General features: G+C 45.3%; 47 protein-coding genes (1 of these 47 running past the window's edge). 38 read left to right on the top strand and 9 right to left on the bottom strand.

Features of this window, described 5'->3' with window-relative positions:
• Nucleotides 1-480, bottom strand: the 5' portion of a protein-coding gene (locus U869_RS0115890; RefSeq protein ID WP_025119522.1) for a phosphatase PAP2 family protein. 153 nt of this gene lie to the left of the window's left edge; the window shows 480 of its 633 coding nt (coding positions 1-480); its start codon is at nt 478-480; the stop codon falls past the left edge of the window.
• A gap of 244 nt (nt 481-724) precedes the next feature.
• On the opposite strand from U869_RS0115890, the gene udk reads away from it, so the two are divergent.
• The 4 genes from udk to U869_RS0115870 all read left to right on the top strand — a co-directional run bounded on the left by udk (nt 725) and on the right by U869_RS0115870 (nt 5105).
• Nucleotides 725-1366 carry a uridine kinase gene (udk, locus tag U869_RS0115885; RefSeq protein ID WP_025119521.1) on the top strand — a complete coding sequence of 214 codons (642 nt, stop codon included), beginning with the start codon at nt 725-727 and terminating at the stop codon, nt 1364-1366.
• Between the two features lie 126 nt (nt 1367-1492).
• Nucleotides 1493-2074 carry a dCTP deaminase gene (dcd, locus tag U869_RS0115880; protein WP_024484888.1) on the top strand — a complete coding sequence of 194 codons (582 nt, stop codon included), beginning with the start codon at nt 1493-1495 and terminating at the stop codon, nt 2072-2074.
• Nucleotides 2075-2109: 35 nt separating this feature from the next.
• On the top strand, nt 2110-3951 hold the full coding sequence (asmA, locus tag U869_RS0115875; protein WP_025119520.1) for an outer membrane assembly protein AsmA: 1842 nt from the start codon (nt 2110-2112) through the stop codon (nt 3949-3951).
• 149 nt (nt 3952-4100) lie between these two features.
• A complete protein-coding gene (locus U869_RS0115870) occupies nt 4101-5105 on the top strand; it encodes a LacI family DNA-binding transcriptional regulator (protein ID WP_025119519.1) in 1005 nt (334 codons plus the stop codon).
• Between the two features lie 136 nt (nt 5106-5241).
• On the opposite strand, the gene araD is transcribed toward U869_RS0115870, so the two are convergent.
• The 7 genes from araD to U869_RS0115835 all read right to left on the bottom strand — a co-directional run bounded on the left by araD (nt 5242) and on the right by U869_RS0115835 (nt 13030).
• Nucleotides 5242-5934, bottom strand: coding sequence for an L-ribulose-5-phosphate 4-epimerase (gene araD / locus U869_RS0115865; RefSeq protein WP_025119518.1), 693 nt, complete (start codon nt 5932-5934; stop codon nt 5242-5244).
• Nucleotides 5928-6797 (bottom strand): L-ribulose-5-phosphate 3-epimerase, encoded by an 870-nt coding sequence (locus U869_RS0115860; protein WP_025119517.1) that lies wholly within the window; start codon nt 6795-6797, stop codon nt 5928-5930. Before U869_RS0115860 ends, araD begins: the two co-directional genes overlap by 7 nt.
• Nucleotides 6784-8274, bottom strand: coding sequence for an FGGY-family carbohydrate kinase (locus U869_RS0115855; RefSeq protein ID WP_025119516.1), 1491 nt, complete (start codon nt 8272-8274; stop codon nt 6784-6786). The genes U869_RS0115860 and U869_RS0115855 overlap by 14 nt, the downstream gene beginning before the upstream one ends.
• Nucleotides 8275-8290: 16 nt before the next feature.
• Nucleotides 8291-9280, bottom strand: a complete 990-nt coding sequence (locus U869_RS0115850) for an ABC transporter permease (RefSeq protein WP_025119515.1) — start codon at nt 9278-9280, stop codon at nt 8291-8293.
• The gene (locus U869_RS0115845) at nt 9277-10767 is read right to left on the bottom strand and encodes a sugar ABC transporter ATP-binding protein (protein ID WP_025119514.1); all 1491 of its coding nucleotides are present in this window, start codon (nt 10765-10767) and stop codon (nt 9277-9279) included. Before U869_RS0115845 ends, U869_RS0115850 begins: the two co-directional genes overlap by 4 nt.
• A gap of 146 nt (nt 10768-10913) precedes the next feature.
• Nucleotides 10914-11831 (bottom strand): substrate-binding domain-containing protein, encoded by a 918-nt coding sequence (locus U869_RS0115840; protein WP_025119513.1) that lies wholly within the window; start codon nt 11829-11831, stop codon nt 10914-10916.
• Nucleotides 11832-11962: 131 nt separating this feature from the next.
• Nucleotides 11963-13030, bottom strand: a complete 1068-nt coding sequence (locus tag U869_RS0115835) for an alcohol dehydrogenase catalytic domain-containing protein (protein ID WP_025119512.1) — start codon at nt 13028-13030, stop codon at nt 11963-11965.
• 580 nt (nt 13031-13610) lie between these two features.
• On the opposite strand from U869_RS0115835, the gene dcuC reads away from it, so the two are divergent.
• Nucleotides 13611-14966 carry an anaerobic C4-dicarboxylate transporter DcuC gene (gene dcuC / locus U869_RS0115830; protein WP_025119511.1) on the top strand — a complete coding sequence of 452 codons (1356 nt, stop codon included), beginning with the start codon at nt 13611-13613 and terminating at the stop codon, nt 14964-14966.
• Nucleotides 14967-15109: 143 nt separating this feature from the next.
• Here the strand turns inward: dcuC and U869_RS0115825 are convergent, their stop codons facing one another.
• A complete protein-coding gene (locus U869_RS0115825; RefSeq protein ID WP_025119510.1) occupies nt 15110-16696 on the bottom strand; it encodes a TerC family protein in 1587 nt (528 codons plus the stop codon).
• A 664-nt stretch (nt 16697-17360) separates the two neighbouring features.
• On the opposite strand from U869_RS0115825, the gene galU reads away from it, so the two are divergent.
• From galU to U869_RS30065, 33 genes are all read left to right on the top strand, one after another.
• A complete protein-coding gene (gene galU / locus U869_RS0115820) occupies nt 17361-18260 on the top strand; it encodes a UTP--glucose-1-phosphate uridylyltransferase GalU (RefSeq protein WP_025119509.1) in 900 nt (299 codons plus the stop codon).
• Between the two features lie 46 nt (nt 18261-18306).
• Nucleotides 18307-19203, top strand: coding sequence for a sugar phosphate nucleotidyltransferase (locus U869_RS0115815; RefSeq protein ID WP_025119508.1), 897 nt, complete (start codon nt 18307-18309; stop codon nt 19201-19203).
• A 314-nt stretch (nt 19204-19517) separates the two neighbouring features.
• Nucleotides 19518-20654, top strand: coding sequence for a polysaccharide export protein (locus tag U869_RS0115810; RefSeq protein WP_025119507.1), 1137 nt, complete (start codon nt 19518-19520; stop codon nt 20652-20654).
• 2 nt (nt 20655-20656) lie between these two features.
• A complete protein-coding gene (locus tag U869_RS0115805; protein WP_025119506.1) occupies nt 20657-21094 on the top strand; it encodes a protein-tyrosine-phosphatase in 438 nt (145 codons plus the stop codon).
• Between the two features lie 8 nt (nt 21095-21102).
• Nucleotides 21103-23265, top strand: coding sequence for a tyrosine-protein kinase Wzc (gene wzc, locus U869_RS0115800; protein ID WP_025119505.1), 2163 nt, complete (start codon nt 21103-21105; stop codon nt 23263-23265).
• Nucleotides 23266-23316: 51 nt separating this feature from the next.
• Nucleotides 23317-24597: a flippase gene (locus U869_RS0115795; RefSeq protein WP_025119504.1), complete on the top strand. Its 1281-nt coding sequence runs from the start codon at nt 23317-23319 to the stop codon at nt 24595-24597.
• Nucleotides 24594-25703: a glycosyltransferase family 4 protein gene (locus U869_RS0115790; RefSeq protein ID WP_025119503.1), complete on the top strand. Its 1110-nt coding sequence runs from the start codon at nt 24594-24596 to the stop codon at nt 25701-25703. Before U869_RS0115795 ends, U869_RS0115790 begins: the two co-directional genes overlap by 4 nt.
• Before the next feature lie 8 nt (nt 25704-25711).
• Complete coding sequence (locus U869_RS0115785; RefSeq protein WP_025119502.1) at nt 25712-26668, top strand: glycosyltransferase family 2 protein; 957 nt, start codon at nt 25712-25714, stop codon at nt 26666-26668.
• 33 nt (nt 26669-26701) lie between these two features.
• On the top strand, nt 26702-27940 hold the full coding sequence (locus tag U869_RS0115780; protein ID WP_025119501.1) for an O-antigen ligase family protein: 1239 nt from the start codon (nt 26702-26704) through the stop codon (nt 27938-27940).
• Nucleotides 27941-27963: 23 nt separating this feature from the next.
• Nucleotides 27964-28980: a glycosyltransferase family 1 protein gene (locus U869_RS0115775; RefSeq protein ID WP_025119500.1), complete on the top strand. Its 1017-nt coding sequence runs from the start codon at nt 27964-27966 to the stop codon at nt 28978-28980.
• 71 nt (nt 28981-29051) lie between these two features.
• Nucleotides 29052-29975: a glycosyltransferase family 2 protein gene (locus tag U869_RS30830; RefSeq protein WP_025119499.1), complete on the top strand. Its 924-nt coding sequence runs from the start codon at nt 29052-29054 to the stop codon at nt 29973-29975.
• A gap of 63 nt (nt 29976-30038) precedes the next feature.
• Nucleotides 30039-31445, top strand: coding sequence for an undecaprenyl-phosphate glucose phosphotransferase (wcaJ, locus tag U869_RS0115770; protein WP_025119498.1), 1407 nt, complete (start codon nt 30039-30041; stop codon nt 31443-31445).
• Nucleotides 31446-31574: 129 nt separating this feature from the next.
• Nucleotides 31575-32642: an acyltransferase gene (locus tag U869_RS0115765; RefSeq protein ID WP_025119497.1), complete on the top strand. Its 1068-nt coding sequence runs from the start codon at nt 31575-31577 to the stop codon at nt 32640-32642.
• A 232-nt stretch (nt 32643-32874) separates the two neighbouring features.
• Nucleotides 32875-34299, top strand: a complete 1425-nt coding sequence (locus U869_RS0115760) for a mannose-1-phosphate guanylyltransferase/mannose-6-phosphate isomerase (RefSeq protein WP_025119496.1) — start codon at nt 32875-32877, stop codon at nt 34297-34299.
• Nucleotides 34300-34313: 14 nt separating this feature from the next.
• Entirely contained in the window at nt 34314-35678 is a 1365-nt protein-coding gene (cpsG, locus tag U869_RS0115755; protein WP_025119495.1) for a phosphomannomutase CpsG, read from the top strand.
• Nucleotides 35679-35790: 112 nt separating this feature from the next.
• Nucleotides 35791-36855: a dTDP-glucose 4,6-dehydratase gene (rffG, locus tag U869_RS0115750; protein ID WP_025119494.1), complete on the top strand. Its 1065-nt coding sequence runs from the start codon at nt 35791-35793 to the stop codon at nt 36853-36855.
• 19 nt (nt 36856-36874) lie between these two features.
• Nucleotides 36875-37744 (top strand): glucose-1-phosphate thymidylyltransferase RfbA, encoded by an 870-nt coding sequence (gene rfbA / locus U869_RS0115745; protein WP_025119493.1) that lies wholly within the window; start codon nt 36875-36877, stop codon nt 37742-37744.
• Nucleotide 37745: 1 nt separating this feature from the next.
• A complete protein-coding gene (gene rfbC, locus U869_RS0115740; protein WP_025119492.1) occupies nt 37746-38282 on the top strand; it encodes a dTDP-4-dehydrorhamnose 3,5-epimerase in 537 nt (178 codons plus the stop codon).
• Nucleotides 38279-39145: a dTDP-4-dehydrorhamnose reductase gene (rfbD, locus tag U869_RS0115735; RefSeq protein ID WP_025119491.1), complete on the top strand. Its 867-nt coding sequence runs from the start codon at nt 38279-38281 to the stop codon at nt 39143-39145. The genes rfbC (U869_RS0115740) and rfbD (U869_RS0115735) overlap by 4 nt, the downstream gene beginning before the upstream one ends.
• 206 nt (nt 39146-39351) lie before the next feature.
• On the top strand, nt 39352-40368 hold the full coding sequence (gene galE / locus U869_RS0115730) for a UDP-glucose 4-epimerase GalE (RefSeq protein WP_025119490.1): 1017 nt from the start codon (nt 39352-39354) through the stop codon (nt 40366-40368).
• A gap of 231 nt (nt 40369-40599) precedes the next feature.
• Nucleotides 40600-41664 (top strand): dTDP-glucose 4,6-dehydratase, encoded by a 1065-nt coding sequence (rffG, locus tag U869_RS0115725; protein ID WP_025119489.1) that lies wholly within the window; start codon nt 40600-40602, stop codon nt 41662-41664.
• 14 nt (nt 41665-41678) lie between these two features.
• Nucleotides 41679-42548 (top strand): glucose-1-phosphate thymidylyltransferase RfbA, encoded by an 870-nt coding sequence (gene rfbA, locus U869_RS0115720; RefSeq protein WP_025119488.1) that lies wholly within the window; start codon nt 41679-41681, stop codon nt 42546-42548.
• A 1-nt stretch (nt 42549) separates the two neighbouring features.
• Nucleotides 42550-43086 (top strand): dTDP-4-dehydrorhamnose 3,5-epimerase, encoded by a 537-nt coding sequence (rfbC, locus tag U869_RS0115715; RefSeq protein WP_025119487.1) that lies wholly within the window; start codon nt 42550-42552, stop codon nt 43084-43086.
• Nucleotides 43083-43946, top strand: a complete 864-nt coding sequence (gene rfbD / locus U869_RS0115710; protein ID WP_025119486.1) for a dTDP-4-dehydrorhamnose reductase — start codon at nt 43083-43085, stop codon at nt 43944-43946. Before rfbC (U869_RS0115715) ends, rfbD (U869_RS0115710) begins: the two co-directional genes overlap by 4 nt.
• A gap of 761 nt (nt 43947-44707) precedes the next feature.
• Entirely contained in the window at nt 44708-45586 is an 879-nt protein-coding gene (locus tag U869_RS0115705) for a glycosyltransferase (protein ID WP_232785367.1), read from the top strand.
• A gap of 471 nt (nt 45587-46057) precedes the next feature.
• Complete coding sequence (locus tag U869_RS0115700) at nt 46058-46993, top strand: glycosyltransferase family 2 protein (protein WP_029987238.1); 936 nt, start codon at nt 46058-46060, stop codon at nt 46991-46993.
• Between the two features lie 105 nt (nt 46994-47098).
• Nucleotides 47099-47917 carry an ABC transporter permease gene (locus U869_RS0115695; RefSeq protein ID WP_025119483.1) on the top strand — a complete coding sequence of 273 codons (819 nt, stop codon included), beginning with the start codon at nt 47099-47101 and terminating at the stop codon, nt 47915-47917.
• A complete protein-coding gene (locus tag U869_RS0115690; protein WP_025119482.1) occupies nt 47907-49322 on the top strand; it encodes an ABC transporter ATP-binding protein in 1416 nt (471 codons plus the stop codon). Before U869_RS0115695 ends, U869_RS0115690 begins: the two co-directional genes overlap by 11 nt.
• Nucleotides 49322-53056: a methyltransferase domain-containing protein gene (locus U869_RS0115685; protein WP_025119481.1), complete on the top strand. Its 3735-nt coding sequence runs from the start codon at nt 49322-49324 to the stop codon at nt 53054-53056. Before U869_RS0115690 ends, U869_RS0115685 begins: the two co-directional genes overlap by 1 nt.
• Before the next feature lie 11 nt (nt 53057-53067).
• A complete protein-coding gene (locus U869_RS0115680) occupies nt 53068-54408 on the top strand; it encodes a glycosyltransferase family 4 protein (protein ID WP_025119480.1) in 1341 nt (446 codons plus the stop codon).
• Nucleotides 54409-54500: 92 nt separating this feature from the next.
• On the top strand, nt 54501-55433 hold the full coding sequence (locus U869_RS0115675; protein WP_025119479.1) for an NAD-dependent epimerase/dehydratase family protein: 933 nt from the start codon (nt 54501-54503) through the stop codon (nt 55431-55433).
• A gap of 27 nt (nt 55434-55460) precedes the next feature.
• On the top strand, nt 55461-56813 hold the full coding sequence (locus U869_RS0115670) for a glycosyltransferase (RefSeq protein WP_025119478.1): 1353 nt from the start codon (nt 55461-55463) through the stop codon (nt 56811-56813).
• An 89-nt stretch (nt 56814-56902) separates the two neighbouring features.
• On the top strand, nt 56903-57664 hold the full coding sequence (locus U869_RS30065; RefSeq protein ID WP_025119477.1) for an acyltransferase: 762 nt from the start codon (nt 56903-56905) through the stop codon (nt 57662-57664).
• Nucleotides 57665-57671: the final 7 nt, after the last annotated feature.

Here is a 57671-nt window from a genome sequence, read left to right as displayed (position 1 = left end):
GGCAATTTTACGGTAGGACAGCCGCGGTGGCTGCGTACCGCGTTGCAACAGCAAGAAAGTGCTGCTGACGATAAAGCCAAGCGCCAGGCCAGTGATCACCTCAGAAGTGGAATGAGCGTGGATCACCAAGCGTGAATAGCCTACAGCGGCGGCCAATAAATAACCGACGATCACCGCAGTCCGTCTGACCGGTGAAGAAAAACGCCCGCACAGCAACCACAGGATAACCGGCCAGATACTGGCAGACAGGGCCGAGTGGCCGCTGAAGCCGGTAAAATCCCAGTTGCGGCTGCCGATGCCCCAACCCATAAATGCCAGCTTCGAAACGCAAACTACGGCACCCACGCCGCCAAACAGTAGCATCCATTGCCAGGTGGGTTTTCTGCTGGTCGGGGACAGGATTAAAATAATAAAGACGATGGCTGCGCAGGGCAGCAACAGCATGCTGTCACCGAAAAAAGTCAGAAAATGCCAGTTCATTAATGGTTGTACTCTAAGAGATAGAATCGAAGACGGTCTTATGATGGTGTGAATTGTACTCTGAGCCGCTGATTTGCAGTAGCGTAAAAAATCTGAAATCCCCCGATAACAGAAAATCTGCGCGTTAATCCGGTGATTATCTCCCATCATACCGTCTAAATGCTGGCGCCAAGGGGACTAACTCCCTATAATTGGCCTGTTTTATACCCCCTTTCCCCACATATGAAATCAGGTCTTTAATTTTATGACTGACAAGTCGCATCAGTGCGTCATTATTGGTATAGCTGGCGCATCAGCCTCCGGAAAAAGCCTTATTGCCAGTACGTTATACCGCGAACTCCGCGATCAGGTTGGCGATCAACACATCGGTGTGATCCCGGAAGACAGTTACTACAAAGACCAAACGCACCTGACCATGGAAGAGCGGGTCAAAACCAACTATGACCACCCCAGCGCCATGGATCACAACCTGCTGTTCCAGCATCTGCAAGCGCTGAAGGCCGGTAAAGCGATCGAGTTGCCGCTGTATAGCTACACCGAACATACGCGTAAAAAAGAGACCATTCATCTGGAACCGAAGAAGGTCATCATTCTGGAAGGGATCCTGTTGTTGACGGATATTCGCCTGCGCCAGGAAATGAACTTCTCGATCTTTGTCGATACCCCGCTGGATATCTGCCTGATGCGCCGTATGAAGCGCGACGTGAATGAGCGTGGCCGCTCCATGGATTCTGTCATGGCGCAATACCAGAAAACCGTGCGCCCAATGTTCCTGCAGTTTATTGAGCCTTCAAAGCAGTACGCCGATATTATCGTGCCACGTGGCGGTAAGAACCGTATCGCGATAGATATCCTGAAGGCCAAAATCAGCCAATTCTTTGAATAAGTCATTAACAGGCTGGCGCTTTTTTTCCGGCCTTTAGCGAACTATTTGAGTCCTGACATAGACCTTGAGCCCGTTGTGTGGCAATTTTCGTATGAGTTTATGTGCCTTGATGGAATGGAGAAAATAATGAGACTGTGCGACCGCGATATAGAAGCCTGGCTGGATAACGGAAAACTGGTGATTTCACCGCGTCCTCCCATTGAGCGTATTAACGGGGCCACAGTGGATGTCCGTCTGGGCAATCAGTTCCGTGTGTTCCGTGGCCATACCGCCGCTTTTATCGATCTCAGTGGCCCCAAGGATGAAGTGAGTGCTGCCCTTGACCGCGTGATGAGCGATGAAATCGTGCTGCCGGAAGGTGAAGCCTTCTTCCTCCATCCGGGCGAACTGGCGCTGGCGGTGACGCTGGAGTCGGTCACCATTCCCAACGATCTGGTGGGCTGGCTTGATGGCCGCTCTTCGTTAGCCCGTTTGGGCCTGATGGTGCATGTTACCGCGCACCGTATCGATCCAGGTTGGCAAGGCTGTATTGTGCTGGAGTTCTATAATTCAGGTAAGCTGCCATTGGCGTTACGCCCTGGCATGTTGATCGGTGCGCTAAGCTTTGAACCGCTTTCCGGGCCTGCGGCACGGCCATACAACAGCCGCCAGGATGCAAAATACAGGGATCAGCAAGGGGCCGTGGCCAGTCGTATTGACAAGGATTAACAGCGAACCGGTATTACGCTGACACGAGGAAGGGCATGAGAAGACTACTGACGGCTTTGGTGATTTTGCTGGTAGTGCTGGTGGCAGGGATGTCTGCCTTGGTGCTGCTGGTTAATCCTAACGATTTCCGTGGCTATATGACCAAGAAGGTTGAGCAGAGCAGCGGCTATCATCTGACGCTGGAAGGCGACCTTCGTTGGCATGTTTGGCCGCAGTTGAGCATTCTTGCCGGGCGAATGACGCTGACCGCACCAGGGGCTGCGGCTCCGGCGGTCAGTGCGGATAATATGCGTCTGGATGTCAAACTGCTGCCGCTTCTCTCCCATCAACTTTACGTTAAGCAGGTGATGCTGAAAAACGCCGTCATCCGCCTTACCCCCGACAGTGCGGAGCAAAGCCAGCCTGATGCCCCTATAGCCCCCGGAGGTAACCAGGCGGATGATAGCTCGGGATCGCTGTGGAAATTTGACATCGACAATCTGCGGGTGGTCGACAGCCTGCTGATCTGGCAGCGTGCCAATAACGAACAGATTAACGTTCGCGATATCAATCTGACCCTGCAACAAAATGACAAACATCAGGCGGAGATAGAGCTTTCCAGCCGGGTGAATCGCGATCAACGCGATCTGACCTTCAACCTGGTGGCCAATGTCGATCTGCAACAATTTCCCCGCCAGGTAGACGCGCAGGTTACGCAGTTCAGCTACCAGCTTGAAGGTGCCGATATTCTTGCTGGCGGCATCAAGGGGGAAGGGAGCGTACAGGCGGTTTATCAGCAGTCTTCCCAGCTCATTGCCTTCAGCCAACTGATGCTCAGTGCCAATGATAGTCAGTTGACGGGAAGTGCCAGCGCGCAGTTGGGGCCGGTGCCCGCGTATTCATTGGATCTCAGCGCCACGCAGCTCAACCTGGATGCGCTCTCGGGCTGGCAGACCAAGATTCCTGATGAGGCGACGCAGCCGCAGCCGGTAACCTCTGCCCCGGTGATCGCCAACCAGGCGGACGATCCGCAGCAGAATTTACAGGTGTTGCGTGATTTCAACGCGCAGCTCAAGTTGAAGGCCGATCAGGTCACCTACCGTGGGATGTCGATTAATCATCTGGCGGTACAGGCTGACAATCAACGGGGGTTAATGACCGTTGAAACGTTGTCTGGCAAGCTGGCAGGCGGTGATTTCTCTCTGCCTGGTTTGTTAGATGCGCGAACGGCTAAACCGCTGATCAAGCTACAGCCGCAGTTACGGCAAATTGAGCTGGGTGAGGTACTCAAAGCCTTTGGCATGCCATTGGCGTTGACCGGCACGTTCAACATGCAGGGTGATTTGAGCGGCGATCGGCTCAATGCGGCTGCTTTCGAACATCGCTGGCAAGGGACGGCGGAACTCTCGATGCAGAATGCGCAACTTCATGGTTTGAATATCCAACAGCTTATCCAGCAAGCCGTCGCACGTAATGACAGTAGCGTGCGTGGCGAGGATAACTACCAGCGTTATACCGCAGTGCAACAAATGAGCGCCAAGGCCAGCTTGAGCAAAGGGCAAATCACGCTCAGCGATCTACAGGCCCAGTCACCGGTGATGAGCCTGACTGGCAACGGCACGCTCAATATGCCAGGCAAACAGTGTGATTTGACGCTGAACGTGCTGGTGACGGGAGGTTGGCAGGGCAACAACGCGTTGATCGCAACGCTGCGTGAAACACCAATCCCACTGCGTGTCTATGGCCCATGGGATCAGCTCAATTATCAGCTACAGTTCGATCAGCTACTACGCAAAACGCTGCAGGATCGCGCCAAAGGGGCCTTGAATAAGTGGGCCGAGAAGAATAAAGATTCCCAGGAAGGCCAGGATCTGAAAAAGCTGCTCGATAAGCTGTAAACGCGATCGAGCCAGGCCCGCGCTCTCTTTTGCTGGAGAGCGTAGGGCTTACGTCATAATCGACAAACCACCGTTCATATTCATCTGGCATACTGCTGGCGGCTTCCCTACAATAAGGAATCTGTTAATGAATAAAGCAAGGATTGACGGTGCCAAAAGCAAATTCTAATGCCACCATTGTGGATATTGCCCGCCGAGCCAACGTGACCAATATCACTGTCTCCCGTGCTTTTAATAAACCTGAACTGGTAAAGTCTGAAACGCTAGAGAAAATTCATGCTATTGCCAAAGAGCTTAATTATGTTCCCAATGCTTTCGCTCAGGGATTAAAGAAAAGCAGCAGCCAAATTATCGGCATCGTTACCAGCAGCATGTATAACCCTTTTTACTCTAACCTGATCCAAACCGTTTCGCGCATTGCCCGCTTGCAGGGGTATCAGATTATGCTGTTTGATACCGACGGTAGTGAAGAGGCAGAAATGCAGGCGGTACAGGCGCTGTTCGGTTATAAGGCGCGGGGGATTTTGCTCTCTGCCGTACGCGACGATCGGCACTATCAACCCGCCTATCTTGATCAGGCGGAACGCTATCATACCCCGCTAATTCTGATTGACAGAGATATTTATAATCAACAACTTAGTGGCGTATTCCTCAACAACCAAGAGATTGGCAAGCTGGCCGGAAAATACCTGGCTGAACAGCCGGAAAGCAATATCCTGATCCTGGGTGGCCCGGCAGATTCGGAAATTACCTTGGCGCGAACTCAGGGCATTATTGACGCTCTGGAGGGGAGGGGGGGTAAAATCACCATTATTAATGGCGATTATGATTTTATTTCTCAGGCGGCACGGGTTAAAGAATATCTCGCCGATGAACGGCATCAACCGGATTATATCGTTGGTCTCAACGGTATTATCACACTAGGCGCTATTTCATTGTGCCATCAGTTGGATATTTATCATCGGGTAAAATTCTTTTCGATCGATGAACCTCCCAAAGCGCGGGATTATGGCCAACATATTGCCGGGGTTTATCACGACACGCAGGTGCTTGGGGAAATAGCGGCGGAACTCCTGTTTAATGCGATTAAAAATAATAGCAGCGACCAACCCTTAAGGCGGGAATTCTTCACCGGGATGTTGCTGGTGGAGTGATGTGTGCTCCCCTCACCCTAACCCTCTCCCACAGGGAGAGGGGACTGAACGTGCCACATTTTTGCTCCTGACTCAACCGCTACGCCGCACTGGCTCCCTCTCCTTTTTGGGGAGAGGGCTGGGGTGAGGGGGCCTTTTACTGCCCGTAGTAAGCGTTTTTACCGTGCTTGCGTAAAAAGTGCTTATCCAACAGCGCCGGTTGCATGGCCGGGATCGCCGGGGTTAACTGCCGCGTGGCCATCGCCATGGCCGCCACTTCCTCCATCACCACGGCATTATGCACCGCATCTGCTGCCGTTTTCCCCCAGGCGAACGGCCCGTGGGAATAGACCAGCACCCCCGGCACCTGCTGTGGATCGCGCTTCGCCTGCTGGAATGTCTCGATGATCACCTGGCCGGTTTCCCGCTCATAGTCGCCAGTAATTTCGTCCCCACGCATGGGACGCGTGCAGGGAATGTCCCCATAAAAATAGTCGGCATGCGTGGTACCCAACGCCGGGATAGCCTGGCCAGCCTGTGCCCAGATGGTGGCATTACGGCTATGGGTATGAACGATGCCGCCGATAGTGGGAAAGGCGCGATACAGCGCCAAATGGGTATCGGTATCTGAGGACGGTTTACGCTGCCCTTCTTTAATCACGCCGTCCAAATCCACCACCACCAGATCTTCCAGCGTCATCTCCTCGTAGGCGATCCCCGAAGGTTTGATGACCACCAGTCCCTGCTGGCGATCGATTGCCGACACGTTGCCCCAGGTAAAGGTCACCAACCCATAGCCTGGCAGGCTGAGATTGGCCGCCAACACCTGCTGCTTCAGCTCGCTTAACATGTGATACCTCCCTGTTTCATCTGCTGCTCGATCCAGCTTTTGGCCTGGCTGATATGTTGGATATCCTGGCCGTCGTTGCGGGTCCACATTTCCAGCAGGAACGGGCCGCGATAGTTGAGCCGCTTTAACACGGCAAAGGTATGAGCGAAATCGACGCAGCCGCTACCGAAAGGCACATCGCGGAATTGCCCTGTGGTGCCTGGTAGCACCGGCAAGGTATCTTTTAAATGAATGGCGGTGATCTTATCGATGCCGTGCTCCAGCTCGAAGGTGACGTCATTGCCCCAGGCGCTGAGGTTGCCGATATCGGGATAGACGGTGAACCATGGGCTTTCAATCTGCCGGGCAAACTCGCGCCATTTGCTGATGCTGTTGATAAAGGTGGTATCCATAATCTCTACGGACAGCATCACTTGAGCTTTGGCCGCCAGTGCTACCGCCCATTGCATTCCTTCGATAAAACGCTGGCGCGTATGGCGATCGGCCGTTTCGTAATAGACGTCATAACCCGCTAGCTGAATATTCCTGACGCCGACGTCAACGGCGAAATCTACCGCCTTCTCCATCAACGTGCGTGCTTGCTGCCGGATAGCCGCATCATTACTGCCAAACGGATAGCGGCGATGAGCGGATAAGCACATGCTGGGTATAGTGATACCGCTGTCAAAACGGGCGTTAATCAGCGCCAGCCGCTGCTGACGATCCCAGTCCAGACGTTGTTGGCGCTCCGGCTGCTCATCAATGGAGATCTCCATAAACTGGAAGCCCAGTTCACTGGCAATACCCAGCCGTTGTGACCAATCAAGATCTGCTGGCAAGGCTTTCTCGTACAGCCCCAGCGTGACGTTATTAGTGGTTTGCATGATGATTGGCCTTATTTAATGCTTGGGCGATATTCAAGTAACCCGCATAGCTATCGCGTAAGCATTTGTTAGCCGCCGCGTCGGGATAATAGGTTTGCAATTCAGGTTTGATCACCTGCACCGCTTCGTTAAAGCTGCTGTATTCCCCGGCACCCACGGCGGCACATATCGCCGCGGCCCGGCAGCCACTTTGCTGGATATTGACCACTTCCAGCGGCAAATTGCCGGCGTTGGCAAACATCTGCATCCACACGTCAGACTGTGTGGGGCCGCCGGTCATACGGATACGTTCCACCCGCGGATTTAGCTCCACCAAGCGATCCTGATGAACCAGATGCGAGAACACGATGCCCTGATAAATCGCATGGACGATATCGGCCATATCATGGTGCCCGCTCAGGCCAATCAACCCGCCCGGCAGGTTGCTGCCGAGGTTGGAGCCGAACAGATAGGGCAGGAAGGTGATGTCGCTTGGCCGCTGGCTGCGTTCTTGTACCCAACGATTAAACTGCGCATAGCGCTGGTGGTCGTTGTCGCAAAACTGGCGTAAGAACCAGGCCAGATTGCTCGCCGAAGTTGGGCTACCTTCGTGGACAAAGTAGCGGCCTTCCATGCAATACCGTCCCCAGGCAAAGGGATGGGAGGAGGGGATCAGGCTCTCCGTTACACAGGTGGCGATCGACCAGGTGCCAGCCACGGCGCTCAGAGTGCGATCGTCGACGACCCCCGAGCACAAGGCCGCGCCAACCACATCAAACAGGCCGCCATACACCGCCGTTCCTGCTGACAATCCGCATTGGGCGGAGGCCGCAGCGGTGACTTGCCCGGCAAGCTCGGCTGAGCCTAGCAGCGGCGCGGTTTTATCGGCCACTTCTTCGATGCCGAAGGCTGTCATCAACACCGGGTCGTAATCGGCCGTTTGCTGATTAAACAGGTTGCTGCCGGAGATGTTGGTGATTTCCGCCGTCGCTTCACCCGTCAGACGAAAACGCAGATAGTCATGGGCCATCAGCACCCGATCGATGGCCTCAAACCGTGCTGGCTCATGCTGCTTCAACCAGCGTAACAGCACTGCCGGATGACTGTTCCAGACAGGTTGCAGGCTGCGTGGGTAGGTGATGGCTTCGATACCCTGTTGCTGTAACTCAACCACCATCGCCGTGGCGCGAGTATCTGAAGACACGATGCCGTTACGCACTGGCTGACCTTGCTTGTCAATGGCATAGAGCCCCTTGCCGTGCGATGAAAAACTCACGCCGCGCACCTGTTCGCCGGTGATCGCCGCGAGGCTAAGCACCTGACGAATGGTCTGGCAAAGATCGCGCCACAGACCTTCCATCTCGCGCTCAGAGAAGCCGGGCTGTGGGGAAACGGTTTCCCCATCACATTCCGCCACGGCAATCTCATCACCGTTAGCCCGGTAGAGGCCCGCCTTGATCAGCGTGCCGCCAATATCAATGCCCAGAAAATATCCCATATCCGTGCTCCCTGACTTATTTACGGCGGCTGGAACTGAGGTAGATCGCCGCGAGGATAATGCCGCCCTTGACCACGTTCTGGATATAAGGCGATACGCTCATCAAATTGAGGCCGTTGTTCAGTACGCCGAGCATCATGGCACCGACCAGCGTGCCGATGATGGCGCCTCTGCCACCGGAAATGGCGGCTCCGCCAAGCACGACGGCGGCGATGGCATCCAGTTCAAACCCTTCACCGGCGTTGGGTTGCCCGCTCATCAGGCGCGAAGTCAGTACCAACCCGGCCAGCGCGGCGGTCGTGCCGCTCACCACATACACCAGGACTTTGTAGCGTGGAACGCGGATACCGCTCAGGCGCGCGGCTTCTTCGTTGCCGCCAATGGCGTAGACGTAACGACCAAACGGCAGGTGGTTAAGCATCAGGTAGGCCAGAATGTAGACGCCGACCATGATCAGCACCGGCACCTGAATGCCTAACACGGAACCACGTCCAAAGAAGGAGAACATGTCTGGCAGGCCGGAAATCGGATAGCCGCCGGTATACAGCAACGCCAAACCACGGGCGATGCCCATTGACGCCAGGGTCACGATAATGGGTGGCATACGCAGATAAGCGATACAGGCGCCGTTGGCCAGCCCGAACAGGGCACCGATCACCAACGCGGCGACCATCGCCAGCGGGATTGGGATGCCGCCCAGCATCAAGCCAGCGGCAATCGAACCGGACAGTGCCATTACCGGCCCGACCGAGAGATCGATACCGCCGGTCAGGATCGCGCAGGTCATGCCCACCGCAATAATGGCGTTGATCGACACCTGGCGTGCCACGTTGGTCAGGTTATTGACCGTCAGGAAGCTGTCATTCAACCCGCTCATTAACAGGAACAGGATGGCGAAGCCGATAAATGGCAGCATCGCTGGGTGGTGCAGCAACTTCTCCCAGCGCTTGCCGAGGCTCTGCTTCTGGGCCACCTGCGAAGGTGGAGATTGTTCAATTCCGATCATAATGCACTCCCGGTTGCATGAAGCATGATGTTATGAGACTCGATTTCATCACCTGCCAATTCGGCAACAATGTGGCCACCGCGGAACACCAGCACGCGATCGCAAACGCCGATAATTTCCGGTAATTCAGATGAAATCATGATGATGGAAATGCCTTTCTGCGTGAGCTGTTGCATCAGCTGATAGATTTCGGATTTGGCGCCGACGTCAATGCCACGGGTAGGCTCATCAAAAATAAGGATGTTGCAGTCATTGTTCAGCCAGCGGGCAATGACCACCTTCTGCTGGTTGCCGCCGCTCAGCGTGCTGACTACGGTGTCCGCGTCCGGCGTTTTCACACCCACCGCGCGGATCAGACGTTGCACGATGTCGTCGTCCTTGCGGGCGTTAACGAATATTTTGCCGAACCGCTCATGGCGATTGAGGGTGATGTTCTGGGCCACGGAAAAGGGCAGCACCAATCCTTCGGTTTTACGGCTTTCCGGCAGCAGGCCAATGCCTTGCTTCAATGCCAAAGCCGGGTTACGCAGGGTGGTTGCTTGCCCGCCGAGACTGACCTGTTTGCGATAGCAGGGGCTGGCACCGATCAGCGCGGAGACCGTCTCGGTACGGCCAGAACCTACCAGGCCAGCAAATCCGAGGATCTCCCCTTTGAACAGGTGGAAACGATCTTCCTGCTGATGCTTGGTACGCTGAATGCTGGCTTCCAACAGGCGTACCGAAGTATCGACAGGATGTGCTTTCACTGGGAAGGCATTTTCGATTTTGCGCCCGACCATCAGCTTCACCAGTTCATCCACGTTGGTGTCGGCCGTGGGCAGCGTTTGCACATAAGTACCGTCGCGCAAGACGGTGATCTGGTCGCAGACGGTGAAGATTTCATCCAGATGGTGGGAGATGAATATCATGCCGACGCCCAGCAATTTCAGATCGTTCATCACGCTGAACAGGTGATCGGCTTCACCCGGCGTCAAAGTGGCAGTTGGCTCATCCAGCACCAGCATGCGGGCATCCAAAGACAGCGCCTTGGCAATCTCGACAAACTGCTGCTGCGCCACGCTCAACTGCGCTACCGGGCAATCCAGGTCGATATTCACCGTCAGCCGTTTGAAAATAGCCTCGGCTTTTTTGCGCATGGCTTTGCGATCTAATAATCCCCAGCGGTTCCTGATTTCCCGATTGAGGAAAATATTGTCCAAGGCGTTCATATAAGGAATAAGCGAGAATTCCTGAAATATAATGCCCACTCCGGCATTAATGGCCTGCCGATAATTGGCAAACTGGCGGCTTTTACCCTCCATGATTATTTCGCCAGAATCCGGTTGGTGAATACCACACAGGATTTTCACCAACGTTGATTTACCGGCACCGTTTTCCCCTAGCAACGCGTGTATTTGGCCATGCTGAATGGTGAGGTCAATACCATCCAATGCCTTCACGCCCGGAAAAGACTTCTTTATCTGTTTTAATTCTAATAACGCCGTCACGGTTAACTCCTCCGGGTTTTATACCCACCGTTGCGAAATCGATCGGGTATCAACCTCAACCGGCTCATTATGTAGGGACGCAGTATGCCGCGCCCCTACATAGCGAATCTTGCTTGCCCCGATGCCATCGTTTCGAGGCCGGGCGCTTACCAGCTAAAGCCCTTGGCGTTGCTGCTGTCGATCAGCTTCACTTTCACCGGAATGGTGGCCGGGACGTTGGCACCCCAATAGCGGGCCAGAGCAATGCCCAAGGCAATACGTGCCTGATCGCGTGGGAATTGTGCGGAGGTGGCGATAAACGGCGAGTTGGCTTTCAAAATCTCTTTAATCGCTTCTGGCTGGCCATCGACGCTGACCAACTTGACCTTGGCACCGTTACTCTCAATGGCTGCCAGTGCGCCTAAAGCCCCCACATCGTTGACGCTGAAGATACCGGCCAGATCGGGAGTGGATTGCAGCATGTTTTCGGTTACGGTCAGCGCGGTATCACGCTCTTGTTTGCCGTTTTGCTTGGTGACAATCTTCATTTCCGGGTGTTTCTTAATGGCATCCTCAAAGCCGCGCACGCGTTCCAGGATCGGCACTACCGGGATACCATCCAGGATCGCCACTTTGCCTTTGTTGCCCAGGGATTTGGCCAGGTATTCACCCGCCTGGAAACCGGCATCATAGTTTTCCGAGCCGACAAAGGAGTCCAGCGGGCCTTCGGCCTGGGCATCGATCGCCACGACCACCGCCCCGGCTTTATGGGCCGAGATCACCGCCGACTGCACGCCAACCGAATCGGTCGGGTTAATCAGTAAAATATCGACCTTCTTTTGCAGCATATCTTCCACATCATTAATCTGCTTTGAGACGTCATGATGGGCATCGGCAATATACAGCTTGGCGCCAATATCACCGGCAGCCTGCTCTAATGCCTGTTTCATTGAGACAAAATAATCGTTATTCATTTCCTGGAATGAAACGCCAATGGTGATCTGCTTGGCTAATACCGATTGGCTGGCCAGCAACATGCCGCCGGCCAACACTACGGGTAAGGTTTTCTTGATAAATGAAAACATAAGGTGATTCTCCTGTTGTAGGGTCGGTGTCTTTCTTTCGGTGTTATTTATAATAATTGTGTCGTTAGCGGCCAGAGGTCGGCCTCGCCATAAAAGGCGTAATGTTATTGCTTAAAACTAATCACTCAATATTAAGGAACCAAAATAACCTTGATGGAATCGGTTGAATCGGCCAGAGCAAATGCCTGATCCCATTCTTTTAATGAGTAACTGTGGGTCACCACGCCCTTGGAGGTCACCAGGCCGCGTTCAAACAGATCGATGGCAATTTCATAGCTGTAGGGGGCAAGGTGTGCACCGCGGATATCCAGCTCTTTGCGATCGCCGATAATTGACCAGTCTACAGTGGTTTCTTTGCCAAACACGCTGAACTCGACAAAGCGACCCAGCTTACGGATCATCTGCAATCCCTGGGTAACGCCGATCGGTGCCCCGGTCGCTTCAATGTAAACATCGCAGCCGTAGCCATCGGTTAACGCTTTGACGATTTTATCGGCATCTTCCTTGAGCGGGTTGATCACCACATCGGCACCGAACGCTTTCGCCAGTTCCAAACGCTCGTCGATGGCATCAATCACGATCAGTTTTTTCGGCGTTTTCAGCTTGGCAACCTGCACCATACACAGACCCAACGGCCCGGCACCGGCCAGCACCACGACGTCGTCTAACTGGATGTCCCCACGGGCAACGGTGTGGATGGCACAAGCCATTGGCTCGATCAGCACCGCATCTTCATGGCTGAGGCTTTCCGGGATCTTGTGTACGATGGCGTTGGCGGAAAAACGCATGTATTCCGACATCCCCCCCTCGGCGACGTCCTTCTGGAAGCCGTAGATATTGTGGGTCTCACACATCCAATAGCTGCCGGACTTACAGTAACGGCATTCCCAGCAGGGGACGATCTGCTCAGCGATAACGCGTTCGCCGATCTTGTACTTCTGCTCGCTACCTTCTCCCATGGCAACAATGCGGCCGTAAAATTCGTGGCCGGGTACCACCGGCGGTTTCACCCAAGGATTTTCACCCCAGAACATTTGGGCACCGTTTTTACATTTACAATCACCGGCACAGATCCCACAGCCTTCGACCTTGATCACCAACTCCTTGGCTAAAGGCAGCGGGGTAGGGACTTGTTCAAAACGGTAATCCTGCGGGCCATGGCAAACTACCGCGCTCATTTTTTCGGGTAACTGACTCATTTTCCTCTCCATTATCAGGCTTGATAGCGATATAAAAATTAATGTTGACGTTGTCATTTTTAGAAAAATAAAAAGGGTAAGACTTATTTAAGTTTTATCATTCATCATGTTATGCATAAGTTTTAGCACCAGACTAAAAATGACAACGTGAACATTGGCGATCATATAACCAAACTGGAGAAAACATTTGTTTGATCAAACTCACACATTGTTAACATCTAGCGTAAAGATTCTACAAATTCAGATCATGATCACAATGTTGTGCAGGTTTTGTGCAAGTCAGGGGAGGGGTGAATTAGTTAGTTCATTGAAATTAAATAAGTTATTTATTTCCTGCTAATGCGGTGCCCTGTGCTGGGCAGTTTGTTAGCGATCTCTGACCTCGACCATCCAAGGGGGAAGGCTGCTCACATATCGTGCAAAAGCGACCTGGCTGGTAATTTCACAATTTGTTGATAGTTTCCCCCCGCAACCTTGATGAATGTCATAATATCCTGTACTGATTTTCGGCAGAGTGTGGCGTTATTCGGCTGCGATCGGGCGATGAGCCGGAATAAAATAATTAAATCGAGGAATTACAATGGAACTTCTGATTGGGGCCTTGGTGGCGGTGCTGGTTGGCCGCTACATCATCAAAGGCTATTCTGCCACTGGGGTGTTAATGGTTGGTGGCCTGGTGCTGCTGACGGTGAGTGCATTTATGGGCAAAAATCTGCTGCCCGCCAGTGCAACTTCGACGGGGTGGCGCGCCACCGACATTTTCGAATATGTGAAAATCCTGCTGATGAGCCGCGGTGGCGGTCTCGGCATGATGATTATGATGCTGTGTGGTTTTGCCGCGTATATGACGCACATCGGTGCCAATGACGTGGTGGTAAAACTGGCATCCCGCCCACTGCAGATGATCAACTCCCCTTACTTGCTGATGATTGCGGCCTACTTTGTCGCTTGCCTGATGTCACTGGCCGTTTCTTCGGCGACAGGGCTGGGCGTGTTACTGATGGCAACGCTGTTCCCGCTGATGGTCAACGTCGGGATCAGCCGTGGTGCGGCGGCGGCAATCTGTGCTTCTCCGGCGGCCATTATCCTTTCACCTACCTCGGGTGATGTAGTGCTGGCAGCCAAGGCGGCCGAAATGCCGCTGGTGGATTTTGCTTTCAAAACCACCTTACCGATTTCCATAGCGGCCATTATCTGTATGGCGATTGCCCACTTCTTCTGGCAGCGCTATCTCGATCGCAAAGCCAACGAACAGCACCATATTATGGACGTGAGTGAAATCACGACCAACGCACCTGGCTTCTACGCCATCTTGCCATTTACCCCGATCCTCGGGGTGCTGGTCTTTGACGGTAAATGGGGTCCTGAGCTGCATATCATTACCGTGTTGGTGATTTGTATGTTCATGGCTGCGGTGATTGAATTTATTCGCAGCTTCAATGCCAAAACGGTGTTTACCGGTTTGGAAGTGGCATACCGCGGCATGGCCGATGCGTTCGCCAGCGTGGTCATGCTGTTGGTCGCGGCAGGGGTGTTTGCCCAAGGCTTAAGCACCGTCGGTTTTATCAGCGGCTTGATTGATTTGGCACAATCGTTTGGCACTGGTGGCATCATCATGATGTTGGTGCTGGTGGTGATCACCATGCTGGCGGCGATGACGACCGGCTCTGGTAATGCGCCGTTCTATGCGTTTGTTGAGCTGATCCCGAAACTGGCTACCCAGATGGGGGTTAACCCGGCTTATCTGGTGATCCCGATGCTGCAAGCCTCCAACCTGGGCCGTACGCTCTCGCCGGTTTCTGGCGTAGTGGTGGCGGTTTCCGGCATGGCAAAAATCTCCCCGTTCGAAGTGGTCAAGCGTACCTCGGTACCGGTGATTGTCGGGCTGGTGGTGGTGATTGTTGCTACGGAATTGCTGGTGCCGGTGCATCTGTAAGTAGGTTGAAACTGCCAACCGTGGGCGTTGCATGTTGCGCCCATTGAGATTGCTGGGCACCCAAGGCGGGTGCCTGCTAACAAAACTGTATCGGTTGCCAATTGTAGGGGCGCTGCATGCAGCGCCCGTTTGGGTTGCCGGATTTACTCTTCGTCTTCATCGCTAGGTGCCGCCAGCGGCGTGATCTTCACCTTGACGATACGGTGGCTACTGATTTCCAGCGGTTCAAACAGATAGTCGCCAATCTTCAGTTGTTCACCTTCGCGTGGAATACGCTGGCAATGCTCCATCAGCAAACCTGCCAGGGTATGATATTCCCGCTTTTCTTCTATCGGCAGTGGCACATACAACACCAGGTCTTCCAGCGGCATATGGCCATTGGCAATCCAGTACCCTTCGCTGGTTTGCTGGATATCATGGCGTGCATCAACCTCTTCATCGGCCTCTGGCAGATTACCGGCGATGGTTTCCATCACGTCGGTTAAAGTGACCACCCCTTCGACCGAACCAAACTCGTCTACCACAAACGCAAAGTGGGTTTTGGCCTGGCGGAACTGCTCCAGCGCAGAGAGCAAAGTTAACTGCTCCGGGAAGATCAGGGGTTGGCGCACCAACGCCCGCAGATCCAGTGGTAATTGCTGCAACTGCTGCTTCAGCACATCAATAGTGTGGATCACCCCTAATGGCTCATCGCTGGCGCTATTTTCCGTTACCACGATGCGCGTATGCTGATTTTTCTCCAATAGCTGCGTCAATTTATCCAGAGGACCGTTTAGCCCAAGGTATTCCACATCGTGACGCGAGGTCATGATACTGCTGACGGTGCGCTGTGCCATACCCAGCACCCGTTCGATCATGTGACGTTCCTGCTGGTTAAAGATTTCACCATTATCGTTATAGCTGTCTGCCAGCAGATGCGCCGAATGGCTGTCGATCTCGGCCTCTTCGTGCTTGCCGCTTAACATACGCAACACGGCTTCCGCGGTACGCTCACGCAAAGGCCGCACCTTGGAAAGAAAACGGCGGCGGTTAAACTGGGCAAACTGGTTCAGGGCTTCGATCATCACAGAGAAACCGATCGCTGCGTAGAGATAACCTTTCGGAATGGCATAGCCAAAGCCTTCGGCCACCAGGCTGAAACCAATCATCAGCAAGAAGCTGAGGCACAGAATAACAATGGTTGGATGGGCATTCACAAAGCGCGTGAGCGGCTTGCTGGCCAGCAACATCAAACCAATGGCGATACATACCGCGATCATCATCACGGCCAGATGATCGACCATCCCGACGGCGGTGATCACCGAATCTAGTGAGAAGACGGCGTCCAAAACCACAATCTGTGCGACTACCGGCCAGAACCGGGCCCCTTTCCGTGGCCCGTGATGTTCTTCGTCTTTCCCCTCCAGCCGCTCGTTAAGCTCCATGGTGGCTTTAAACAGCAGGAAGATACCACCAACCAGCATAATCAGATCGCGACCACTGAAAGCGTGCCCCATAGCCACAAACAGCGGCTTGGTCAGGGTGGCTAGCCAAGATATTGAGGCAAGCAGCACCAGGCGCATCACCAGCGCCAGCAAAAGACCGACAATGCGGGCTTTATCACGTTGTTTCTTAGGTAATTTCTCCGCCAAAATGGCGATAAAGATCAGGTTGTCAATGCCTAGTACAATTTCCAGTACAACCAGGGTGGCCAAGCCGGCCCAAATTGTTGGATCTGCGATCCATTCCATACGCCTAATTTCACCTTTTAGTTCGACGGCTTATGCCGCATTGAGAATGATGGACGCTGAGAGAGTGGAATTCAACTTTAAATCCACACGGGCTGCGGGTAATCGATGACAGCAGAATGTTTAATCAGCGCCAGGATCCAGTCATTAGCGATTAACAACAGAAAACCGGGGCAAATAGCTGCTTATAAATCCTGCACTTAGATAATAGTTATTATAATCAATTTGTTATAAAGAGGTTAAGCGAGTAAAATCTTAAAAATCGAGTATCCTTAGTAGTCTTATTCTGAAAAGGTCCTAATGCGGCCAGTAAGACTTGTTTCACCGGGTCAATAGTATAAGAATCTTAGCATCCTATAAATGATAGCAAGACTGACCACTTGGCCAGGAAGGTACCGCCTTTTCCCTATTCTGCGACTTGCCTCTCATTACATTCTGAACAGAACCCTGGGTTCATCTACAAGCCTGCGACTTAGCGCACGCTTGTCAGTTCAAACATTGTCTACAGTGCATTGGTAGCTGCAAGCCAAGGGCGGTAGCGTGCCTGAAACGTCATTATCGAAATCTAACTAATTGTTTTTTATAGTTAAAAAATCGATGAGATGTTAGGTCAACCACTTTTCCTGGCTCTGTTACACTTACTTGTTATTTGTCGGTGGAAAAATTTATGCAAAAAAGATTGAAGGCCGTTATCCCAGTAGCAGGTTTGGGCACCCGTATGCTGCCTGCAACCAAGGCGATCCCTAAAGAAATGTTGCCGGTGGTCGATAAGCCATTGATTCAGTACATCGTAAGCGAATGCGTTGCGGCTGGTATCAAGGACATCGTACTGGTGACGCACTCATCGAAGAACGCGATTGAAAACCACTTTGATACCTCCTTTGAGCTGGAAGCTGTGCTGGAAGCTCGCGTAAAGCGCCAACTGCTTGCCGAGGTGAAAAGCATCTGTCCGCCAGATGTTACGGTGATGCAGGTTCGCCAGGGGCAAGCCAAAGGGCTGGGCCACGCGGTGTTATGCGCGCAACCGATGATTGGGGATAACCCATTTGTGGTGCTGCTGCCGGACGTATTGCTGGATGACTCCACCGCCGATCTGCAGAAAGAAAACCTGGCCAAAATGATCCAGCGCTTCGAGCAAACCGGCTTCAGCCAGATTATGGTTGAGCCAGTGCCGGAAGAGGATGTTTCCAAATATGGTGTGGTCGATTGTGGTGGTGTGGCATTAGCCGCGGGTGCAAGTACACCAATGACAGCCGTAGTAGAAAAGCCTGCGCGTGAAGTTGCGCCTTCTAACCTGGCCGTCGTCGGGCGTTATGTGCTCTCAGCGGATATCTGGCCGTTGCTGGAGAAAACCCCTCCGGGTGCAGGCGATGAAATCCAATTGACCGACGCGATTGCCATGCTGATGCAGCAGGAAACGGTTGAAGCTTTTCATATGACGGGCAAATCGCATGACTGCGGTGACAAACTGGGCTATATGAAGGCGTTTGTACAGTATGGCCTGCGCCATGCTTCCGAGGGCGAAAATTTCACCCAGTGGATGAAAGAAACCCTGAACAGCAAATAATTGCCTTAGTCGGTTAGCACGACCACAAGATTTTAAGAGGAACACCATGTCGAAGAAGTTGAAAGCCGTCATTCCTGTTGCTGGTCTGGGTATGCGCATGTTGCCTGCGACCAAGGCGATCCCGAAAGAGATGTTGCCGATCGTCGATAAGCCGTTGATCCAGTATATCGTCAACGAATGCGTAGCCGCCGGGATCAAGGAAATCATTCTGGTTACCCACTCCTCGAAGAACGCGATCGAAAACCATTTCGACACATCTTACGAGCTTGAGGCGATGCTTGAAGCGCGCGTCAAGCGTCAACTGCAAGATGAAGTGAAGTCCATCACGCCGAAGGGCGTAACCTTGATGCACGTCCGCCAAGGCCAACCAAAGGGGTTGGGGCATGCAGTACTGTGTGCCAAACCGCTGGTAGGCGATTCACCTTTTGTGGTGGTACTACCGGACGTGTTGCTGGATGACGCCAAAGCCGATATGCAGAAAGACAATCTGGCGCATATGATTGCCCGCTTTGAAGAGACCGGGCTGAGCCAGGTATTGGTACAAGCTGCAGATGAAAATGTGCTGTATGACTACTCGGTGGCTGAATGTGAGACTACGACCCTCAAACCAGGGGAAAGCTCACGTATGACTTCGATCATCGAGAAGCCAAGCCGTGAAGTGCAGCTGAAGTCCAATTATTCTGCCGTAGGTCGCTATGTGCTCTGTGAAGACATCTGGCCGATTCTGGAAAAAACCCAGCCAGGTGCTTGGGGCCGTATCCAACTGACCGACGCGATTGCCGAACTGCTGAAGCACAAGCCAGTAGAAGCGATGGAGTTGGTAGGGGAGTCGTTCAACTGTGGTGAGAAACTAGGCTATCTCCGAGCTTTTGTGACTTATGGTCTGCGTCACCCAACGCAAGGCAAAGCGTTCCGCGAGTGGGCTGAGCAACTGAAGTTGTAATAATTTGTACTGAAATAAAGCAGAAAAGTCTCTATAGTTATGGGCCTGCGGATGTTTCGCGGGCCTTTAGGCTGACCGAGATCCTTCGCACATGAAAACACTCCTGGTGCATGCGCCACTCACTGTGAGTTTGAGAACAGCATCTTAGCAAACCCAGGCTCAACGTTTGCTCAATGAGTGCTTTCATGCATGTATCGCTGGACAGCTATACATAGCGCAAACAAAAAAATTTTGCTAAGCACCACCTAAGCGGCCATGGTTGGCCAGGTGCCTAGCGTTGCAAGTTTACTTACTTTGAAAGTGATGAAAATTCGATGGCAAAGAAACAATGGAAACTGATACCGCTACTGGTATCGATCAGTGTGATTAGCGGCTGTACGGTGGTCCCTGGCACCCACCTTTCAACCAGCGGGAAAAACGTCGTTAAGCAGGAAGACAGCGATTTTAACCTGAATAAGCTGGTCAATATTTACCCGATGACGCCGAGCCTGGTTGAGAAAATGCGCCCAAAACCGGTCATCGCGCAAACCAACCCTGCGTTGGAACTGGCACTTCAAAACTATGAGTACCGTATCGGTGTCGGCGATGTGCTGATGGTGACCGTTTGGGATCACCCAGAACTGACTACTCCAGCAGGTCAATACCGCAGTGCCAGCGATACTGGTAACTGGGTGAATGCCGATGGCACCATTTTCTATCCTTACATTGGCAAGGTGAAAGTTGTTGGGAAAACGGCTAGTCAGGTCCGTAACGATATTGCTAGCCGGTTGGCTCAATATATTGAGAGCCCACAAGTGGATGTGAGCATAGCAGCTTTCCGTTCACAGAAGGCGTATGTGACAGGTGAAGTCGTAAAATCCGGCCAACAACCAATTACCAACGTGCCGTTGACCATTATGGATGCCATCAATAATGCCGGTGGTCTTGCAGAAAACGCTGATTGGCGCAATGTGGTGTTAACGCATAATGGTAAGGAACAGCGAATTTCTCTGCAGGCTTTGATGCAAAAAGGCGACCTAACCCAAAACCATCTTCTCTATCCTGGCGACATCCTCTACATTCCGCGTAACGATGACCTGAAAGTGTTCGTTATGGGAGAGGTGAAGAAACAGTCAACGCTGCGGATGGATCGAAGTGGTATGACGTTAACCGAGGCACTGGGTAATGCTGAGGGCATGGATCAGGCGATGTCTGATGCGACTGGTGTATTTGTTATTCGTCCGCTACGTGGGGCTGAGGGGGACAAAATTGCCAATATTTTCCAGTTGAACGCTGCGGACGCTTCCGCATTGGTAATGGGTACTGAGTTCCAGCTTCAACCTTATGACATTGTATATGTGACTACAGCTCCTGTTGTGCGATGGAATCGTGTAATAAGTCAGTTAGTTCCTACAATTACCGGTGTGCACAATATGACAGAGACTGTTCGTTTCATCAATCAGTGGAACTAATCATGTTTAATTCAGTATTAGTTGTTTGTGTCGGAAACATATGTCGTTCACCTACGGGGGCACGACTATTAAAAAGACAGTTGCCTGAAATAAAAATAAGCTCAGCAGGGATTCATGCGGTCGTAGGTGCCCCTGCTGATAATATGGCCGAATTAGTGGCGGAAGAACACGGTGTATCACTGAAAGGTCATATTGCTCGCCAATTAACGAGTCAGATGTGTCGAGAAAATGATCTGATATTAGTGATGGAAAATAAACATATAGAGGCTGTATGTAAATTAGCTCCTGAGGTCAGGGGCAAGACAATGCTATATGCTCACTGGCTTGAACGGCGTGATATTGGTGACCCATATAAGCAAAGTAAAGAAACCTTTAAGCTTGTATATGAGACACTAGAAAATGCTGCTAAACATTGGGTCAATGCCTTAAAACGAAAGTAGGTAATGAGATGTCAGAAAAGAATAGAGCTGTATCTAACATCAATGATGCAGCAGACGAAATTGATCTGAAACGTATTTTTGGAACGTTGATAGATAATTGCTGGTTAATAATTGGTATTACATCACTCTTTGCGGTTGTTGCGATTTTTTATTCTGTTCTTGCAACGCCTATATATAGAGCTGATGCGTTAGTACAAGTTGAGAGAAGTACCGGAAGCTCAATACTTAATGATATATCTGAGATGTTACCAACAAATCAGCCTCTTTCTGCTGCTGAAATTGAGCTTATACAATCTCGAATGGTTATAGGTAAAACTATTACCGATTTAAATTTAGATACTGAAATAACTGAGAAATACTTCCCTATTCTTGGAAGGGGTTGGGCACGACTAATGGGAGATAAGCCTGGAAGTATTGCTCTTTCTCGTTTGAGTTTTTCAGATGAAATAGTTCCAAAAAAAATTGTTGTACATATAATTGATAGTGAAAATTTTGAAGTGTATTTGAATGATGGCACTAGCATAACAGGAAAAGTAAATGTTCCAGTAAATCAGTATGGTGTTTCGTTTCTTATTAGTGGGATTGCAGCAAAAGCAGGCACTGAATTTGAAGTTGAGAAATTAGATTATTTATTAGCTATAAACATCTTACGCGATCGATTGTCAGTTGCAGATAAGGGTAAGGATACAGGTGTTTTAGCTCTTAGTTTAGTTGGCGATAAACCTGCAGAAATAAAGAAAACTCTCAATAGCATAATAAATAATTACTTAGAACAAAATGTTGATAGAAAGTCTGCAGAAGCAGCTAAAAGCTTAGCGTTTTTGAATGATCAATTACCTGATATTAGATCATCATTGGACAGTGCAGAAGATAGACTGAATAAATTTAGACAAAGTAATGACTCTGTTGATCTTTCGTTGGAGGCTAAATCTGTACTTGACACAATGGTTGCAGTAGAGTCTCAATTAAATGAACTAACTTTCAAAGAGGCTGAGATCTCAAAGTTATATACTAAAGAACACCCTGCATATAAGTCCTTATTAGAAAAAAGGGTTACATTAGAGAAAGAGAAAGGAAAATTAAATACTCGCATTGGTGGAATGCCAAAAACACAACAAGAAATATTGAGGCTCACAAGGGATGTTCAGGCTGGGCAAGCCATTTATATGCAATTATTGAACAAACAACAAGAGTTGAGCATCAATAAGGCAAGCACCGTTGGAAATGTTCGAATAATTGATAGTGCATTAACACAACCAAAGCCTGTAGAACCGAAGAAAACACTAGTTGTTATAATTATTACTTTGCTCGGAATGGTGTTGGCTACAGCATATGTATTTATACGAGCGATGTTACATAAAGGTATTAGTAGTCCAGACCAACTTGAAGAGGTGGGCATCAATGTGTATGCCAGCATTCCACTTTCAGATTGGCAAAAAAATAAGGATCAACTTCTTAAAAAGCAAAATAAAGGTAAGAGGATAAATAAGAGATCTGAAAATCTGTTATCCATTGGAAATCCAACAGATCTTGCTATTGAGTCTATAAGAAGTTTGCGCACTAGTTTGCATTTTGCAATGATCGAAGCTAAAAATAATATATTGATGATCTCCGGTGCTAGTCCAGCCATTGGCAAAACATTTGTGTGTGCAAACTTAGCAGTAGTTATTGCGCAAACAGGTGCAAAAGTTCTTTTAGTTGATGCCGACTTAAGAAAAGGATATACGCACGAATTGTTAGGAACTGAAAACAAGCAAGGGTTGTCAGAGATTCTTATTGGTAAAACAGATTTTGATAATGGCATAGTTAATACGGAAATAGAGGGCTTTGATTTTGTACCAAGAGGTAGCGTGCCACCAAACCCATCAGAGTTATTGATGGGAAAGCGGCTTTCTGAGTTTTTGAATTGGGCTAATGAGCGCTACGATATTGTTATTGTAGATACACCTCCCATTTTAGCTGTTACGGATGCTGCAATTATTGGTCGCTCTATTGGTACTGCTTTGATAGTAGCAAGATATGAAGAAACTACTGTAAAGGAAGTAGAGGTCAGTATCAGGCGTTTTGAGCAAAATGGTGTGAATATTAAAGGTGCAATAATGAACGCAATGCTTAATAAATCAATAGGAAATTATGGTTATTATCAGTATTCATACGAGTCTGATAAATAAAAAAACTCCCCTTATATCTAAATTGGATGTAAGGGGTAAGGTTAGATAGAAATGCGAATTTACTTGTTCAATGCAGGTTGGATGTTACTGGAAAAAATATTAAAGCTCATTTTGACTTTTATTTTTTTAGGATTTATCGCCAAACAGTTAGGTACGGAGTATTTTGGTATATATAGTTTAGGCATTAGTGTAGTAACATTACTGTGGGTTATTAGTTCACTTGGTTTGGACAGCATTATATTAAAAGAATTTTCTCAAGAAAAGTATAACGAAGTTGAATTGTTCTCTACAGTATTTATTTTGAGATGGTTTGTATGTTTAGGAGTGGTTGTTGTATCCACTTGTTTTCTTTTTAGTCCACTATTTAAATTTTACTCATTAAGTATAAAGTTAACTTTTTTAATATTCATTTTTTCAGTCTTTTTTTACAATTATACAACTTATTGGAGTTATTATCAGGCCAAATCAAAAGCTAAAGTATTAACAAAAATAAGTATAATTGGACTTATTCTTTCATCTCTCTTCAAAGTTTATATAATTTATGCTGATTTTGGATTGATTCCGTTTGCTATAAGCGCGTCATTTGATGTGGCAATAAATCTCATTATTATTTATTTTTTTAATCGGGATATTAAGGTCTCTATAAGAAAGTTTAGTAAGGATATAGCAAGAAAAATAATGAAACCAGCTTATCCTATGTTGATATCTTCTGTGATAATTATATTATACACACGAATAGATCAGATGATGATAGCCTATTATTTAGGTGCAAGTGAAACCGGTATATATAGCGTGGCTATGAGAATATCGGAAGCCTATGTTTTTCTTCCAGCATTAATTGCTACATCTTTCTATCCAATGATAGCAAAAGACACATCTGAGGAAAATGTTAGAATATACTTTGATATAGTATTCTTTTTTGCATTCATTAGTGGTCTGGCAGTAATAGTTGTTTCTCCTTTTGTTATTCCATTGTTGTTTGGTCCGGATTACGTAAACTCATTAGCCGTACTTAACATAACCGTCTTTGCAACTATGTTTTCTGTTCTTGGTACGGCATGTACTAATTTTATGATATTGAGAAACCTTGGATATTATAGATTAATAAGGATAATCCTCGGTTTGATAATCAATGTAGTATTGAATACTATATTAATACCCAAATATGGAATAATTGGCGCTGCCTGGGCTACGTTAATAAGTCAACTATTCGCATCTTGGCTTGGTAATGCATTTAATCAAAGAACAAAAGAATGTTTGAAAATACAAACTCGATCTGTATTTACATTGGGTATTGTTGGAGCTTATAAAATTTTACGAAAGAAGGAATGAATCAAAAAATGAGGAAAGTAGAGACTCTTTATATTATTCATGAGTATGGAGATCGGGGACACTATTTGGCAGCGATTGAGGCTTTGAATGTTCCTAATGTTAAGTATTTAGAATTTTCGACATTGAAGTTAATCTTTAGGGGTTTAAAAAAGAAAAATGGAAAGTTTGTTTTAAAAGCTATTTTAGACTTCATTAAATTAACTTTCTTTTTTATCTTCCCTCAGAATTTAAGTGATAAACTAATCATTGTAGGTATGGCACCTTTAGATTGGAGGGTTGTTTTTTTAAATAGAATACTAAAGAGATCGAAAAATATTTATCATACATCTTGGCATTCGTGGAGTGATAATAACTTTCCATATAAGACAAATTCGAATTATATAAAAAAACAATGGAATTTGTTTTTGCATAAAACTGTTTTTAAAATAGCTGCCGTTACCGATAAGGTATCAGAACAATTACACGAGCATATGGGCATTGATGAGGAAAAAATAACAGTCGTATACCACTCTTACAACTGGGATATATTCAACAACGAATCTCTTGAGATAAATTGTGACAATAAAATAAATGTATTATATCTTGGAAGACTTGTAGAGGAAAAAGGTATAAGTGATATAATACAACTGGCCAATGACATTAAAGACGTAAGCTTCAATATTATTGGTGATGGTTATTTAAGAGAATTAGTTGTAACTGCAGCAAGAAAAAATGAAAACTTAATCTACCATGGACATTTGAGTAACAGGCACGAAGTTTCTAAATTATGCAAAAGAAGTGATATCATTATTTTACCATCTAAGAAAACAGATAGTTGGGAAGAACTATTTGGCATGGCAATGATAGAAGCAATGGCGTCGGGATGTGTACCTATAACAACAGATCATATTGGTCCGAGAATTATTATCGGGGACGATGAAGTATTTAAAAAAAATATATTCGCAGAGAATAATTTTTTGAATGGATTTAATAATAAAATAAAGGCATATGAAGCACAAAGAGATCTACTATTCTTGGATAAGAAAAGAGCTATCCAGTTATCTAAAAAATTCACTGTTGAAGCGATAGCAGAACGTTGGAAAGCTATCTTTGAAAAAATGGTATAAGAGGCTTTATGGTTTACATTGTAGTATTAAACTGGAATGGCAAGAATGATACTATTGCATGTATAAATTCTTTAGTGAGACTTGAGGGCATAAAATATACCATCGTAGTTTGTGATAATGGATCTCAAGATGACTCTCTAACAGAAATAAAGACGTGTTTGGATGGGCATTGTGAAACACTAGGTCAAGTAATATTATTAAATAAAGATAATGTAAATAGTGATTATTATGAGCCTTTTGAAAAAAAAGTCTTCCTTGTCGATAATATTAACAATCTCGGATTCGCAGCAGGTAATAATGTAGGGATAAGATTAGCACTCAATCAAGAAGATTGTGATTATGTCTGGGTTTTAAACAATGACACAGAAGTGGATGTAGATAGTCTCAAGGCATTGGTAGAAAAAATGAAGTTAAATCCAAGACTCGGCCTTTGCGGAAGTAAACTAGTATATTTTTCTGACAAAACTAGTTTGCAAGGACTTGGTGGAAAATATAATCAGTGGCTAGGTACTGTAAAACATGTATGTGCTTACAAAAAGATAAACGATGAGTTCGATGAGAAAGCTATCGAAAATCAAATCGACTATATTATTGGAGCATCTTTGTTTTTTACTAAAGATTGCTTAAATAAAGTTGGCTTGTTATCTGAGGATTATTTTCTATATTTTGAAGAATTAGATTACTCATTTAGAATGAAAACCATAGCCGATTTTGGTATTGCAAGTAAAAGCACTGTTTTTCACAAAGAAGGTGGCAGTACAGGTTCTGGCAAGTCGCTCACAGCCGATTTTTACGCAATTAAAAATAGATTAGGTATTGCGAAAAAATATAGCTCCTCTTGTAGCGTCATAACTGTATGGCTATCTTTATGGCTTGTTCTTCTTAAAAGACTAAGTAAACTTGAGTTTAAAAAAAGTATTAACATCATATCTGTCATTATTGGGTTGAATAAAAAAATATTCTGATTCCATTCCACCTGAAATCATAAGGTTATAAAAATGATAGATCGGAATAATAATTTAATAATGAAACTCCTGCTTTCGTTACCAATTCTGTTCGGAATTTTGTCCAACACTGCTATTGTAAATTTCAATACAGTTGGACTTCCATTGTTTATTTTAATATTCCCATTGGTTTTTATGATTACCGGGATAGAAAAGATATTCATAAGCAAAATGGAAATGATTTCATTAGTACTGATATTCTTTTTATTCTTGTGTGTCTCGTTAGGTCATGTAGTCTCTGTAAATAGTAATGGCAACACTTCAGAACTGACACAGTTTTTCGCCCGAATATCATTTCTATTAAGTTTCTATATCATGTTACATTACTATCGCTACTTGAAAGTAGTGCATAAAGAAAATCTCTTTATTGGTTCAGTTAAAGTATATTTGCTGATGGCAATATTTTACGGATTGTACCAAATGGTTGCACAAAGGCTAGGTTATCCATTGTTTTTAGATTGGGTTGCCAATAACAAGTCTTTTTCGGTGGGAGCTATAGGAGGCTGGCTAGGTTCTGATATGTTACGTGTTAGATCTTTTTGGTCTGAGCCATCTATGTCGGCATTTCCAGTTGCATTTATAACTTATTTGATTATACGGACGACTTCAGCAAGTAAAATAATTTTCTTACTGCCAATAATTTCCATATATGCATTTCTGACTTTCTCCAGAACTGTAATAACAGCATTTGGTTGTGTTATATTGTTAAGTCTGCTGGTTTTTCTTCTACGAAAAATAATTCGTTCAGTGAGAATAAAAAATACTATTTGTAAATTTATTTTATTAACAATTGTGTTTTTTGGATTTATTTGGCCTTATTTTGTAGTTAATTTCTTTGATGACCTGTCAAGCATAGGCCGCTCATCATCAGTCATTGTTGGAATGCGTATTTGGATTGATAATTTTCTCGTGGGTTCTGGATATAACTCGTTTTCAGAAGTTCAATTTCAATATTTGGCAGGGCTGAAATATTATCATGAAGAAAGTATTGTGCATAATAGTTTCGTTTCAATATTACAACAAGCTGGAGTTTTAGGTTTTCTTGCGATTTTTTATCCACTGTTAAAATTAATTAAAGATAGCAAGTCAAACTTTTATATAATATCACCAATTATCTTGCCTATTATATTAATATTCACCACAGGTGGCGGTTTAGATTATTTTTCTTACTATTGGACACTAACACCAGCACTAATCGTGTTTGATGATTTTAAATCTAAAATTATAACTTGAAATCTACTGCATTGAGGAAATTAATGTTTATTAACAGCAGAAATCTTTTAGGGCATACAACTGGTGTTCAGCGTTACACGCAACGAATCATTGACCACTTAGACTTTAGGAATGAAGATTATAAGCTTGTTCAACCCGATAATGTTTACCCAGGGTTTATTGGGCATGCATGGGAACAATTTGTCTTACCTAGGAAAATAGGGGAGAGTATATTGTGGTCCCCTTGCAATACTGGCCCTATTTCTATTTCAAATCAAGTGGTAACGATTCATGACACAGTTGTCTTTGATCATCCCGAATGGCTTAATAACAAGTTTGTAGCATGGTATAAATTTATTCAGCCTAAAATGGCTAAAAAAGTAAAACATATTATCACTATTTCTGATTTTTCGAAAAATAAGATAATGGAACATCTTAAAGTACCAGAGAACAAAATTTCTGTAGTATATAATGGAGTAGATATAAAAAAAACACCAAGCGTAGAAGAGAATTCTATTTATGGTGGAATGAAATACCTTCTTACTGTTGGCTCTCTCGAACCGAGAAAGAATATTCAGAGGTTGTGTGAAGCATTTTCAGCCATTCTCGGTGAGATTGATCCTGAAATTAAATTGGTTATTGTCGGTAAAGAAGGTGTTTCCAGAGTTTTTAAAGATGCTACTCATAAAAAAAATGATAATTTAAATGATCGGATAATATTTACCGGTCATATCTCTGATAATCAATTATATTCTTTATATGATAATGCAATTGGTTTCTGTTATCCTTCAATGTACGAAGGGTTTGGCCTTCCACCATTAGAGGCAATGTCTTTTGGAATCCCTGTTCTCACAAGTAATAATACATCTATGCGAGAATTATGTGAGAATAAAGCAATCTTAGTAGATCCATATTCTGTTGATGATATTGCTCAAGGAATAATTTCACTTTTACGTCAAGATAAAAACTCAGCGATGTCGATTTACGGTCGAGATTTTGCTAAGAGTCTTTCATGGGAAAAATGCACCAATGAAACCATAGATATTATTACTAGTCTCTAATCTGCACTATGTAGAAAATATAGTATCGTAATTATTATTTATATTGAACAAGTTGTCTTCTTGGGTAAAATATGAACTTTAAAGTTGTCATCCCAACTTATAATGGTGGGGATATATGGAAGCAAGGAGCATTAGCGCTCTATAGTGTTTTAAAAGAAATGGAAATATCATCGTGTAATGTAATTGTTATTGACTCATCATCTACTGATGATACTGTGCGCATTGCGAGAAACTATGGTTTCTATGTTCACTCGATCTCTTCAAATGATTTTAATCATGGTGGAACGAGAAATCTTGCATTCGACCTTATTGATAAAAAAGATGATATTATAATATTCTTGACTCAGGACAGTGTTGTTCAAAATAAAAGCTCAATTATTAAGCTTTTATCATCGTTTGATGATGAACTAGTTGCATGTGCTTATGGGCGACAATTACCTCATAATGATGCCAATCCTATTTCTAGGCATGCTCGTTTGTTTAATTATAAGGAAAAATGCTATGTAAGTAGCTTGGCAAGTATTTCTGAGATGGGGATGAAAGCTGCTTTCATGTCAAATTCATTTTCAGCTTATAGAGTGGCAACTTTTTCAAGAATTGGGCGTTTCCCTGAAAATACTATCCTTAGTGAAGATATGTATTTTGCCGCAAATGCAATTCTTTCAAATTACAAAGTTGCCTATATATCAACGGCCTGCGTAAAACATTCTCATAATTATTCATTTTATGAAGAGTTTAAGCGATATTTCGATATTGGTGTATTTCATTCAGATGCGCCTTGGATTAGAAATAAATTCGGTGGTGCTGGAGGGGAAGGTAAAAAATTTATTTTTTCCGAATTTAATTATCTTGTATTAAATTCCGCAAGAAATATACCTAGAGCAATGATTAATAATTTTTTTAAATTGTTGGGTTATAAATTGGGCCAGAATTACAGATTTTTACCTAAGTCAATAATATTACGCTTTTCTATGCACAAAGGATTCTGGAGATAGTCTATATTTATCTTAGATATTTGACAGTCAAACTGTTAATCATTTCAAAGAAAGAGATTAAAAATGAAAGATCTAAGAAGAAGCATTATTCAAACAAATGCTTCAATTATCTCAATGCTTCAACGCTTTTTTGATATTTCAGTCATACTTTCAGGAATATATTTAGTTTCACTAATGACTCATACTGAAATGACGGAAATGCATTGGTTGATTTCACTTTTGAGTCTTACTATTTTCCAATTAATAGGTGGCATGACCGAATTTTATAGATCTTGGCGTGGCATGAGTTTTATTCTTGAACTGAAGATAATTCTTCGAAATTGGATTCTATGTTTTATTTTTACTATAGGTATATTGACTCTATTATCGAAGACAAACCTATTTGATGCATTTTATTTTTTTGTATGGTTTGTTATAGTTGCAATCGGGTTTGTTGTGGCTCGTTCTTTTATTCGATTTACCGTCTACTATATAAGGCTATTGGGATATAATAATAGAAATATTGCGATTGTCGGTGATGCGCATGCTGGGATTTATTTAGCTGAAAGCATAAAAAATGCTCCTTGGCTAGGCTTGAAGATTATCGGGTATTTCCTTACTACAAAAAATAACTCCGCTTACGACGATTTGAATATAAATTATATAGGAGACGTCCATTGTTTGATTGAAAAATGCAGACAGGGATTGATTGATAGTGTTTATATTTCTCTTCCAATGAGGGAGTCTGAAACAATAGACTATATTCTAAGTGAACTAGCGGATACAACTTGTACCGTCATGTTAATACCTGATGTGTTCACTTTTAATGTGTTACAATCAAAAAGTGAAGTTATACATGGAATTCCTGTGATTTCACTATATGATACTGCCATGAGCGGAGTAAATAGAATACTGAAGAGACTAGAAGATGTCGTGTTATCTTTCTTTATTCTTGTATTTATCTCACCTATTTTAGTGATTATTTCTATAATAATAAAAATCACTTCTCCTGGTCCTGTCATATTTAAACAACGACGCTATGGCATTGATGGTAAAGCTATATCTGTTTGGAAATTCAGAAGTATGAGTGTGATGGAAAATGATGATAAAGTGCTTCAAGCTACAAAAGGAGACTCTAGAATAACTCCGTTTGGTGGTTTTTTACGAAGAACCTCACTCGACGAATTACCACAATTTATAAATGTAATCAAAGGTGATATGTCTATTGTTGGCCCAAGGCCACATGCTGTTGCCCATAATGAGCAATATAGAAAACTTATAAAAGGATATATGCTCAGGCACAAAATGAAACCCGGAATTACTGGGTGGGCACAGATTAATGGTTGGAGGGGGGAAACGGAAACGCTAGATAAAATGGAAAAAAGAGTGGAGTTTGATCTTTATTATATTCAGAATTGGAGTGTTTGGTTGGACTTGAAAATTATTTTCCTGACCGTTTTCAAAGGATTTATAAACAAATCAGCATATTAGTTTATTACTTCATGAGATTTTTTATTATATTGTCGAATCTTTATTGGTAAGGTTATATTGTCCTATTGCTTTTCAATTGATGAATATTTTTAAGTATCTTGAGCATATGAGATTATAAAGGGACATTAAATGCAAAAAAATGGTGCCATCCAGATTCTGAGAGGTGGTGCGGCAATATTGGTTGTAATTGCTCACTTCAGTGCTTCCATCGGAGATTACTATACTGGTTCCCCGATTACTTTCAAAACTGGACTTGTCGAGTTAGGGAATGTAGGTGTTAGTGTTTTTTTCTTTATTAGTGGCTTCATCATGATGCAAACTACTATAAACAAATCATGGGGGTGGCAGGAGTCAATAAGATTCATAAAGAAAAGATTTATTAGAATATACCCACTTTATTGGCTGTGGACATCAATACTTTTGATATTGTGGTTGGTCGGGTTAGCTTTAAAATCACATGACTATACGTTTATGTACGTATTAAAGTCGTATATACTTATTCCAACAATCTCATCTGGTGATAAACATCCCTTACTATCTCCTGGGTGGACTTTGGTTTTTGAAATGTTTTTTTATGTAACACTTTTTATTTGCATAGCATTTGATTTAAAGAAACATGTAATCATATATATATTGATGTTCTTTTCTTTAATGTATTTCTCTAGTGACTACTTTTCAGATGCCATAAGCTATATTGTAAGTTCCTATCTTATTTTTCAGTTTGTGTTCGGAATGATTTCATGGACAATATTCAATAAGTACAAAGGTGTATTGGACTGTTACCAATCGAAATTTACAGTTATATCCGTATTTGTTTTTATTATGTTGGTGAGTGTTACTTTAGCGGGAAAGTCATATAATAATATTTTTATATTCATCGTAATGTTTGTCTTAATATTAACTACCAGCCTTTCAAAATACTCCAATTCAAAATATACGGTTTTTTTTGAGTTCTTAGGCGATGCATCATATTCAATATATCTGGTTCATTATATTTTCTCACTCCTTCTATCATCTGTTTTAAAAAAAGGTTTTTTTCAGTCGATTAACCCAATTGTATTGTTATGTACCTCCTCATTGGTTGTGACAGTAATTTGTTTGGTTAGCTATGTTTATATTGAAAAACCAATTGTGAATTTTTTTAATTCACATGGAAAGTATAAAAAAAGTCAGGCTGAATCTGAGTGTGGTGTCTAATTTACGTGTGTTGATTAATGACTCGCAAGTTTTCTTGTGAGCTGATTATGCATTGACATGCACTATAGTGGCTTAATTTTCCAGCCTTCGATTAAATAAATATTTATAGATGGCTGAGCGGACGCGATTTAGATTATCATTTCCATCTGTATAGTCTGCCTCACTTAATGCACTCTGTTTTGGTGTTATTTAAATACGAAACGAAATGTTATAAAAGGATTACTTGATGCCAATTCCAAAAATAATTCCTGTCATAATAGCAGGGGGAACAGGGAGCCGTCTTTGGCCTCTTTCTCGTGAGTCATTCCCCAAGCAGTTCCTATCAATTGATGGTAGTGGTCTTAGCCTTCTGCAGCAAACTTTGCTGCGTCTAAAGAACTTTGATGGTACTGAGATAGGCGCGCCATTAGTTATTTGTAATGAGCGTCATCGCTTTCTTGTCGCAGAACAACTGCGTGAAATTGATCAGTTGGCAACCAACATCATTTTAGAACCCGTAGGTCGTAATACCGCTCCTGCAGTAGCCCTTGCTGCTCACCTTGCGGCAGAAGGAGATCCAGAAAGCTTATTGTTGGTGCTAGCTGCAGATCACTCGATTAGAAAGGTAGAAAATTTCCACATTGCTGTCCAAACTGCGCTGCCCTTTGCTACTCAAAATAACCTAGTGACGTTTGGCATTATCCCTGAGTATCCTGAATCCGGTTATGGTTACATAAAACGAGGTGATAATTTATCAAATGACTGTTTCAAAGTAGATTCCTTTGTAGAAAAACCTTGCCTGGAGAAGGCCCAAGCATATCTAGCCAGCGGTGAATATAGTTGGAATAGTGGAATGTTTATGTTCAAAACATCCAAGTTTTTACAAGAGCTCGAACGATTTGCTCCTGAAATTTTTGCTAATACCAAAAAATCGGTCATGGGGAGCAAGCGTGATATGAACTTCATCCGTGCGGAGCAAGAAACGTTTGGACAATGCCCAAATGATTCTATTGACTATGCAGTAATGGAGAAAACCAGCGATGCTGTGGTGATTCCAATTGACGCAGGTTGGAGTGATGTTGGGTCTTGGTCATCTCTATGGGATGTCTCAGAGAAAGATCCTCAAGGCAATGTGAATATTGGTCAAATAATTTCCATTGACTCTAGCAATAACTATATCTCATCTGAATCCGCATTAGTTGCCACTATTGGGTTAGATAATTTGGTTGTCATCAATACTAACGATGCACTGCTGATCTCCACTAAAGATCAAGTTCAGGATGTTAAGAAAGTTGTTGATGAGTTGAAAAAACGTAATCTTCACCACTATCGCCAGCATTCATCATCTTACCGCCCTTGGGGCACAATTACTGATATTGATATTGGCGTTCATTTTCAGGTTAAGAGACTCGTTGTTCATCCGGGGCAAGGACTGTCACTCCAGCGTCATCTTCATCGTGCAGAGCATTGGGTTGTTGTAAGCGGCACAGCAAGAGTGACTCTTGATGATAAAGAATTTTTTCTTTCAGAAAATCAGTCCACCTTTATTCCTGCTGGTTGCATACATACGTTAGAGAACCCAGGTAAAATCGATCTTGAAATCATTGAAGTACGCTCTGGTTTCTATCTGGGAGAGGACGATATTGAACGATTGCATGATCGGTATGGTAGGGTTTAACTGAAGGATCTGAAATGAAAAACTTAACGTGTTTTAAGGCTTACGACGTTCGTGGCAAATTAGGCGAAGAGCTTAATGAAGATATTGCTTACCGTATCGGACGTGCCTATGGTGAGTTCTTGAAACCCAAGACGATAGCGTTGGGCAGTGATGTTCGCCTGACCAGTGAGTGTTTGAAACAAGCATTGGCTAAAGGCTTACAGGATTCAGGTACAGATGTGATTGATATTGGCATGGCGGGGACGGAAGAGATCTATTTTGCCACTTCGCATCTCAATGTTGATGGAGGTATTGAGGTAACCGCTAGCCATAACCCGATCGATTACAACGGTATGAAATTAGTGCGTGAGGGTTCTCGCCCTATCAGCGGCGATACAGGACTGCGTGCAATTCAGGAGTTGGCAGAAGCGAATAATTTCCCTGAGCCATTGGCTACGCGTGGTCGCTATGTTCGTAAAGACATCATGCCTGATTATGTTCAGCATGTACTTTCTTATGTTAAAACAAATAACTTTAAGCCGTTGAAATTGGTAATCAACTCTGGTAATGGTGCTGCTGGGCATGTGATTGATGCAATTGAAGCACGGTTGAATGAACTCAATGTTCCACTTGAATTCATCAAAGTTAATCATCAACCAGATGGTACATTCCCTAACGGCATACCTAATCCGTTGTTGCCAGAATGCCGTGCAGATACGGCCGATGCAGTACGCGAACACGGTGCGGATATGGGGATTGCTTTTGACGGAGACTTTGACCGCTGCTTCTTGTTCGATGAAAATGGCGAGTTTATTGAAGGCTATTATATCGTTGGCTTGTTGGCTGAAGCTTTCTTGCAAAAACAGCCAGGTGCCAAAATTATCCACGATCCTCGTTTGAGCTGGAATACTGTTGATGTGGTCACTCAAGCAGGAGGTGTACCAGTGATGTCAAAGACTGGCCATGCTTTTATCAAAGAACGAATGCGTGCAGAAGACGCTGTTTATGGCGGTGAAATGAGCGCCCACCACTACTTCCGAGACTTTTTCTACTGCGATAGCGGAATGATACCGTGGTTGTTAGTTGCTGAACTGGTTTGCGTGAAGGAGAAAACCATTGGTCAATTGGTTAAAGACAGAATTGCTGCTTACCCATCTTCTGGTGAAATTAACGTTAAACTGAATGAGCCAAGTATCACTATTGATAAGGTTAAACAACATTATACCGGTCTAGGTGGTGAGGTCGACTATACCGATGGGATTAGTATTGAATTCTCAGCGTGGCGTTTCAATCTACGTTCATCTAATACCGAACCTGTTGTGCGATTGAATGTTGAATCGCGTGGAGATACAGTGCTTATGCAAAACAAGACTGCAGAGATATTGAAGATGCTTTCATAATTTACACCTGTCGAAGGTGCAAGAAAATCCCTGGATAGTTTTATTTAAAAATTAAATTCGTAATTACTTCATAAAAATAGATGTTTATATTGCACTATTTATAGAGGGTTGTATGAGGATTATAGTTACCGGTGGCGCTGGCTTCATTGGTTCAGCCGTTGCACGCCATATTATTAACAATACCCAGAATCAAGTTTTGGTTTTAGATAGTCTGACATATGCCGGAAATCTAGAATCTTTAGACACAATTGCTAATAGTGACCGATACAAATTTGAACATGTTGATATCTGCAATCGCCTGGAGCTAGACCGCGTCTTTTCCGAGTTCCAGCCCGATGCGGTAATGCACTTGGCAGCTGAGAGCCATGTTGATCGTTCCATTGATGGCCCTGCTGCTTTTATAGAAACCAACATTGTTGGGACCTACACTCTATTAGAGGCCACACGCCAGTATTGGAACGCTTTACGTGAGACTGCCAAAGAAGCATTTCGTTTCCACCATATTTCTACTGATGAAGTGTACGGTGATCTGCATGGTACTGATGACTTGTTCACGGAGACAACGCCTTATGCACCAAGCAGCCCTTATTCAGCCTCTAAAGCCTCAAGCGATCACCTAGTCAGAGCTTGGTTACGCACCTACGGCTTACCAACTATTGTGACCAATTGCTCAAACAATTATGGACCTTATCATTTCCCTGAGAAATTGATACCACTAACGATCCTTAATGCGCTGGAGGGGAAAGCCTTACCAGTGTACGGCAATGGTGCTCAAGTTCGCGATTGGCTGTATGTGGAAGATCACGCAAGGGCTTTGTATAAGGTTGTTTGTGAAGGCGAGGTAGGAGAAACCTACAACATCGGTGGTCATAACGAGCGTAAAAATATAGACGTGGTGCAGACCATCTGCCGCTTGCTGGATGAATTGGTTCCAAATAAACCAGGCAACTTAACCAAGTATGAAGATTTAATCACTTTTGTGACTGACCGCCCTGGGCATGATATGCGTTATGCAATAGATGCCTCAAAAATTGATCGCGAGCTAGGTTGGTATCCTCAAGAGAGTTTTGAGAGTGGCATTCGCAAGACAGTAGAGTGGTATCTGGCAAATGAACAGTGGTGGAGCCGCGTTAAAGATGGTTCTTATGCTGGTGAGCGTCTTGGTTTAACTCATTAATCTAATCTGGAAATTTGAAATGAAAGGAATTGTACTCGCGGGTGGTTCAGGCACTCGGCTGTATCCTATTACGCGTGGTGTTTCCAAGCAACTGCTGCCTATTTATGATAAACCGATGGTTTACTATCCGATCTCGGTGCTCATGCTGGCCGGAATTCGCGATATTCTGATTATATCGACCCCAGAGGATATGCCTTCATTCAAACGCTTACTGGGAGATGGCAGCCGCTTTGGTATCAATCTGAGTTATGCGATCCAGCCAAGTCCAGATGGATTGGCACAAGCCTTCCTGATTGGTGAGGAGTTCATCAATGGTGATCGCTGTGCGTTAGTACTTGGGGATAATATTTATTTTGGCCAAAGTTTTGGTAAAAAATTAGAAAACGTAGTTGAAAAAAATTCGGGTGCTACGGTGTTCGGCTATCAGGTAATGGATCCGGAACGTTTTGGCGTGGTTGAGTTTGATGACAATTTCCGTGCATTGTCTCTTGAAGAGAAACCCGCAGTACCTAAGTCTAACTGGGCCGTGACAGGTTTATATTTTTACGATAGAGACGTAGTTGAAATGGCCAAGCAGGTCAAGCCGTCTTATCGTGGAGAGTTAGAGATTACTACTCTAAATCAAATGTATCTGGATGCAGGTAAACTAGATGTTGAGTTGCTGGGCCGTGGTTTCGCTTGGCTAGATACGGGTACTCATGACAGCCTGGTAGAGGCGTCACAATTTATTCATACCATCGAAAAGCGCCAGGGTTTCAAAGTTGCTTGCCTAGAGGAGATCGCTTTCCGTAAGAACTGGCTTTCTCGTGAGCAAGTTGCAGAAGAGGCCAAGTTACTTGGCAAAACACTTTACGGCCAGTATTTGTCACATCTGATTGGGGAGCTATAAGATGCAGGTAATAAATACAAAAATTGATGGTGTGAAGATCATCCAGCCTAAAGTGTTTGGTGATGCACGCGGTTTTTTTCTAGAAACGTTTGAAAAAAAACGTTACCAAGAAATGTTGGATATTGACCTTGATTTTGTACAGGATAATCATTCGCGCTCTGCACGTGGTGTATTACGCGGTCTGCATTTCCAAAAGTTAAATCCTCAGGGCAAACTGGTTCGAGTTGTTCGTGGCGAAGTGTTTGACGTCGCGGTTGATATTCGTCCCGGCTCTCCAACTTACGGTGCTTGGGAGGGGATTAACCTATCCGAAGAAAACAAAACTCAGTTCTGGGTTCCACCGGGCTTGGCTCATGGTTTTGTTGTGCTCTCTGATGTTGCAGATTTCGAATATAAATGCACAGATTATTATGATCCCGTGCATGAAGGCTGTTTGTTATGGAATGACCCGCAGATCGGTATTGAATGGCCGCTCAACAATCCATTACTGTCTGATAAAGACAAAATAGGCAAGCTATTTAAGGATTTGGATCTATGAGGATATTACTAACTGGGGCAAACGGCCAACTTGGGAATTGTTTTCAGGATCGCTTACCTGCTGGGTGGAACGTATGGGCAACCGATGCCGATGTCCTCGACATTACTGACCTTAACGAAGTGATGAGTGCGGTAGCCAAATATCAACCAGATGCGATTGTGAATGCTGCGGCTTATACTGCGGTTGATAAAGCAGAAAATGAGAGTGAAATTGCTGCGCTGATTAACGAAATTGGACCGAAAAACCTGGCTCTTGCAGCTAATGAAGTTGGAGCTCGTTTGGTTCACGTTTCCACTGATTACGTTTTTGATGGTGAAGCGCATACCCCCTACATCGAAACGGCAACGACAAGTCCGCTAGGGGTGTACGGTAAAACTAAACTGGATGGCGAAATTGCGGTTTGCAGCCATCAACCAGATGCATTGATTATTCGTACGGCATGGGTTTTTAGTGAGTACGGAAATAACTTTGTTAAAACTATGTTAAGGCTTGCGCAGGATCGGGATACCTTAGGGGTTGTGTCTGACCAGTTCGGTTGCCCTACTTATGCGGGCGATATTGCTCAGGCAATTATCGTGCTGTTGCAGGGAAAGGCAGCCGGTGGGATCTATCATTTCTGTGGTGATGAAACTGTTGCCTGGAATGAGTTTGCTGAAGCTATTTTTTCATCTGCAATCAGACATGGCATTTTAGCTAAGGCTCCGCTAGTTAATGGTATCACAACGGCTCAGTATCCAACGCCTGCGAAGAGGCCTAAGTATTCCGTGCTTAACTGCGAGAAGATACAAAGCCAAGGCGTCACCTTGTCGCCTTGGAAGGATAGGATCGATGAGATTTTTACCGTTAGACCTGGCAACCGTTAATCTCATTATGGTCTTGTGCAACTGAAAGAGGTGCGCTGGGCATGTGGTACGGGTTTGAAGCGAGAGATTACGGGAAGGCTGCAGAGATGCGGCCTTTTTTTTAAACGAAATTTATACTCTGCCTAAATACTCTTGCTGACCAGAAGGTTAGAATGAGGACTCAAAATCTTCATTTTCAACGTATCTAGCGCATGCAAGGAGTTCAAATGGCAATTCTAGTCACTGGCGGAGCCGGCTATATCGGCTCCCACACCGTTCTCGCCTTGCTGGAACGTGGAGAGGAGGTTGTGGTTCTAGACAACCTCTCGAACTCATCCGAAGAGTCACTGCACCGAGTGGAACAACTGACAGGCAAAGCAGCCACCTTCTACCAAGGCGACATTCAAGATTCGGAGTGTCTGAACCGTATCTTTGATGGTCATAGCATCTCTTCGGTGATCCACTTCGCTGGCTTGAAAGCGGTAGGGGAGTCGACCCGCAAACCGCTAGAGTATTATCAGAACAACGTCTCCGGCACGCTGGTGCTGTTGGATGAGATGCGTCGTGCCGGAGTTCACCAGTTTATCTTCAGTTCCTCGGCCACTGTTTATGGGGCTAACTCCCCAGTACCTTATGTTGAGACCACGCCAATTGGCGGTACGACTAGCCCGTACGGCACATCTAAACTGATGGTCGAGCAGATCCTGCAGGACTTCGCTAAGGCCGAGCCGCAGTTCTCAATTATCGCTTTACGCTATTTCAACCCGGTTGGTGCTCATGAGTCTGGCCTGATTGGTGAAGACCCGAACGGCATCCCTAACAATCTGCTGCCTTACATCTCTCAGGTCGCCATTGGTAAACTGGAAAAACTAGGTGTATTCGGTGGCGACTATCCGACGGAAGATGGTACTGGTGTGCGTGACTACATCCACGTGATGGACTTGGCAGAAGGTCATTTGATGGCAATGGATCATCTGAAAAAAGTCGCAGGGTTTAAAGCTTACAACCTGGGAGCTGGTGTTGGATTCTCAGTGCTGGAAATGATCAAAGCCTTTGAGAACGCAGCCGGTGTCAAGATCCCTTACCAGATTTTGCCACGTCGCGATGGTGATCTTCCTGCATTCTGGGCCGACGCTGAATTGGCCAGGAAAGAACTAGGCTGGGAGGTTTCACGGGGTATCGATGCCATGATGCGTGATACCTGGAACTGGCAAAGCAAAAATCCGCAGGGGTATCGTTCTTGAAAAGGAATTTCCCGCTATTATTACCTGCATTCCGATGGTAGAAGGTGGGGGCTTCGAGTAGAATATCGCGCTTCTTTGATATAGGGGCGCGGTATTTTACTGATTTTTAAGTGGTTTCGTTTAAACTGAATTGTAGGCAACGTTATTGGTAGATGATGTTTGTTTGCATTGAAATCACAGACGTGGGTGGCTGACCATTTGTGTGCCACATTTTGTGGTTTAGAGGGTTATATGAAGATTATTATTACCGGTGCTGCTGGTTTCATTGGTTCTGCCGTTGCACGGCACATCATCAACGACACCCAAGATCAAATCCTGATCCTAGATAGCCTGACTTACGCAGGTAATCTCGAATCTTTAGTCACGATTGCACAAAGCGACCGTTACCAGTTTGCACATGTAGATATCTGCAATCGTCCAGAGCTGGACCGCGTCCTTGCCGAGTTTCAACCTGATGCGGTGATGCACTTGGCCGCTGAGAGCCATGTTGATCGCTCTATCGATGGTCCTGCTGCATTTATCGAAACCAACATTGTCGGTACTTATACTCTGTTAGAGGCGGCACGTCAGTATTGGCAAACTTTGGGTGAAACAGGCAAAAAAGCCTTCCGTTTCCACCATATTTCGACTGATGAAGTGTACGGCGATCTGCATGGAACTGATGACCTGTTCACCGAAACCACGCCTTATGCACCAAGCAGTCCTTACTCTGCCTCTAAAGCTTCAAGCGATCATCTTGTCAGAGCCTGGTTGCGTACCTATGGGTTGCCAACTATCGTAACCAACTGTTCCAACAACTACGGCCCATATCATTTCCCGGAAAAACTGATACCGCTAACCATTCTTAATGCCCTTGAAGGTAAAGCGTTGCCGATTTATGGCAACGGTACTCAAGTGCGCGACTGGCTATATGTGGAGGATCACGCGCGGGCCTTGTATAAAGTCGTCTGTGAAGGTGAAGTCGGTGAAACCTACAACATTGGCGGCCACAACGAGCGTAAAAATATTGAAGTCGTGCAAACGATCTGTCGTTTACTGGACGAGTTGGTGCCGAAAAAGCCCGGTAATCTGGCCAATTATGCAGACTTGATCACCTTTGTTACCGATCGCCCTGGTCATGACATGCGCTATGCAATTGATGCCTCAAAAATTGATCGTGAACTGGGCTGGAAACCGCAGGAAACCTTTGAAAGTGGTATCAGAAAAACTGTTGAATGGTATTTGGCCAACCAAACCTGGTGGCAACGTGTGAAAGATGGTTCCTATGCAGGCGAACGTTTGGGATTAACCCGCTAATCAAAGGTGTGAAAATGAAAGGTATTGTTTTAGCGGGTGGGTCTGGTACGCGTCTCTACCCAATTACTCGTGGTGTTTCAAAGCAGCTCTTGCCGATCTACGATAAGCCGATGATTTATTATCCGCTTTCAGTATTGATGCTGGCGGGGATCCGCGACATTCTGATTATCTCTACGCCTGAGGATCTCCCGTCATTCAAACGGTTACTCGGCGATGGCAGTCGTTTTGGCATCACCTTAAGCTACGCGATCCAGCCTAGTCCAGATGGATTGGCGCAAGCATTCCTGATTGGGGAAGAGTTCATCAATGGGGATAGTTGTGCCCTGGTATTAGGGGACAATATTTTCTTTGGCCAGAGTTTTGGCAAGAAACTGACGTCTGTTGTTGAACGCAACCAAGGGGCTACTGTATTTGGCTATCAGGTTATGGATCCTGAGCGTTTTGGTGTGGTTGAGTTTGATGATGATTTCCACGCATTATCTCTGGAAGAGAAGCCAGCAAAGCCTAAATCTAATTGGGCAGTCACTGGGCTTTACTTCTATGATCATCACGTTGTTGAGATGGCCAAACAGGTCAAGCCATCGTCTCGTGGTGAACTAGAGATCACTACGCTTAACCAGATGTATCTGGAGAAAGGGGCACTTAACGTTGAGCTGCTTGGGCGTGGCTTTGCGTGGCTGGATACGGGTACTCACGATAGCTTGATCGAAGCTTCCCAGTTTGTGCATACGATAGAAAATCGCCAAGGGTTCAAGGTCGCTTGTCTGGAAGAGATCGCTTACCGCAAAGGGTGGTTGACTCGTGAGCAAGTTGAGGCTGAAGCCAAATTGCTTAGCAAGACCTTGTACGGGCAGTATTTATTGCAACTGAGTCTGGAGAAATAGAATGCAAGTCACGGATACCAAAATCGATGGTGTGAAGATCATTCAACCCAAGGTATTTGGCGATGCACGGGGCTTTTTCCTGGAGACGTTCGAAAAGAAACGTTATCAGGAGATGTTAGATATCGACCTGGACTTTGTTCAGGATAACCATTCGCGTTCTTCACGTGGGGTACTACGTGGCCTGCATTTTCAAAAGGTAAACCCACAAGGCAAGCTGGTGCGTGTCGTGCGCGGCGAAGTCTTCGACGTGGTTGTCGATATTCGCCCAGACTCACCGACATACGGCGCTTGGGAAGGTGTGACGCTTTCGGAAGAAAATAAGCTGCAGTTCTGGTTGCCGCCAGGTTTGGCGCATGGTTTTGTTGTGCTCTCCGACACTGCTGATTTTGAATATAAGTGCACGGATTATTACAATCCTGCAGAAGAAGGTTGCCTACTGTGGAACGATCCAGCCGTTGGGATTGAATGGCCGATAGCCAACCCATTGCTGTCTGAAAAGGATAAGCTCGGCAAGCTACTGAAGGAGCTGGCACAATGAAGCTTTTACTTACCGGAGCCAATGGGCAACTAGGTCGTTGCTTCAGCGATCGTTGTCCTGCCGGTTGGGATATTCTGGCTACCGATTCTGAAACGCTGGATATTACCGATCTTGAGCAAGTCAAGCGTGCCGCTGCAACATTTCAGCCAGACTTTATTGTTAATGCGGCAGCCTATACGGCAGTAGATAAAGCTGAGATTGAGTGTGATGTAGCGGCATTGATCAATGAGATTGGGCCCAAAAATCTGGCTACTGCGGCTAAGGATGTTGGCGCGCGTCTGGTTCATGTTTCAACGGATTATGTTTTTGATGGTGATGCAACAACACCCTACCTTGAAAACGCCCCAACCAATCCGCTAGGCGTATATGGTCAGACTAAACTGAATGGTGAACTCGCCGTTAGCCAAGCGCAGCCAGAGGCGTTGATCATTCGTACCGCCTGGGTCTTTAGCGAGTATGGCAATAATTTTGTAAAAACCATGCTGCGGTTGGCACAAGGGCGGGATCGGTTAGGTATTGTTGCCGATCAGCGCGGTTGTCCTACTTACGCAGGTGACATTGCTTCCGCAGTGATCACGCTGTTGCAAAAAGAGGCTCCAGGTGGCATTTATCACTTCTGCGGTGACAGCGAAGTTGCCTGGAATGAGTTTGCCGAGATTATCTTCTCTTCAGCCCTACATCAGGGAGTCTTGGAACAGATACCCACGGTGGAGGGGATTACTACTGAGCAGTACCCAACCCCGGCAAAGAGGCCGAAGTATTCGGTTTTGAATTGTGAAAAGATTCAAAATGAGGGGGTAGTGCTGTCGCCGTGGCAAGAACAACTTCAGTTCGTTATTGCTCATTGCCAGAATTCATAACGCCACCATAACTATATAGCCATCCAGACTCACTATCGTTGAAATGGATAAGTTTCAGCAATGGTGAGTCTGTATGGCTTTTTTTGTTTTATGGGCGCTTGTACCAGCGCTTCCGTGATACGAGGAAATATCCTGTACTTTCATTATTGGGATTAGTCTCATTGCAAGAAATCAAGATGGCCAAAGAGAAAAAGGCAAGAGTATTTGCCATCGTTGTGCGTCGTTTTCTCAGGCCAAGGAAGCCGCCCAATAGAACATTTTTGATTGTTTCCTGGTTAAAAAATGCCCATTCGATTTAGTGGTTAATTTTAATAAAATCATTATATAACAAAGTGTTACGCTTGTTTTTTTGTGTTGTGTCACCGTAGGTAGTGTAATAACTCTGCCGAGTAGGGTCGGATATTTTGATTAATTGTGCTACCCTTTGGAGCCTTCGCTTAGGGACGAAAATCAGATAATTACCATAGTAGAAGGGTGGCATTTGGTTGAGAATACGGGCTAAAAAAATGAATGGTGAACGCTAACGTATTTGATCTGAGACCTTGGTGTGGGAGCCATTGCAAGCAAAGTTTTCAAATGGCAGTGATTGACAAGTTAGTGCCAGGATAACTCCCAGCTTTTGTTGCAGCCGTGCGCTTTTAGCTGGGCAAAGTTAGAGAGATAAGGTTATCCCTAGGCGTAATACTCATTGGGTTTTCATTTTTACCCTGTGTTGGCAAATGTTGAGTGCAACCACCGTCCGACCTGCCTGGTAGCGAGCCATGGTCAGAATGATGGGTTTAGGAACTTCATACGGCATGTCTTTAGAATCAGAAAAATTTCAGATAGTTGCATCAATAGTGTTGTTCAACCATAGTCATGCTCAGTTGGAAGATACGCTGTCATCCTTGCTACGCGAGACGTGTGTTGAAAAGATTGTATTGGTCGACAACGGGGGATCCCCATGGGCTGCTGAGCTGAACGACCCGCGTATCTGTTACATCGCGACAGAACAAAACAAAGGTTTTGGTTACGGCCATAATCTGGCTATGGAGCAGTATTTAGAAAAAAGCGATTATTTTTTAATCTGCAACCCTGATGTGAGTTTTGCACAGGGTGAATTGGAACGCCTTTACCATTTTGCCCGCGATGGCAGGCACCAGTTTGTTTCGCCGCGCATTTATTATGACGATGGCCGTTTACAATACAGCTGTCGCTTGCTTCCCAAACCTGCCAATCTTTTCCTGCGCCGTTTTTTTCCTCGTTTGGGCGCAAAGTTGGATGTCACCTATGAGGTCCAATACGCTGACTATAATCAGTCTTTTTCCGTTCCATCGGTTTCAGGCTGTTTCATGCTGATGGACTCGATGTTGATGAAGAAGCTGGGTGGTTTCGACGAGCGGTATTTTATGTACTTAGAGGACGTCGATCTGTGTCGGCGAGCGTTGCCTCTGACTGATATTCTCTTTTATCCTGGGGCGACAATTATTCACTCCTTCGGCAAAGGTTCGTATAAGAATGTGAACCTGTTCTGCTACCATGTCAGATCGGCCATTTTATATTTTAACAAGTGGGGCTGGTTTTTTGACAAACAACGCGCACTAACCAACCAACAGTGTTTGAAGAACATTCCGATGAACCCCTCCGTCAAAGAGCGGTAAAATGCGCGCTGCGTAGAAATGTTAGCATGCGTTGTGTTTATCGCGCCCAAATTGAGGCGATGAGAATGGTCAAACAGGAAGCAGTTTAGTAGACTTCGTTGCTTGAGATTAATCTGTACCTTGGTCAGGAAAATTGTCCTGAAGCAGCAGTAACCGCCTAACGAACTGACGGTTGCAGATAAAATATTCTTGTTAAGTGTTATCACGTACTCTGGTTGCGATCGCCAGGGGCGGTAGCGTGTCTAAAAATGGTTGTTTAGCTATATGATTGTTACAAAATCTTACCAAAATGCATCCAACAACAATCATTGGCATTGTAAATACAATGAATCTATGAGTGTACTCCCTTTTTATGGGTTTTATATACTCGATTGTTGTTAGAGCTCTGATCGTCATTTGAATCACGGAGTCAGTGTCGCTCATGATTAAGTTTGTGAACCCCAACCTATTTCATTCTCTAGAGGAGATATGATGCCTATACCTTCTATAGATAATAATAAGGTTGCGATCTTAATGGGTACCTTCCAGGGCAGTGAGTATATATTAGAACAACTGGATTCATTTAAATCGCAAACTTACCCAAACTGGGCCCTTTATGTCTCAGACGATGGCTCAAGTGATGACACTGTCGCCAAAATTGCACGTTTCTTCAGTGAAAATGAATTGAACGTAACTTTTTTCAAAGGCCCACAGCAAGGGTTTGTCAGCAATTTTCTATCATTATTGTCAAGAGATGACGTCGCCGCAGATTATTACTCTTTCTCTGATCAAGATGACGTTTGGCACAGTGATAAACTTGAACGCGCAGTCAAATGGCTAGCCACACAACCTGCTGACAAACCTGCTTTGTATTGTTCTCGTACCCATATAATTAATAGCAAAGGTGAGAGCTTAGGTTATTCAGCATCATTCTCTGGGGAGCCATCGTTCAATAATGCTTTGATTCAAAGTATAGCCGGTGGTAACACCATGGTGCTGAATCAGGCTGCCCGGGATGTGATCTGCAACGCTGGTATTGTCGACGTTATCAGCCATGATTGGTGGATTTATATCCTGATAGCGGGTGTGGGGGGCGTTATTTATTATGACGATAATCCCACTTTGGATTATCGTCAGCATGCCGCAAATATTATTGGTTTTGATTCAGCTTCAAAGAGAAGGCTATCAAAGATAAAGGCGTTGTTGCAAGGGCAGATCCGAGCATGGAATGCAGCGCATATAGTGGCACTGAAAGATAACTTCGCTCTCTTAACGGACGAGAATAAGAAAAAATTCAAATGGTTTAAGAAAGTACACGGTGCCAGTTTATTTGTTAGAACTTTTTATTATTGTAAATTACGTTTGTATCGCCCGAGTACTATTGATAATTTGAGTGTTTTTCTATTGGTGCTACTTAAAAAAATATAACGGTTTTGGATAAGATTTATCGAGAGATAGATATTTACGGCTAGGTTCTTTCCGTTGCTCTCTTCAGCATACTTATTTGTGAATTCTTTTAAAGGTGTATTCTTAATGCAACGCTTTTACAGCAGCCTGCTTGCGATGATGACAAGTGTTTGGCGTAACAAGTATTTGATTAAAACCACGGCTATTCGCGAAGTACAAGGCCGCTATCGTGGTTCATTGATGGGGATCGTCTGGTCCCTTCTGACTCCGCTTTTCATGCTGACGGTCTATACTTTTGTATTTAGTGAGATCTTTAAAGCGAAGTGGCATGGTGGCAGCGCATCTAGGGGGGAGTTCGCGTTAGTGTTATTTGCTGGTCTTATTGTGTTCAACTTTTTTGCCGAATGCTTGAATAAAGCACCACAGATAATCATCGGTAACGTTAACTATGTCAAAAAAGTGGTCTATCCACTTGAGATTTTACCTGTTGTTTCGCTGTTATCTGCTCTGTTTCAGCTAGTGATTAGCCTGTTCGTTTGGTTGGCGGCTTACTGTGTCTTTTTTGGCATTCCGCATTTAACGGTATTCTATTTTCCTTTGGTGCTCGTTCCGTTAATGCTCATTACTTTGGGTATTAGCTGGTTTCTTGCTGCAATGGGGGTTTTCCTTCGCGATATCAGCCAGTTTATTGGTTTGCTGACAACGGCATTGATGTTTATGAGCCCGGTTTTTTATTCAGCCGATATCTTGCCGGAGAATTTTAGAAGAATGATGTACTTGAATCCTTTAACGACCGTTATTGAGCAAACCAGAAATATTCTTTATTGGGGTAAAACACCTGATTTTGAAGTGTTAGGCATTTACTGGCTTGCTTCTTTTGCCATTGTTTGGTTGGGTTTTGTCTGTTTCCAGAAAACGCGTAAGGGGTTCGCAGATGTGCTCTGAATATGCTATTCAGGTTAAAGATCTGAGTAAATGTTATCAAATCTACGATCGGCCTTCCGACAGATTAAAACAGTCTATCCATTCAGGGGTCAGAAGGATTGTTGGAAAGCAACCCAAGCCATTTTATCGTGAGTTTTGGGCGTTAAAAGATATCAGCTTCGACATCAAAAAAGGGGAGTCTGTTGGTATCATCGGTCAGAATGGTTCCGGCAAGTCAACCTTATTACAACTGATTTGTGGGACGTTGAGCCCAACCACCGGCACGGTCAAAACACAGGGCCGTATAGCTGCTTTACTTGAGCTTGGCTCAGGTTTTAACCCTGACTTCACCGGCCGCGAAAATGTTTACATGAACGCTGCTGTGTTAGGGATGACTGCCGCAGAGATTAACGCCAAGTTTGATGAGATACTGCTTTTTGCCGACATTGGCGAGTTTATCGACCAGCCGACTAAAACATACTCCAGCGGGATGCTGGTGCGCCTGGCCTTTGCGGTTCAGGTGTGTATCGAACCGGATATTTTGATTGTTGATGAAGCATTAGCCGTGGGTGATGCCTTGTTCCAAAAGCGTTGTTTTGAGCGAATGGACAGGTTGCGTACCAATGGTACAACGCTGCTCTTTGTCTCCCACGATCAAGAATCTGTGCGGACGATGACCAGCAAGGCCATTTTTCTAGAGCATGGCGTGATCAAGTTTTCAGGCACCTCGGCCGATGCACTACTTGAATATCGCAAATCCCTGCATGAACTGGAATCGAAGCGCCTGAATCAGGTTGCGGCAAGATTAAAAGAAAAAAGCCAGCATGCCAGACAGGTTCAGCAATCGGCGGCACCTGCAGCGGAAAAAACGGTGGGTGCAGATGTTTCAACTGATAAGGTTGAGGTATCTGAACGGTTGAAAGCCTTCTCATTTGGTGATCTGGATGCTGAGGTATTAGATGTTGCGGTTCTGGATGCCAAAGGGGAGCCTTGTTCACATTTTGATCCCAGAGATACAATTACCGTTGTTGTGCATTGCCGTGCCCATGCCGATCTGACCCGTTTAAATGTAGGTTTGCGCATTAGAAACAAAGAGGGCGTGAAGATTTATTCCTGGGGTACGTTAAACCAGGATATGGCTATTCGTAGTCACCTTAAAACGGATGGTGAAGTTTTCTGGGAAAAGCACTTCGTTAAAGACGAAGAGTTTCAAGTTAAATTCGAGTTTACCTGCGGGTTAGGGCCGAATCTCTATGAAATCCAGGCTTCGATCACCGAAGAGGGTAAACCTTATTATGCCGAGCAGCGGATGATTCACTGGATCGATGAGGCTGCATTCTTTACTGTTACCAGTGAACCTCAATCATACCATTTTGGGGGCGTTGTTGACCTGCGTATGGTCAGTCAATTACAGGAACACAATTAATGAACTTTGAGCACAGCACAATGTTTGATGAATACTGGAATGATAAAAGTATGAATAAAATGAAGAATATAGAAAATGCTTTTGAAGTTTCGGAAGAAATCTTAAATTCCTGCGGTGGCCGCAAGTTCCTGGATCTCGGTTGTGGCAAGGGGGAGTTGGTTCAGTCACTGCTCTCATTAGGAATGGATGCGTATGGTGTCGACGTGTCAGATGTGGCGGTTCGCCATGGCAATGTCTTGATGCCTAACCGCTTTGAGCAATGTTCTATCGATAAACTCCCTTTCGCCGATCGCTCATTTGATACCACTATTGCTACCTACAGCTTGGAATATCTCTCCGCTGAGCAATTGAAGGATGGGCTGAAGGAGATCCGCCGTGTTACGCGTCGTTCTGTTTATTTACGTATCAGGACAGCACCGGCTTCAGAAACCGATATTCCCTATACCGCTATGGATAGAAATGCTTGGGAAATGGCGTTTTTTGATGCAGGCTTCCGCAAGCATCCCTCTTACTACCTGATCAATGATTATGAAGCGCTTGGTCGCGAGGGTGCAGAGATTACCCTTCTTCTTGAATGCATTCCCGATGAGGCGTTGGCTCGTTACCCTCTGGAGGCTTTAAAAGAAGAACGTGACTTGCATATGGATATGACCCGCGAGGCTGGCGAACGGTCCGATGCACACATTGCTCGCTATCAATGGGCCGCCAGCTTTGTTCGCCCAGGCGATACTGTGCTTGATGCTGCTTGTGGTTTGGGATACGGCAGTTATCTGATCCAATGTGGCACGATGGCGTCCAAGACGCTGGGTATTGATGGCAGTGATTATGCGATCCACTATGCGCGTCACAATTTCTCCAGTCGAGTACAGGGCCTGGATTTTGCTGTCGGCATGCTGCCAGAAGCCTTAAAAGTTATTGCGGATAACTCGGTCGATGTGGTTATTTCGTTTGAAACGCTGGAGCATGTGCCAGAGCCTCAAGCGCTGCTGGCAGAATTTCATCGTGTTTTGACCCCAGCAGGGCGAATTATCGTTAGTGTACCCAATGACTGGAGTGATGAAACCGGGGAAGATCCGAACCCGTTCCATCTCCATGTGTATACCCTGGATAAATTGCGCGATGAAATGAAAGCTCATTATGAATTTGAGCAATTGGTCGTGCAATCGGCAACACACTATAAGAATGGTGTTGGCAGCAAAGAGTGGGTGCCAGCTAAACGCGAGCTTTATGCAGTATCTGGCGATATTAGCGTAGATGAAGCTCCAAAAGCAGAATGGTGGTTGGCAGTAGGCATGAAACCATCCATTGAAGGGGAAGCCGTGCCCTATCGGCAAACGCAATTTAAAACGTTTGCGGATAAAGAATGGAATGTCACAGCATTTGCTCGCGATTACAAAAATCCATGGTTAGTCCGTGGGATGGTTGATATTGGCCACCGCTTAAAAGATCAGGATAAATTGCTATCACTGTGTGAAGAGGTTTACGCACGTAATCATGACAACAGTGCTGATACTGGTGCTGCACTCTGTGTGATCGGTTATCAATTATTAAGCACTAAACCAGCAGTAACATTCGCAGATCTTACGCAGTTTGAACGTCGGGTTGAAGAGTATATCAACGCGCAACCAATGACTCCGCATGGGTTTAGATGGGTAGTATCGCTGCATTTTGTCATCGGTAAACTTTGGCTAAAAACTGGCAGCCATGACAAAGCAAAAGATGCATTTGAAAAATGTATCGCGCTCAATCCTCTTGAGTTTAGCCCTCTTTTGGCCAATCGTACTGTAGAAGCTTGTCAGCTATTGGGGGTCATCGCGTTAAATCGTGGTGATAAGGCACAGGCTAGCCACTACTGGCGCCAAGGTATTTTATTGGCCCAGCAGGCAATATCTGCCGATTGGAAATTGAGCCTAGGGGACGTTAGCGAACCCGTTGAGTTTGGCTTGCCGGAGCTATCATCTATTCTTGATTACGCCAGCACCTGCGCTTACGCTTTGGTCAATATCGATTCGTTCGAGGATAAACCCTGGTGGTGGCTGCAGCTACGACGTAATTCCAGCACCCAAAACGCTATCATGGGTCGGAAAATCAACAGCCTTAACAAGTCGTTGCACGACAAAGACAGTGCTCTCAGCAGTGTGAGTTTTGCAGGGCTTGTTAATGGTGAGCAAACTGAACACTTGCTGACAGCTCTTTCCACTAAAGAAAAAATTGCTGAGGAAATATACGCAGCTTTATTAAGCAAAGACAGTCATTTAAATGAGTTAGGGAAAACCATGCTAGATAAAGACGCTGCGATGAATGAGTTGCTTTCTGAGTTGCATAATAATAACCAGCAAACGGAACATCTGGTTTCAACACTGATGGCCAAAGATGATGTGATCACTCATTTGAATCAGACCTTATTGTTGAAAGAACAGGCCCTGGTTGAGCAATTAAACACCATACAGCAACTGAATGGCCAGCTGAATTCACGTCTTATTCGGTTGAGGAATGTTGCCGCACAACCGTTCAGCCTGCGAAAAGTATTGCATATGGGGTATCTGATGACTTCATTAGTTACACCTCGGCGTTTACGACATTACCTTGCCCCTTTGATTACCCGTCTTCGCGTACGTTTTGCCAAGCGTCCGGTGGTCTCAGTTAGCACCGATGGCCAGCCTGAAAAGGCCAAGCAAGGTCATCAGGTCTTGGTACCGCAAAGCAAAGAGAATGCACCGAAGATCGTGCATGTTATTGCCAATTTCATGACGGGTGGGTCTTCACGCCTGGTGGTTGATCTCATTGAGTATCTGGGGGCTGAGTATAAGCAGTCAATCATTACCAGCTATATTCCCGATCCGCCTGCCTATTTGGGCGTTGATATCGAAGAATGCCGATTCCCTGAAGATACCATGCCGTTTATCGAGTATTACCAGCGTTTGAAACCTGACTTTATCCATGTTCATTATTGGGGCGACGTTGACGAGCCTTGGTATGCGAAAGCGATAGAAGCGGCACGTGAACTGGATATTCCGGTTATTGAAAATATAAACACGCCGATAGCCCCACACTTGTCACCGGCGGTAAAACGTTATGTCTATGTGAGTGATTATGTTCGCCATGTTTTCGGCCAGAGCAATGACTCTCATGTTACGGTTTATCCCGGCTCTGATTTCTCGCATTTTATGCGCGCAGATGAAGAAGCGGTACCTCAGGATTGTGTTGGCATGGTTTACCGCCTGGAAGGGGATAAACTCAATGAAGCCGCGATTGAGCCATTTATCCGCATCGTGCAAAAGCGCCCACAAACCAAGATCCTGATTGTCGGTGGTGGGAGTTTGCTGGCACCGTTCCAGCAAGCAGTTAAAGAGGCTGGCGTGGAGGATAACTTCGAGTTTACTGGTTATGTGGAATACAGCACCTTGCCAGAATATTATCGCCGTATGTCACTGTTTGTTGCCCCGGTCTGGAAAGAGAGTTTTGGGCAGGTGAGTCCATTTGCGATGAATATGCGCGTTCCAGTGATCGGTTATGATATTGGTGCTATTAGCGAAATAGTTAATTCCAAAGCTATGCTGGCACCCGCAAGAGATGCGGATAAGTTGGCTGATATTGCGATAACCTTGTTGGATGATGAAGCACGCCGTGCCGAACTTGGTAAAGAGCACCAGCAGCGAGCGGAAGGTAACTTCTCTATACAGGCGATGATCGATGCTTATGATCACCTGTATGCGGATATGATCAAAAAATAAAGCGGCCTATTATGAAAATTGTTTTTTTTGTCCACTGTTTTTTCCCCGATCATTTTTACGGAACAGAGACTTATACACTTGGATTAGCTAATCATTACCGCTCCTGGGGCCATGATGTCTCCGTGGTGTCGGCGGTATTCCAAGGAGAAGCAAAGCAGCCTCAGTTGATCAACCGCTATAGCTACCAGGATATCCCAGTTATTGCGATTGATAAAAATGCTATCCCGCATAGTCGAGTTAAAGAAACCTACTATCAGCCTGAAATGCGAGATGTGCTCGAAGAAATCTTGCTGGAGTTAAAGCCAGATGTGGTGCATGTCACGCATCTGATTAACCACACAGCTGCGCTTCTCGAGGTGGTCGGGAAGCTAAATATTCCAACCTATACCACATTTACTGATTTCTTCGGCTTTTGTGTCAACAACAAGCTTGAGGCTGCCGATGGTGATCTGTGTGCAGGGCCTGCGCCATCGCGTAGTAATTGTGTTGCCTGTTATCTTAAAGAGTCTGCGCAGGGGGGGCATGCGTCGGGCTTGATGAAGAAGGCCGCAGTTCCGGCCATGGCCAATATCTTGGCAAAAGGGCTGGTTGCTTCCCGCAATATGGGGATGTTTAAAACCTCTGCAGTACAAGGGTTGGTTGAAGATCTGGTCACTCGGCCAGATACGCTTTCCTACCTTTATAATACCCATTATAAAGGCGCGGTTGCACCAACCGCGTTTTTACAAAAAGCGTATCAAAACAATAATATAAAAGTTCCTATGCGTAAAATCTGGTTTGGTATTGATATCGATCGCCGAGCTAAACCTGTGCGCGCTAAAGATCATGTCCCAGTCATTGGTTTTATCGGTCAGATTGCACCGCATAAGGGTACTGATTTATTGATTGAGGCATTTAAACAACTGCCTGAAAATAGTGCGAAATTAAAAATTTATGGGCCGACCGACCAGTCCGTGAGCTATATGGAAACGCTCAGAAATATCAGTAACGGTGTCGCTGGCATTGAGTTTATGGGCACCTTTGATCAAGGGCAGATGGTTGATATTTTCAGTGATATCGATTTGTTTGTGATCCCCTCCCGCTGGTATGAAAATAGTCCTTTAGTGCTGTTAAATTCATTGGCCACCCATACTCCAGTGGTTGTCTCTGACGTTGAGGGGATGACGGAATTCTTGACTGAAGGTGTCAATGGTTACAGCTTTAAGCGTGGGAACGCAGATGACCTGGCCAGCAAGCTCTCTTATATCCTGCAACAGCCTGATTTGCTGCATAAATTATCGCTTTCAACCGAGTATTTAAGAACGACGGAAGTCATGGCAAAGGAAACGTTCGATATCTATCAAGATCGTTAATTGCCTAGAAGGTGAACGTGAACGAGGCATTGCATCGTCAATGCTTCGTCTATTAGATCTATTTCTGTTTGTTTAGTTTTTTCGGAGTAAAAATGAAACTTGTGGTTTTTGGCGGTGGCGGATTTATTGGTTCAGCAATATGTGATCGTTTGCTACAAGATGGTCATCAACTGAGGATTTTTGAACGTCCTCGGGTGCCCCCTTATCGTGAGTTTGCCTCAAACGAAAAAGTCGAGTGGGTAACGGGTGATCTGAGTAATACTCACGATCTGAATGATGCCATCCGTGAGATGGATGTTGTCGTGCATCTGGTGTCAACGACACTACCAAAAAGCTCAAATGACGATCCTGTGTATGATGTACAGACCAACGTTATTCCCAGCCTGCACATGCTAAATGCGATGGTGGAACAGGGCGTATCCCGTATTGTTTTCATTTCCTCCGGTGGTACGGTCTACGGCAAACCACAATATATTCCAATTGATGAAAACCATCCGACTGACCCGGTTGTCTCCTATGGTATTACCAAGCTGGCTATCGAAAAGTACCTCCACATGTTTAGTCAATTACATGGGCTAAAGACAGTGACACTGCGCGTTGCTAATCCTTATGGTGAGCGTCAACGTGTTGAGACTGCACAGGGGGCTGTAGGCGTCTTTTTACATCATGGTTTGAAAGATATCCCGATTGAAATTTGGGGGGATGGTAGCGTTCAACGCGACTATATCCATGTAAGTGATGTGGCAGAGGCTTTTGCCAAAGCGGTTGTCTATGACGGTACTGTCGAATGTTTTAACATTAGCTCAGGGCAGGGCACCAGCCTCAACGATCTGATTGAAATGATGAGAGGTATTTTGCCACACCCCATCCAGGTCAATTATAAGCCTGGTCGTTCGTTTGACATTGATATCAGCGTGTTATGTAACAAACTTGCGTGCCAGGAGTTGGGTTGGGAGCCTAAAGTAAGTATGCAGCAAGGGCTGGAGCGAGCGGCTAACTGGATGAGAAACTCGTTAAAAAAATAAAGTCCTTTCACAATTGAGTAATTTTAAATGCGTGTTTTGCTTACTGTTCATCAGTTTTTTCCGGAGTATAAGGCCGGTACGGAAGTGCTTACGTTATCAGTTGCCAAAGAACTGATGCGTTTGGGCCACCAGGTTCATGTATATGCCGGACATCTGGGTGATGCCTTACTGAAGGATGATGAACGGTTTGATGAGTATGATTATGAAGGGATCCATGTCTATCGTTTCCATCATGCTTATACGCCGATGCTTGATCAGACATCGATGATTGACGTGGGTTACAAGAATAAACTTGCGCTACATTATTTTAAAATCATTATTGAAAATTTTCGGCCGGATATCGTTCATCACTTTCATTTAAATCGTTTAGGTGTTGGTTGCATTGAACATCTTGCTGACGAAGGCATTGCTCAATTCTTTACCCCGACCGATTTTTGGATGATTTGCCCTACAGCTCAATTAATGTTAGGTGAAGGACGATATTGTTCCGGACCAAATGCAACATCTGGTAACTGTGTAAAGCATTTTGCTCGCGATGCTAAAAAAGGCATTGTTGGTTCACTCATCGATAATACACCTACACTTTTGTTTAATCAGTTGACTAAATTAACGAAAAACAATGCGATTATTCATTATCCAATGAGTGGTGAGATTCGGGCATTGGCATCGCGCCTTGAAACGACTATCTCGTCCTTAAATAAGCTTGATGGCATTATTGCACCGAACAGCTTTATCAAGGATTTGTTTATTCGCTACGGTGTGGAGCCTAACTTAATTCACGATAGCTCTTTTGGTATTAATATCTCAGAACATGCTGTAATCCCTAAAACTCGTCGAGGTGATCGGCCACTGGCGTTGGGTTTCATTGGTACTCTAGCACCCCATAAAGGTTGCCATATTGCTATTGAGGCGGTATTGCGGTTGCCGAAAGACAGTGTCACTCTAAAGATCTACGGCAGTGCGCATGAGTTTCCTGAGTATTATGCCCGTCTAATTAGCCTGGCTGGAGATAGCCCCGCCATACGTTTTTGTGGAACCTTCCCAAATGATCAAATCAACGCTGTGATGGCTGAGATTGATGCATTGGTCGTTCCTTCCGTTTGGTATGAGAACACTCCGCTGGTCATTTACTCTGCGCAGGCTGAAAAATGTCCGGTGATTGGCTCTGACTTGCCAGGAATCGCTGAAGTTATTATTCATCAGCATAATGGATTGTTGTTTGAAGCTGGCAATTCTGCCGATTTGAGCATCCAGATTTCCAGGTTAATAGATGATGATAAATCTATTGTCACGCTAAGCAGTAATGCAATTAAGATAAAGACTATTCAGGATTATGTCGAAGAGTTGTTGTTGTTTTGGGGCATGGAAAAGGATTTGTAATTGATTGCTAATGAAAAGGATGTCAATTCAACATACATCGCCCACGTTATGTTGAAACCGTAGAAATCCTTTTTAATTAGCGAGAAACCATGCCTAGCACGAAAAAAGAAAGAATTGATGGCCCTGATATTCTGAGAGGGTTCGCCGCACTTTCTGTCATTATTGTTCATTTGATCGCCTCTTCAAATATCGATTTTGGCCATGTTATTACTCAGGTTGGAAATAAATTTACTGCAAGCGTAACGTTGTTTTTCGCTATCAGTGCCTTCTCTATCGCTTATGCCTATAATGATGAGTTTTTTAACAAGAGTGACTTTAAAAGTTTCTATATAAAGCGCTTCTTCAGGCTTGCGCCGCTTTTTTACTTCGCCATGTTTATTGAAGGAGTGATCATTTATCACGCCTTCAATCACTTGCCCTCGTTTTTTGAAGTGTTGATGTCCGGAACATTTCTCTTTAATCTTGTGCCAAAAATGCAGGATGGCATCGTCTGGGCCGGGTGGTCGCTGAGCATTGAGTGGGTGTTTTATCTGCTTTACCCTGTCGTTTTTATATTTAGCAATAACAAGAAAATCATTGTTGCCCTGTGGGCTTTGTGCGTATTCATATCGTCAAGCATTGCCAAGGTTCAGGCAGAGCCAATTGAAATATATATGAATATTTTAAATCACATGGTGTTTTTCATCTCTGGCATTTTTGTCTATTTATACCTTAAGGACTTACAACGATTAAGCCTTGCCCTTGGTAAGTATGCTGGGATGATTTCAGGTGCGATCATTTTCGCGTTGACGGCGTTTTTGTTGTACTGCTTTAGCTTGGATGGGTATCCATTCAACATCTATACCCAATAAACCTCAA

The sequence above is a fragment of the Serratia sp. H1w genome, from assembly GCF_000633355.1.
Lineage (GTDB): Bacteria > Pseudomonadota > Gammaproteobacteria > Enterobacterales > Enterobacteriaceae > Chania.
This window is presented reverse-complemented; position numbering and strand designations above follow the sequence as displayed.

Excerpts from the sequence above, each read along its gene's own strand:
- U869_RS0115690 (WP_025119482.1), top strand. The coding sequence starts at position 47,907 with ATGTGCTCTGAATATGCTATTCAGGTTAAAGATCTGAGTAAATGTTAT.
- U869_RS0115705 (WP_232785367.1), top strand. The coding sequence starts at position 44,708 with ATGGTCAGAATGATGGGTTTAGGAACTTCATACGGCATGTCTTTAGAA.
- U869_RS30065 (WP_025119477.1), top strand. The coding sequence starts at position 56,903 with ATGCCTAGCACGAAAAAAGAAAGAATTGATGGCCCTGATATTCTGAGA.
- U869_RS0115680 (WP_025119480.1), top strand. The coding sequence starts at position 53,068 with ATGAAAATTGTTTTTTTTGTCCACTGTTTTTTCCCCGATCATTTTTAC.
- udk (WP_025119521.1), top strand. The coding sequence starts at position 725 with ATGACTGACAAGTCGCATCAGTGCGTCATTATTGGTATAGCTGGCGCA.
- U869_RS0115815 (WP_025119508.1), top strand. The coding sequence starts at position 18,307 with ATGTCGAAGAAGTTGAAAGCCGTCATTCCTGTTGCTGGTCTGGGTATG.
- U869_RS0115765 (WP_025119497.1), top strand. The coding sequence starts at position 31,575 with ATGCAAAAAAATGGTGCCATCCAGATTCTGAGAGGTGGTGCGGCAATA.
- galE (WP_025119490.1), top strand. The coding sequence starts at position 39,352 with ATGGCAATTCTAGTCACTGGCGGAGCCGGCTATATCGGCTCCCACACC.
- U869_RS0115670 (WP_025119478.1), top strand. The coding sequence starts at position 55,461 with ATGCGTGTTTTGCTTACTGTTCATCAGTTTTTTCCGGAGTATAAGGCC.
- U869_RS0115810 (WP_025119507.1), top strand. The coding sequence starts at position 19,518 with ATGGCAAAGAAACAATGGAAACTGATACCGCTACTGGTATCGATCAGT.
- rfbC (WP_025119487.1), top strand. The coding sequence starts at position 42,550 with ATGCAAGTCACGGATACCAAAATCGATGGTGTGAAGATCATTCAACCC.
- U869_RS0115855 (WP_025119516.1), bottom strand. The coding sequence starts at position 8,274 with ATGGGATATTTTCTGGGCATTGATATTGGCGGCACGCTGATCAAGGCG.
- rfbA (WP_025119493.1), top strand. The coding sequence starts at position 36,875 with ATGAAAGGAATTGTACTCGCGGGTGGTTCAGGCACTCGGCTGTATCCT.
- U869_RS0115860 (WP_025119517.1), bottom strand. The coding sequence starts at position 6,797 with ATGCAAACCACTAATAACGTCACGCTGGGGCTGTACGAGAAAGCCTTG.
- U869_RS0115795 (WP_025119504.1), top strand. The coding sequence starts at position 23,317 with ATGCGAATTTACTTGTTCAATGCAGGTTGGATGTTACTGGAAAAAATA.
- U869_RS0115675 (WP_025119479.1), top strand. The coding sequence starts at position 54,501 with ATGAAACTTGTGGTTTTTGGCGGTGGCGGATTTATTGGTTCAGCAATA.
- galU (WP_025119509.1), top strand. The coding sequence starts at position 17,361 with ATGCAAAAAAGATTGAAGGCCGTTATCCCAGTAGCAGGTTTGGGCACC.
- U869_RS0115780 (WP_025119501.1), top strand. The coding sequence starts at position 26,702 with ATGATAGATCGGAATAATAATTTAATAATGAAACTCCTGCTTTCGTTA.
- wcaJ (WP_025119498.1), top strand. The coding sequence starts at position 30,039 with ATGAAAGATCTAAGAAGAAGCATTATTCAAACAAATGCTTCAATTATC.
- araD (WP_025119518.1), bottom strand. The coding sequence starts at position 5,934 with ATGTTAAGCGAGCTGAAGCAGCAGGTGTTGGCGGCCAATCTCAGCCTG.
- wzc (WP_025119505.1), top strand. The coding sequence starts at position 21,103 with ATGTCAGAAAAGAATAGAGCTGTATCTAACATCAATGATGCAGCAGAC.
- rfbC (WP_025119492.1), top strand. The coding sequence starts at position 37,746 with ATGCAGGTAATAAATACAAAAATTGATGGTGTGAAGATCATCCAGCCT.
- cpsG (WP_025119495.1), top strand. The coding sequence starts at position 34,314 with ATGAAAAACTTAACGTGTTTTAAGGCTTACGACGTTCGTGGCAAATTA.
- U869_RS0115685 (WP_025119481.1), top strand. The coding sequence starts at position 49,322 with ATGAACTTTGAGCACAGCACAATGTTTGATGAATACTGGAATGATAAA.
- rfbD (WP_025119491.1), top strand. The coding sequence starts at position 38,279 with ATGAGGATATTACTAACTGGGGCAAACGGCCAACTTGGGAATTGTTTT.
- U869_RS0115785 (WP_025119502.1), top strand. The coding sequence starts at position 25,712 with ATGGTTTACATTGTAGTATTAAACTGGAATGGCAAGAATGATACTATT.
- U869_RS0115850 (WP_025119515.1), bottom strand. The coding sequence starts at position 9,280 with ATGATCGGAATTGAACAATCTCCACCTTCGCAGGTGGCCCAGAAGCAG.
- dcd (WP_024484888.1), top strand. The coding sequence starts at position 1,493 with ATGAGACTGTGCGACCGCGATATAGAAGCCTGGCTGGATAACGGAAAA.
- rffG (WP_025119494.1), top strand. The coding sequence starts at position 35,791 with ATGAGGATTATAGTTACCGGTGGCGCTGGCTTCATTGGTTCAGCCGTT.
- U869_RS0115805 (WP_025119506.1), top strand. The coding sequence starts at position 20,657 with ATGTTTAATTCAGTATTAGTTGTTTGTGTCGGAAACATATGTCGTTCA.
- U869_RS0115790 (WP_025119503.1), top strand. The coding sequence starts at position 24,594 with ATGAATCAAAAAATGAGGAAAGTAGAGACTCTTTATATTATTCATGAG.
- U869_RS0115840 (WP_025119513.1), bottom strand. The coding sequence starts at position 11,831 with ATGTTTTCATTTATCAAGAAAACCTTACCCGTAGTGTTGGCCGGCGGC.
- U869_RS0115695 (WP_025119483.1), top strand. The coding sequence starts at position 47,099 with ATGCAACGCTTTTACAGCAGCCTGCTTGCGATGATGACAAGTGTTTGG.
- asmA (WP_025119520.1), top strand. The coding sequence starts at position 2,110 with ATGAGAAGACTACTGACGGCTTTGGTGATTTTGCTGGTAGTGCTGGTG.
- U869_RS0115700 (WP_029987238.1), top strand. The coding sequence starts at position 46,058 with ATGCCTATACCTTCTATAGATAATAATAAGGTTGCGATCTTAATGGGT.
- U869_RS30830 (WP_025119499.1), top strand. The coding sequence starts at position 29,052 with ATGAACTTTAAAGTTGTCATCCCAACTTATAATGGTGGGGATATATGG.
- rfbA (WP_025119488.1), top strand. The coding sequence starts at position 41,679 with ATGAAAGGTATTGTTTTAGCGGGTGGGTCTGGTACGCGTCTCTACCCA.
- U869_RS0115775 (WP_025119500.1), top strand. The coding sequence starts at position 27,964 with ATGTTTATTAACAGCAGAAATCTTTTAGGGCATACAACTGGTGTTCAG.
- rfbD (WP_025119486.1), top strand. The coding sequence starts at position 43,083 with ATGAAGCTTTTACTTACCGGAGCCAATGGGCAACTAGGTCGTTGCTTC.
- U869_RS0115825 (WP_025119510.1), bottom strand. The coding sequence starts at position 16,696 with ATGGAATGGATCGCAGATCCAACAATTTGGGCCGGCTTGGCCACCCTG.
- U869_RS0115835 (WP_025119512.1), bottom strand. The coding sequence starts at position 13,030 with ATGAGTCAGTTACCCGAAAAAATGAGCGCGGTAGTTTGCCATGGCCCG.
- dcuC (WP_025119511.1), top strand. The coding sequence starts at position 13,611 with ATGGAACTTCTGATTGGGGCCTTGGTGGCGGTGCTGGTTGGCCGCTAC.
- rffG (WP_025119489.1), top strand. The coding sequence starts at position 40,600 with ATGAAGATTATTATTACCGGTGCTGCTGGTTTCATTGGTTCTGCCGTT.